General features: G+C 64.7%; 61 protein-coding genes and 1 riboswitch (2 of these 62 running past the window's edge). Of the genes, 20 read left to right on the top strand and 41 right to left on the bottom strand.

Annotated features, from left to right (window positions below; translation table 11 throughout):
• Positions 1-312 carry the 5' end (the start) of a DNA mismatch repair endonuclease MutL gene (gene mutL / locus IVB26_RS33395; RefSeq protein ID WP_247969225.1) on the bottom strand. The gene continues 1,503 nt to the left of window position 1, outside the view, so the window shows 312 of its 1,815 coding nt (coding positions 1-312); its start codon is at positions 310-312; its stop codon lies beyond the left edge, outside the window.
• A 251-nt stretch (positions 313-563) separates the two neighbouring features.
• Here mutL and IVB26_RS33390 point away from each other — a divergent pair, with 251 nt between their 5' ends.
• Positions 564-875 (top strand): ribbon-helix-helix domain-containing protein, encoded by a 312-nt coding sequence (locus IVB26_RS33390; RefSeq protein WP_247969224.1) that lies wholly within the window; start codon positions 564-566, stop codon positions 873-875.
• A 222-nt stretch (positions 876-1,097) separates the two neighbouring features.
• Here IVB26_RS33390 and IVB26_RS33385 read toward each other — a convergent pair whose 3' ends face one another.
• Genes IVB26_RS33385 through IVB26_RS33370 form a run of 4 tightly spaced genes read right to left on the bottom strand, consistent with a single transcriptional unit; the run spans position 1,098 to position 4,029 of the window.
• Positions 1,098-2,666: a GMC family oxidoreductase gene (locus IVB26_RS33385; RefSeq protein ID WP_247969223.1), complete on the bottom strand. Its 1,569-nt coding sequence runs from the start codon at positions 2,664-2,666 to the stop codon at positions 1,098-1,100.
• Positions 2,667-2,695: 29 nt separating this feature from the next.
• Complete coding sequence (locus tag IVB26_RS33380; protein ID WP_247969222.1) at positions 2,696-3,244, bottom strand: gluconate 2-dehydrogenase subunit 3 family protein; 549 nt, start codon at positions 3,242-3,244, stop codon at positions 2,696-2,698.
• Positions 3,245-3,279: 35 nt separating this feature from the next.
• Positions 3,280-3,675, bottom strand: coding sequence for a VOC family protein (locus IVB26_RS33375; RefSeq protein WP_246930159.1), 396 nt, complete (start codon positions 3,673-3,675; stop codon positions 3,280-3,282).
• Entirely contained in the window at positions 3,676-4,029 is a 354-nt protein-coding gene (locus IVB26_RS33370) for a c-type cytochrome (protein ID WP_346732844.1), read from the bottom strand.
• Between the two features lie 233 nt (positions 4,030-4,262).
• Between IVB26_RS33370 and IVB26_RS33365 the strand changes: the two genes are divergently transcribed.
• On the top strand, positions 4,263-4,679 hold the full coding sequence (locus IVB26_RS33365; RefSeq protein ID WP_247969221.1) for a hypothetical protein: 417 nt from the start codon (positions 4,263-4,265) through the stop codon (positions 4,677-4,679).
• Between the two features lie 245 nt (positions 4,680-4,924).
• On the opposite strand, the gene arfB is transcribed toward IVB26_RS33365, so the two are convergent.
• The 7 genes from arfB to IVB26_RS33330 form a co-directional block, all read right to left on the bottom strand.
• A complete protein-coding gene (gene arfB, locus IVB26_RS33360) occupies positions 4,925-5,341 on the bottom strand; it encodes an alternative ribosome rescue aminoacyl-tRNA hydrolase ArfB (protein ID WP_247969220.1) in 417 nt (138 codons plus the stop codon).
• Between the two features lie 166 nt (positions 5,342-5,507).
• Positions 5,508-6,872: a M16 family metallopeptidase gene (locus tag IVB26_RS33355; RefSeq protein WP_247969219.1), complete on the bottom strand. Its 1,365-nt coding sequence runs from the start codon at positions 6,870-6,872 to the stop codon at positions 5,508-5,510.
• Complete coding sequence (locus IVB26_RS33350) at positions 6,869-8,263, bottom strand: M16 family metallopeptidase (protein WP_458309298.1); 1,395 nt, start codon at positions 8,261-8,263, stop codon at positions 6,869-6,871. Before IVB26_RS33350 ends, IVB26_RS33355 begins: the two co-directional genes overlap by 4 nt.
• Before the next feature lie 199 nt (positions 8,264-8,462).
• The gene (locus IVB26_RS33345) at positions 8,463-9,188 is read right to left on the bottom strand and encodes a hypothetical protein (protein WP_247969218.1); all 726 of its coding nucleotides are present in this window, start codon (positions 9,186-9,188) and stop codon (positions 8,463-8,465) included.
• 96 nt (positions 9,189-9,284) lie between these two features.
• Positions 9,285-9,779: a signal peptidase II gene (gene lspA / locus IVB26_RS33340; RefSeq protein WP_247969217.1), complete on the bottom strand. Its 495-nt coding sequence runs from the start codon at positions 9,777-9,779 to the stop codon at positions 9,285-9,287.
• Positions 9,780-9,784: 5 nt separating this feature from the next.
• On the bottom strand, positions 9,785-12,793 hold the full coding sequence (ileS, locus tag IVB26_RS33335; RefSeq protein ID WP_247969216.1) for an isoleucine--tRNA ligase: 3,009 nt from the start codon (positions 12,791-12,793) through the stop codon (positions 9,785-9,787).
• A 203-nt stretch (positions 12,794-12,996) separates the two neighbouring features.
• Positions 12,997-13,968 carry a bifunctional riboflavin kinase/FAD synthetase gene (locus IVB26_RS33330; RefSeq protein WP_247969215.1) on the bottom strand — a complete coding sequence of 324 codons (972 nt, stop codon included), beginning with the start codon at positions 13,966-13,968 and terminating at the stop codon, positions 12,997-12,999.
• Between the two features lie 229 nt (positions 13,969-14,197).
• Between IVB26_RS33330 and IVB26_RS33325 the strand changes: the two genes are divergently transcribed.
• A complete protein-coding gene (locus IVB26_RS33325; protein WP_008567674.1) occupies positions 14,198-14,593 on the top strand; it encodes a response regulator in 396 nt (131 codons plus the stop codon).
• A gap of 180 nt (positions 14,594-14,773) precedes the next feature.
• On the opposite strand, the gene IVB26_RS33320 is transcribed toward IVB26_RS33325, so the two are convergent.
• From IVB26_RS33320 to IVB26_RS33310, 3 genes are all read right to left on the bottom strand, one after another.
• Complete coding sequence (locus tag IVB26_RS33320) at positions 14,774-15,628, bottom strand: TIGR01459 family HAD-type hydrolase (protein ID WP_247969214.1); 855 nt, start codon at positions 15,626-15,628, stop codon at positions 14,774-14,776.
• Between the two features lie 15 nt (positions 15,629-15,643).
• Positions 15,644-17,146 carry an EAL domain-containing protein gene (locus IVB26_RS33315; RefSeq protein ID WP_247969213.1) on the bottom strand — a complete coding sequence of 501 codons (1,503 nt, stop codon included), beginning with the start codon at positions 17,144-17,146 and terminating at the stop codon, positions 15,644-15,646.
• Positions 17,147-17,289: 143 nt separating this feature from the next.
• Positions 17,290-18,840: a winged helix-turn-helix domain-containing protein gene (locus IVB26_RS33310; protein WP_247969212.1), complete on the bottom strand. Its 1,551-nt coding sequence runs from the start codon at positions 18,838-18,840 to the stop codon at positions 17,290-17,292.
• A 122-nt stretch (positions 18,841-18,962) separates the two neighbouring features.
• On the opposite strand from IVB26_RS33310, the gene IVB26_RS33305 reads away from it, so the two are divergent.
• On the top strand, positions 18,963-19,802 hold the full coding sequence (locus IVB26_RS33305; protein WP_247969211.1) for a class I SAM-dependent methyltransferase: 840 nt from the start codon (positions 18,963-18,965) through the stop codon (positions 19,800-19,802).
• 44 nt (positions 19,803-19,846) lie between these two features.
• Here IVB26_RS33305 and IVB26_RS33300 read toward each other — a convergent pair whose 3' ends face one another.
• From IVB26_RS33300 to uvrC, 7 genes are all read right to left on the bottom strand, one after another.
• Positions 19,847-20,977 (bottom strand): YihY/virulence factor BrkB family protein, encoded by a 1,131-nt coding sequence (locus IVB26_RS33300; RefSeq protein WP_247969210.1) that lies wholly within the window; start codon positions 20,975-20,977, stop codon positions 19,847-19,849.
• A complete protein-coding gene (locus IVB26_RS33295; RefSeq protein WP_247969209.1) occupies positions 20,978-21,565 on the bottom strand; it encodes a phage holin family protein in 588 nt (195 codons plus the stop codon).
• 91 nt (positions 21,566-21,656) lie between these two features.
• Positions 21,657-22,616, bottom strand: coding sequence for a 50S ribosomal protein L3 N(5)-glutamine methyltransferase (gene prmB / locus IVB26_RS33290; RefSeq protein WP_247969208.1), 960 nt, complete (start codon positions 22,614-22,616; stop codon positions 21,657-21,659).
• On the bottom strand, positions 22,616-23,095 hold the full coding sequence (locus tag IVB26_RS33285) for a molybdenum cofactor biosynthesis protein MoaE (protein WP_247969207.1): 480 nt from the start codon (positions 23,093-23,095) through the stop codon (positions 22,616-22,618). Before IVB26_RS33285 ends, prmB begins: the two co-directional genes overlap by 1 nt.
• 3 nt (positions 23,096-23,098) lie before the next feature.
• The gene (gene moaD / locus IVB26_RS33280) at positions 23,099-23,350 is read right to left on the bottom strand and encodes a molybdopterin converting factor subunit 1 (RefSeq protein ID WP_247969206.1); all 252 of its coding nucleotides are present in this window, start codon (positions 23,348-23,350) and stop codon (positions 23,099-23,101) included.
• Positions 23,347-23,964, bottom strand: coding sequence for a CDP-diacylglycerol--glycerol-3-phosphate 3-phosphatidyltransferase (gene pgsA / locus IVB26_RS33275; protein ID WP_025033832.1), 618 nt, complete (start codon positions 23,962-23,964; stop codon positions 23,347-23,349). The genes moaD and pgsA overlap by 4 nt, the downstream gene beginning before the upstream one ends.
• Positions 23,965-24,069: 105 nt before the next feature.
• Complete coding sequence (uvrC, locus tag IVB26_RS33270) at positions 24,070-26,112, bottom strand: excinuclease ABC subunit UvrC (protein WP_247969205.1); 2,043 nt, start codon at positions 26,110-26,112, stop codon at positions 24,070-24,072.
• Between the two features lie 250 nt (positions 26,113-26,362).
• Here uvrC and IVB26_RS33265 point away from each other — a divergent pair, with 250 nt between their 5' ends.
• Complete coding sequence (locus IVB26_RS33265; RefSeq protein ID WP_247969204.1) at positions 26,363-26,986, top strand: outer membrane protein; 624 nt, start codon at positions 26,363-26,365, stop codon at positions 26,984-26,986.
• Between the two features lie 96 nt (positions 26,987-27,082).
• Here IVB26_RS33265 and IVB26_RS33260 read toward each other — a convergent pair whose 3' ends face one another.
• From IVB26_RS33260 to IVB26_RS33245, 4 genes are all read right to left on the bottom strand, one after another.
• The gene (locus IVB26_RS33260) at positions 27,083-27,298 is read right to left on the bottom strand and encodes a cold-shock protein (protein WP_008544396.1); all 216 of its coding nucleotides are present in this window, start codon (positions 27,296-27,298) and stop codon (positions 27,083-27,085) included.
• A 252-nt stretch (positions 27,299-27,550) separates the two neighbouring features.
• On the bottom strand, positions 27,551-28,411 hold the full coding sequence (locus IVB26_RS33255; protein WP_247973334.1) for a 23S rRNA (adenine(2030)-N(6))-methyltransferase RlmJ: 861 nt from the start codon (positions 28,409-28,411) through the stop codon (positions 27,551-27,553).
• Positions 28,412-28,605: 194 nt separating this feature from the next.
• Positions 28,606-29,310: a ribonuclease T2 gene (locus IVB26_RS33250; protein WP_247969203.1), complete on the bottom strand. Its 705-nt coding sequence runs from the start codon at positions 29,308-29,310 to the stop codon at positions 28,606-28,608.
• A 123-nt stretch (positions 29,311-29,433) separates the two neighbouring features.
• Positions 29,434-29,895 (bottom strand): hypothetical protein, encoded by a 462-nt coding sequence (locus tag IVB26_RS33245; RefSeq protein ID WP_247969202.1) that lies wholly within the window; start codon positions 29,893-29,895, stop codon positions 29,434-29,436.
• A gap of 184 nt (positions 29,896-30,079) precedes the next feature.
• On the opposite strand from IVB26_RS33245, the gene IVB26_RS33240 reads away from it, so the two are divergent.
• Both IVB26_RS33240 and IVB26_RS33235 read left to right on the top strand, forming a co-directional pair.
• Positions 30,080-30,373: a hypothetical protein gene (locus tag IVB26_RS33240; protein ID WP_247320070.1), complete on the top strand. Its 294-nt coding sequence runs from the start codon at positions 30,080-30,082 to the stop codon at positions 30,371-30,373.
• A gap of 44 nt (positions 30,374-30,417) precedes the next feature.
• Positions 30,418-30,948, top strand: coding sequence for a DUF3617 domain-containing protein (locus IVB26_RS33235; RefSeq protein WP_247969201.1), 531 nt, complete (start codon positions 30,418-30,420; stop codon positions 30,946-30,948).
• Between the two features lie 112 nt (positions 30,949-31,060).
• Here the strand turns inward: IVB26_RS33235 and IVB26_RS33230 are convergent, their stop codons facing one another.
• Genes IVB26_RS33230 through IVB26_RS33220 form a run of 3 tightly spaced genes read right to left on the bottom strand, consistent with a single transcriptional unit; the run spans position 31,061 to position 33,735 of the window.
• The gene (locus tag IVB26_RS33230; RefSeq protein ID WP_247969200.1) at positions 31,061-32,449 is read right to left on the bottom strand and encodes an ATP-binding protein; all 1,389 of its coding nucleotides are present in this window, start codon (positions 32,447-32,449) and stop codon (positions 31,061-31,063) included.
• Between the two features lie 18 nt (positions 32,450-32,467).
• Positions 32,468-33,199, bottom strand: a complete 732-nt coding sequence (locus IVB26_RS33225) for a response regulator (protein ID WP_246922018.1) — start codon at positions 33,197-33,199, stop codon at positions 32,468-32,470.
• Positions 33,196-33,735, bottom strand: coding sequence for a MarR family winged helix-turn-helix transcriptional regulator (locus IVB26_RS33220; protein WP_247969199.1), 540 nt, complete (start codon positions 33,733-33,735; stop codon positions 33,196-33,198). The genes IVB26_RS33225 and IVB26_RS33220 overlap by 4 nt, the downstream gene beginning before the upstream one ends.
• A gap of 339 nt (positions 33,736-34,074) precedes the next feature.
• Here IVB26_RS33220 and IVB26_RS33215 point away from each other — a divergent pair, with 339 nt between their 5' ends.
• The 5 genes from IVB26_RS33215 (at position 34,075) to IVB26_RS33195 (ending at position 38,272) form a co-directional block, all read left to right on the top strand.
• Positions 34,075-35,157: a branched-chain amino acid aminotransferase gene (locus IVB26_RS33215; protein WP_247969198.1), complete on the top strand. Its 1,083-nt coding sequence runs from the start codon at positions 34,075-34,077 to the stop codon at positions 35,155-35,157.
• Between the two features lie 138 nt (positions 35,158-35,295).
• Positions 35,296-35,820, top strand: a complete 525-nt coding sequence (locus IVB26_RS33210) for a YegJ family protein (protein ID WP_247969197.1) — start codon at positions 35,296-35,298, stop codon at positions 35,818-35,820.
• A 40-nt stretch (positions 35,821-35,860) separates the two neighbouring features.
• Entirely contained in the window at positions 35,861-37,381 is a 1,521-nt protein-coding gene (gene hisS, locus IVB26_RS33205) for a histidine--tRNA ligase (protein ID WP_247969196.1), read from the top strand.
• Between the two features lie 100 nt (positions 37,382-37,481).
• Positions 37,482-37,682 (top strand): tautomerase family protein, encoded by a 201-nt coding sequence (locus tag IVB26_RS33200; RefSeq protein ID WP_038971153.1) that lies wholly within the window; start codon positions 37,482-37,484, stop codon positions 37,680-37,682.
• A 185-nt stretch (positions 37,683-37,867) separates the two neighbouring features.
• Entirely contained in the window at positions 37,868-38,272 is a 405-nt protein-coding gene (locus IVB26_RS33195) for a thioesterase family protein (protein WP_247969195.1), read from the top strand.
• Positions 38,273-38,370: 98 nt separating this feature from the next.
• Here IVB26_RS33195 and proC read toward each other — a convergent pair whose 3' ends face one another.
• A complete protein-coding gene (gene proC / locus IVB26_RS33190; protein ID WP_247969194.1) occupies positions 38,371-39,195 on the bottom strand; it encodes a pyrroline-5-carboxylate reductase in 825 nt (274 codons plus the stop codon).
• Between the two features lie 176 nt (positions 39,196-39,371).
• The gene (locus tag IVB26_RS33185; protein ID WP_061846638.1) at positions 39,372-39,872 is read right to left on the bottom strand and encodes a type III secretion system chaperone family protein; all 501 of its coding nucleotides are present in this window, start codon (positions 39,870-39,872) and stop codon (positions 39,372-39,374) included.
• Positions 39,873-40,325: 453 nt separating this feature from the next.
• Positions 40,326-40,485: riboswitch (FMN riboswitch) on the top strand.
• A gap of 77 nt (positions 40,486-40,562) precedes the next feature.
• Here IVB26_RS33185 and IVB26_RS33180 point away from each other — a divergent pair.
• Positions 40,563-41,123: a 6,7-dimethyl-8-ribityllumazine synthase gene (locus IVB26_RS33180; protein WP_247969193.1), complete on the top strand. Its 561-nt coding sequence runs from the start codon at positions 40,563-40,565 to the stop codon at positions 41,121-41,123.
• A gap of 115 nt (positions 41,124-41,238) precedes the next feature.
• On the opposite strand, the gene IVB26_RS33175 is transcribed toward IVB26_RS33180, so the two are convergent.
• The 5 genes from IVB26_RS33175 to lgt all read right to left on the bottom strand — a co-directional run bounded on the left by IVB26_RS33175 (position 41,239) and on the right by lgt (position 45,934).
• Positions 41,239-42,192 (bottom strand): ribose-phosphate pyrophosphokinase, encoded by a 954-nt coding sequence (locus IVB26_RS33175; protein WP_198963774.1) that lies wholly within the window; start codon positions 42,190-42,192, stop codon positions 41,239-41,241.
• Positions 42,193-42,384: 192 nt separating this feature from the next.
• Positions 42,385-42,999: a hypothetical protein gene (locus IVB26_RS33170; RefSeq protein WP_247969192.1), complete on the bottom strand. Its 615-nt coding sequence runs from the start codon at positions 42,997-42,999 to the stop codon at positions 42,385-42,387.
• A 186-nt stretch (positions 43,000-43,185) separates the two neighbouring features.
• Positions 43,186-43,953, bottom strand: coding sequence for a peptidoglycan editing factor PgeF (gene pgeF, locus IVB26_RS33165; RefSeq protein WP_247969191.1), 768 nt, complete (start codon positions 43,951-43,953; stop codon positions 43,186-43,188).
• Positions 43,950-45,068 carry a class I SAM-dependent methyltransferase gene (locus IVB26_RS33160; RefSeq protein ID WP_247969190.1) on the bottom strand — a complete coding sequence of 373 codons (1,119 nt, stop codon included), beginning with the start codon at positions 45,066-45,068 and terminating at the stop codon, positions 43,950-43,952. The genes pgeF and IVB26_RS33160 overlap by 4 nt, the downstream gene beginning before the upstream one ends.
• Before the next feature lie 20 nt (positions 45,069-45,088).
• Positions 45,089-45,934 (bottom strand): prolipoprotein diacylglyceryl transferase, encoded by an 846-nt coding sequence (gene lgt / locus IVB26_RS33155; RefSeq protein WP_247969189.1) that lies wholly within the window; start codon positions 45,932-45,934, stop codon positions 45,089-45,091.
• 208 nt (positions 45,935-46,142) lie between these two features.
• On the opposite strand from lgt, the gene IVB26_RS33150 reads away from it, so the two are divergent.
• The 4 genes from IVB26_RS33150 to ychF all read left to right on the top strand — a co-directional run bounded on the left by IVB26_RS33150 (position 46,143) and on the right by ychF (position 49,281).
• Positions 46,143-46,394: an accessory factor UbiK family protein gene (locus IVB26_RS33150; RefSeq protein WP_135170330.1), complete on the top strand. Its 252-nt coding sequence runs from the start codon at positions 46,143-46,145 to the stop codon at positions 46,392-46,394.
• Between the two features lie 266 nt (positions 46,395-46,660).
• A complete protein-coding gene (locus tag IVB26_RS33145; RefSeq protein ID WP_247969188.1) occupies positions 46,661-47,371 on the top strand; it encodes a 50S ribosomal protein L25/general stress protein Ctc in 711 nt (236 codons plus the stop codon).
• Between the two features lie 58 nt (positions 47,372-47,429).
• Positions 47,430-48,041 (top strand): aminoacyl-tRNA hydrolase, encoded by a 612-nt coding sequence (gene pth, locus IVB26_RS33140; protein WP_247969187.1) that lies wholly within the window; start codon positions 47,430-47,432, stop codon positions 48,039-48,041.
• Positions 48,042-48,183: 142 nt separating this feature from the next.
• Positions 48,184-49,281 carry a redox-regulated ATPase YchF gene (ychF, locus tag IVB26_RS33135; protein WP_247973333.1) on the top strand — a complete coding sequence of 366 codons (1,098 nt, stop codon included), beginning with the start codon at positions 48,184-48,186 and terminating at the stop codon, positions 49,279-49,281.
• A 122-nt stretch (positions 49,282-49,403) separates the two neighbouring features.
• Here ychF and IVB26_RS33130 read toward each other — a convergent pair whose 3' ends face one another.
• Positions 49,404-49,700 carry a DUF4282 domain-containing protein gene (locus tag IVB26_RS33130; RefSeq protein WP_028134403.1) on the bottom strand — a complete coding sequence of 99 codons (297 nt, stop codon included), beginning with the start codon at positions 49,698-49,700 and terminating at the stop codon, positions 49,404-49,406.
• A gap of 178 nt (positions 49,701-49,878) precedes the next feature.
• On the opposite strand from IVB26_RS33130, the gene IVB26_RS33125 reads away from it, so the two are divergent.
• From IVB26_RS33125 to IVB26_RS33115, 3 genes are all read left to right on the top strand, one after another.
• Complete coding sequence (locus IVB26_RS33125; protein WP_247969186.1) at positions 49,879-50,331, top strand: MaoC family dehydratase; 453 nt, start codon at positions 49,879-49,881, stop codon at positions 50,329-50,331.
• On the top strand, positions 50,331-50,813 hold the full coding sequence (locus tag IVB26_RS33120; RefSeq protein ID WP_247969185.1) for a MaoC family dehydratase: 483 nt from the start codon (positions 50,331-50,333) through the stop codon (positions 50,811-50,813). The genes IVB26_RS33125 and IVB26_RS33120 overlap by 1 nt, the downstream gene beginning before the upstream one ends.
• A gap of 197 nt (positions 50,814-51,010) precedes the next feature.
• On the top strand, positions 51,011-51,157 hold the full coding sequence (locus IVB26_RS33115; protein WP_247969184.1) for a hypothetical protein: 147 nt from the start codon (positions 51,011-51,013) through the stop codon (positions 51,155-51,157).
• Between the two features lie 37 nt (positions 51,158-51,194).
• Here the strand turns inward: IVB26_RS33115 and IVB26_RS33110 are convergent, their stop codons facing one another.
• The 4 genes from IVB26_RS33110 to IVB26_RS33095 form a co-directional block, all read right to left on the bottom strand.
• Positions 51,195-51,332 (bottom strand): hypothetical protein, encoded by a 138-nt coding sequence (locus tag IVB26_RS33110; RefSeq protein WP_212080336.1) that lies wholly within the window; start codon positions 51,330-51,332, stop codon positions 51,195-51,197.
• A 272-nt stretch (positions 51,333-51,604) separates the two neighbouring features.
• Entirely contained in the window at positions 51,605-52,027 is a 423-nt protein-coding gene (locus tag IVB26_RS33105) for a hypothetical protein (protein WP_247969183.1), read from the bottom strand.
• A gap of 262 nt (positions 52,028-52,289) precedes the next feature.
• Complete coding sequence (locus IVB26_RS33100) at positions 52,290-53,213, bottom strand: hypothetical protein (protein WP_247969182.1); 924 nt, start codon at positions 53,211-53,213, stop codon at positions 52,290-52,292.
• A gap of 266 nt (positions 53,214-53,479) precedes the next feature.
• Positions 53,480-53,591 carry the final stretch of a nuclear transport factor 2 family protein gene (locus tag IVB26_RS33095; RefSeq protein ID WP_246930204.1) on the bottom strand. 329 nt of this gene lie beyond the right edge of the window, so the window shows 112 of its 441 coding nt (coding positions 330-441); its start codon lies beyond the right edge, outside the window; it ends in the stop codon at positions 53,480-53,482.

The following is a 53,591-nucleotide window of genomic DNA, read 5'->3' as shown; positions in this document are numbered from 1 at the left end:
CACCGAGCCGATCGAGGGCAGAGCCTCGCCGCGGAAGCCAAGGGTGCGGATCTGGAGCAAATCCTCGTCGTCGAGCTTGGATGTGGCGTGACGCTCGACCGCGAGCGCGAGATCTTTCGCCGTCATCCCGCCGCCGTCGTCGGTGATGCCGATCCGCCGCCGCCCGCCGCCATCGGTGAAGACGTCGATCCGGCTGGCGCCGGCGTCGATCGCGTTCTCGACCAGTTCCTTGACCACGCTCGCCGGGCGCTCGACCACCTCGCCGGCGGCGATGCGGTTGACGACCTGTTCGGGCAATTGACGGACGGGCATGAACTTGATCTGGGGCTCGAAGCTGGATTCGCTGACAGCGCTATTCTAGGCCGTGTTGCGTCAAAAGCATGTGTTGGGCAACAGTGGCGTGAGGGCCTGGGGAAGAAGGCTTCCTATCACATTGAAGACATTGAGCGTTCGAGAAAAATCTTGCGGCGCCGATGGATCGCCCTCCCGCTGTGGTCGTGATTGTGAGGCGCCGGCCAGCAGTGTAGCATCGTGAAAAAATGGCAACAGGACGGGAGGACGCCATGTGCCATCTCTTCGCGCATCAGCCCCAACGCGATTACGAATCCCAGACCCGCTCCTTGCGGATCGACGGCCATTGCACCTCGATCCGGCTCGAAATGGCGTTCTGGGACACGCTGGAGGAGATCGCGGCCAAGGAGGGCATGAGCCTCGGCAAGTTCCTGACCACGCTCTATAACGAGGTGCTCGACCATCACGGCGAGGTCAACAATTTCGCCTCGCTGCTGCGCTGCTCGTGTTTGATCTATCGCTCCAGGAGCATGGCGCCGGTGACGGAGTTCAATGTGGCGCCGATTCTCGACGCTGCCGAGTGACGTGCTTGTTGCCCGGATGAAGCGCAGCGCAATACGGGATTCATGCCACAAGTGACAGCCGCCCCGGATTACGCTGCGCTCCATCCGGGCTACGGGACACCATCCACCGTCATTGCGAGCGCAGCGAAGCAATCCAGGGTCTTTCCGCAGAGGCAGTCTGGATTGCTTCGTCGCAAGCGCTCCTCGCAATGACGGAGGAGAGAGCGGTTTGCCTATCTAGCCCTAGATCTCCTTCTTCTGCATCGCACCCGCAATGTAATCCGCCTGCCGGATCGCCAGCGCAACGATGGTCAGCGTTGGGTTGCAGGCGGCGCCGCTGGTGAACTGGCTGCCGTCAGAGACGAACAGATTCTTGACGTCGTGGCTCTGTCCGAACTTGTTGACCACGCCGTCTCGCGGCTTCTCGCTCATTCGGTTGGTGCCGAGATTGTGGGTGCTCGGATAGGGCGGCGTCGGATAGGTTACGGTGGCGCCGACGGCGTCGTAGACGGCTGCGCCTTGCTTGTAGGCATGGGCGCGCATCGCGAGATCGTTGGGATGATCGTCGAAATGCACGCTGGCGACCGGCTGTCCGAACTTGTCCTTGGCCACAGGATCGAGCGTGATCCGGTTGGTCTCCTGCGGCATGTCCTCGCCGACCAGCCACATGCCGGCCATCCTGGGATAGCCGTCGAGTGCTGAGGTGAACGGACGGCCCCAGGCGCCGGGGTTCAGGAACGCCGCCATGAAGGGCAAGCCGATCGAGAGCGTCTCCATCTCGTAGCCGCCGACGAAGCCCCGCTTCGGATTGTTGGCCGCTTCATCGCGGATGATGCCGGCCATCGTGGTGCCGCGATACATGTGCACGGATTTCTCGAACACGGCGTAGACGCTGCCGGTCATGTGACGCATGTAGTTGCGGCCGACCTGGCCCGATGAATTGCCAAGGCCGTCGGGGAACATGGTCGAGGCGCTGTTGAGCAGCAGCCGCGGGCTTTCGATCGAGTTGCCGGCGACCGCGACGATGCGCGCCTTCTGGCGCTGCATCGCGCCGCTCTCGTCGGCGTAGACGACGCCGGTCACCTTGCCGCCGGCATCGTGCTCGATCTTGACCGCCATGCTGCTTGGGCGGACTTCCAGATTGCCGGTCGCCTCGCCCTTGGGAATCTCGGTGTAGAGCGTCGACCATTTCGCGCCCGACTTGCAGCCCTGGAAGCAGAAGCCGATCTGCTGGCAGGCGCCGCGTCCGTCGCGCGGCTGGCTGTTGATCGCCATGTTGCCGGTGTGCACGGTCTTGTAGCCCAGCTTCTTCGCGCCGGCCTCGAGCACCTTGAAATTATTGTTGCCGGGAAGTCCGGGAATGCCGTTGGTGCGGGTCACGCCCATCTTGTTCTCTGCCTTGGCGTACCACGGCTCGATCTCCGCAAGCGTGACCGGCCAGTCCAGCAGATTGGCGCCTGGAAGGTTGCCGTAGGTGCTCTTGATCCTGAATTCGTGCTCGTCGAAACGCAGCGAAGCGCCGGCCCAATGTGTCGTCGAGCCTCCGACCGCCTTGACGATCCATGCAGGAAGCCCCGAAAAATCCTTGGCGACGCGCCATGTCCCCGACGTGGTGCGGGCATCGGTCCAGGCGAGCTGGGAAAAACTCTCCCACTCGTCGTTGACGAAGTCGTGGTTCTCGATGCGGGGACCTGCTTCGAGGATGACCACCTTGACGCCCTTCTGCGCGAGCTCGTTGCCAAGCGTGCCGCCGCCGGCACCTGAGCCGACGATCACCACAACGCTGGAGTCGTTCAGATCGAATTTTGCCATATGCGTTCTCCTGAACCGTTGGGTGAGCCTTAAGCCTTCGGCAGCCAGTCGATGTCGGCGAAGCCGCGGTTGATGTAGCCGCCGTGCTCGGCCGAGGAGCCCTCGTAGCCGAACCGCGGCCAGACCTCTTTCTGGTTGTAGAGCGAGACGATGAGGTCGCCGCGGACCTTCTGGAAGAAGTCGCTCTGCTCGATCTCCTTCAGCAGCACCACGCGGTCGGCTTCCCAAGGCACCTCGGCATAGGCGACCTTGTGGCGATCCCGCGCGTTCTGATCGAGCCGCGTGATGCCGTCGCTGATCAGCGACTTGACGGCGGGATCCTTGGCCGCCTTGCCGTCCCACGGCTTGATCGCGGTGATGTAGTAGCTGTCACCGAGAACGTCGTGCGGATAGATGTCGCGTGCGACCTTCAGCAACGTCTTCATCGTCGCGGGCGAGAGCGCGCTCGCATCATTGGCCCACGCATCTTCGATGCTGACGGCGACGCTGGTCGCGACTGCTACGACCGGCACGGCGGTCGCCGCGCCCTTGAGAAAGACACGGCGGCTGTGCTTGCTTCGGCGATCGACTTCTCTCATGGCATTCCTCCGTCAATTTTGATTTTATGATTGAGTCAGTTGAAACGTCCGCCTCGCTGGATCACCTCGATCTTGTAGCCGTCGGGATCGCTGACGAAGAAGAAGCGCGCCAGCGTCCTGCCGTCGTGCTTGAAGTCGCGTAAGGGTCCTGGTGCGAGCTTCTCGCGCTCGAAGCGGGCATGCTCGGTATCGAGATCGTCCACCACTACGGCGAGATGTCCATAGCCGTCGCCGAGCGCGTACGGCTCCTTGCGATCGAAATTCACCGTCAGCTCGACTTCGAAAGGTGAGGAGGGATGACGCAGATAGATCAGGGCAAAGTCGGAAAACTTCAGATGGTCGGCGACCTCGAGGCCGAAGGCGCGCCGGTAGAAGTCGAGCGAGCGCGCTTCATCCAGCACCCGGATCATGGAATGGACGGCCTTTGCCATTCAGTTTTGCTCCTTCAGAAAAGCGATGATGGCAGCGCGCGTTTCCGGCTTGGCCTGTCGATAGGCCATGACCACGCCGGGAATGACGGCTTGCGGATTGGTCAGCCAGGCGTCGAGCCGGGCTTCGTCCCAGGCGAAGTCTGCGTTCGCGAGCCCTTGCGAATACCGAAAGCCTTCAACCTTGCCGGCGGGCCGGCCCACGAGCTTGAACAGCGGCGGCCCCTGTCGTGCCGGCTCCGACAGGCTTGTGGTGTGGCACACCGCGCATTGCTGCTTGAAGAGCGTCGCGCCATCCGGCGGCTTTGCGGCCGGCAAAGGCATTTGCGCGTCTGCCACCCGCACCATCAGCACCATCGCGGTGCACAATCCCAGCACGACTGTGCGCATCACCGAGAGCCCGCCCATCCACGTCAATGTAGCCTGAGCAAACTCTAGGCGGCGTCTGATGGACGGTGGTAGTAGCGGGCTGTTTCGCCGCGCGCGGCCATTGCGGCGGCGTGCGGTGTTCCGCGTTGCCTTATATGCGGAGCACAATTCCGCGAAACCGCCGTCAAATCCCTAAACGATCACCACACCATGCGCATTGCATGACGATTGCGCCGCTTGATGTCTTTACGCGATGCGATGGGTCGGCGCAGGCAAGCGGCGTCGGGAACGGCCGAGCCATTCATCGCGGAAAAATCCAGGAGAAATGGATGAAGTTGGTGAAGACCTCGATGATCGCATGCGCTCTGTCGGCGCTCATTGCCACGCCCGTTCTTGCGCAAAGCGCGCCCCCCACCGCGAAGCCAGGCGGCACCGTGCAAAGCAAACCCATGCAAGGCACCACGATGGGCAGCGGCGATGACGAGATGAACGCTCAGCCGGGCGCAGCGGGCGAGAAGACCGGCATGAAGTCAACCAAGGGCACCAAAGGCACGGTCGGCACCACGGGCAGCGCTGCGCACAAGGGGACGGCCGACGATCCCACGACAGGCGGTGCAGCTCCATCCAAGCGTTACTAGTCCCGCCGGGAGAACGGCAAGACTCCGGCCGCTTGGCGGCCGGAGTTTTTCTGCGTCTGCTAAAGCGGTATGGGCTTGAGTTGAATCGATTGCTGCCGCGGGAGAGGTCGGCGCGAAGCGCCGGGTGAGGGTTATCTCCGCTTGGGGATTGTCCCATTGCAGAAACACCCTCTCCCCAACCCTCTCCCGCAAGCGGGAGAGGGAGTGCACCTCCGCTGTAGCTATCAAACTGATCGCATCGCGCTTTAGTCGTCGAAGCGGCTGCCGCGTCCGGCCTTGACGTCGCCGCGGCGCTTCTTGCCGTCGAGCCGGCGCTGCTTGGAGGCGAAGGTCGGCCGCGTCGCGCGCCGCGGCGTCGGCCTTATCATGGCCTCGCTGAGGATTTCGACCAGCCGGTCGATGGCGTCCTGTCGATTGCGCTCCTGAGTACGGAAGCGCTGGGCGTGGATCACGATCACGCCATCCTTGGTCATGCGCTGGCCGGCGATGCGGGCGAGCCGGATCGCGGCATCCTCGGGCAGGGTCAGCTTCCGCGTGTCGAATCGCAGCTGGGCCGAGGTCGAGACCTTGTTGACATTCTGCCCGCCCGGGCCGGAGGCGCGGACAAAGCCGATCTCGATGTCGTCCTCGTCGATGACGAGATCGCGGGATATCCGCAGCATGATGGCACCATTTGTGATGTCCGGACATACCGCGGACACCGGCCTTCAGCAATGGCGCTGCTCTCGAAACGCGAATGGCCGGGACGAGCCCGGCCATTCAGGAAGCGCATCGAGAAGAGGTCGAATGCGAGTTCGACCTGCTAGTTCGACCAGCTAGTTCGACCTTCTAGTTAGACTTGGGCGCCGTGGCTGCAGGCTGCGCGGCGGCCTGCGGGGCGCGGCCGACGACGACGGTCAGCAGCCCCTGGCCCCAGAGGCGCTTGGCGGCGGCTTTGGCGTCGTCCAGCGTCACCGCATCGACGATGGCATTGCGCTTCTCGATATAGTCGATCGGTAGCTTGTCCTGCTGGTACTGCAGCAGTGCCTGCGCGAGTTTGGAGGAGGTATCCAGCGCCAGCATCTGCGAGCCCTTTAGGTAGGACTTGGCCTCGTCGAGCTCCTTCTGCGTCGGGCCTTCCTCGGCGATGCGGCGCACCTCCTTGTCGATGGCATCGATGGTGTCGCCGGCGCGGTCGGCGCGGGTGCCGGTATTGCCGATGAACACTGCCGAGTGCTCCATCCAGAGCAGCGATTCGAACACCGAATAGGCGAGGCCTCGCTTCTCGCGCACCTCGCGATAGAGCCTGGAGGACAAGCCGCCGCCGCCGAGGATGTGATTGACGACGTAGGCCGCCATGAAGTTCGGGTCGCTGCGCTTCACGCCGGGGCCGCCGAAAGTGATCACGGTCTGCGGCACGTCGAGCGTGACGAAGGCGCGCTGCGGCGGCTTCGCGGCCTCGACGTCGGGGACCGGCGTGAGGTTGGCCTTGGCGGGCAAGCTACCGAAGGTGTGGTCGAGCAGCTTGCCGAGGGTCGCCGGATCGACGTCACCGACGACCGCGATCTTCAGCCCATCCTTCGCAAGCACGCGGCCGACATAATCCTTCATATCGGGAACCGTGATGGTCGGCACGCTGTCGAGGTTGCCGTTGCTCTGCCGGCTGTAGGGGTGATCGCCAAAGGCGACCTCCAGGAATTTGCGGCTCGCCAGCGATGTCGGGTTCGTGGTCTCGCGGCGCAGGCCCGAGATGACCTGCGAGCGAATGCGCTCGACATCGGCGGTGTCGAAATGCGGCGACGTCAGCGCGCTCCGCAAGAGATCGAAGGCCTCGTCCTTGTTGTCGCGCAGCATGCGCAGGCTGCCGCGGAAGGTATCGCGGGTGGCGCTGAAGGAGAGCTCGATGGCGCGGCGGTCGAGCCGCTCATGGAAGGTCTTGGAGTCGAGATCGCCGGAGCCTTCGTCGAGGAGGTCGCCGACCAGATTGGCGACGCCCGGCTTGTCCTTGGGATCCTGGGCCGAGCCGCCGGCGAAGGAATATTCCATGGCGATCAGCGGCACGGTTGCGTCCTGCACGAACCAGGCCTCGATACCGCCCGGCGAGACCAGGTGCTGGATCTTTGCGGCTGCCTGCGAGGGCGAGACCGCGGCGAGCGCAAGTGCCGCGCCGGTGGCGAAGGAGAATGCAACGCGTCGAAGGAAAGGATAGGTCACGAACGCTTCTCCTCGCGCTTGGTGGTCGCGGTGTCCTTGATCAGATAACCCGTCACCGAGCGCTTCTTCTCGAGCCATTTCTGCGCGACTGCTCGGACCTGCTCGGCGGTGACCGCGCGGATGCGGTCGGGCCAGCTTCTGATGTCCTCGATCGACAGGCCCGTGGTCAGCGCGCCGCCATACCAGCGTGCCAGCACCGCCTGGTTGTCCTGGGCGTAAATCGCTTCCGCGATGAGCTGGGTCTTCACGCGTTCCAGATCCTCGGCGCGGATCGGGTTCTGCGCGACGTTGGCGATGACGCCGTCGACCGCTTGCTCGACCTCAGCGAAGCTGACGCCGGGTTTCGGCGCGGCCGAGATCGCGAACTGCGTCGGGTCGAGCGAGATGCTGGAATAGCTGGCGTTGGCGGAGACCGCGAGCGGCTTGTCGACCACGAGGGCGCGGTAGAGATACGAATTGCTGCCGCTGCCCATCAGCTGCGCCAGCACGTCGAGGGCCGCGCTTTCGCCGGCAGCAGCCGTGGTCGCCGAGGGCACCAGATAATAGCGCCGCATGCTCGGCTGCTCGACGCGCGGATCCGCCAGCGTGACGGTGCGCGGCGCGGCCGGCTCCGGCTCCTGCGGACGGACGCGCCGCGCGGGAATGGCGGGCTGCGCCGGGATCGAGCCGAAATTGCGCTCGACCAGCGGGCGTATGTCGGCGGCCTCGACGTCGCCGGCGATCACCAGGATCGCGTTGTTCGGCGCATAGAAGCGGCGATAGAAGGCGAGCGCGTCCTCGCGATCGAGCTTCTCGATCTCCTGATGCCAGCCGATCACCGGCCGGCCGTAAGGATGATTGAGATAGAGCGCGGCCATGATCTGCTCGTTCAGCCGCGCATCCGGATTGTTGGCGACGCGCATATTGTATTCTTCGAGCACGACGTCGCGCTCGGGCAGCACGTTCTCGTCCTTGAGGATGAGGCCGGTCATGCGGTCGGCCTCGAACTCCATCATGGTCGGTAGCTGCTCTTTCGGCACACGCTGGTAATAGTTGGTGTAGTCGACCGAGGTCGAGGCGTTCTCGTTGCCGCCGACGCGGAGCACGGTCTGGGAGAATTCACCGACGGGGTGCTTCGAGGTGCCCTTGAACATCAGGTGCTCGAGGAAGTGGGCGAGGCCGGACTTGCCCGGCGTCTCGTCGGCCGAGCCGACCTTGTACCAGATCATCTCCGTGACGACGGGCGCGCGGTGATCGGGGATCACCACGACCTGCATGCCATTGCCGAGCGTGAAGCTGGCGGGCGGGGCCGACGTCACCGTGGTCTGGGCAAGGGCCGCGCCGGCTGTCAGGACACTGGTCGAAAGCAGCGCGGCAAGGAGGCAGGCAGCCGATCGGTTTACGGACATCATGATCCTTATCAAGGGCCGAGGTCCGGATGTCCGGCTCGGAGGCACGGTATGGTACACCGTGCGGCTGAGGCTTCGCGTCACGAAGCAGAGAACTCAACGCGGTGGCAAGTTACTGATAAGCAATCATGACCGGCATCGGGCGGACATGAGCCCGTCGGGACTCGATTCGCTTCTGCAGAACAGCGACAGGACAGGAACGCTATTGTTCCTTGTCCTTGCCCGACATGATGTCGAAATAAGTCCGCCGCGTTTTGTCCTGTCCGGCGCCATAGGAGTAATTCGGCGACGGCGTCTGATAGCCCGGGGGCGGCTCGACCAGCGACTGGCGCGGCGGCTCGCTGGTGAATTTCTTCTCTTCGGCGCTGTTGCCGCCCTTCATCATGTTCCACAGACCACCGGAGAAGCCGAGCTCGGCGGGGCTGAGCGACGGGTTGCCGTTGGTGCCCGGCTGGATCGGGTCGTTGCTCGTCCGGGGCGCCGCGGCGACCTGACCGGCCTTCATCTCGGCGGGCGTCAGAGGTCGGGCGGCCTGCCAGTTCTCGGTTTCCTTGGTCGCCTTCTTGCGCGCGGCGATGGCTTCCTTGCGGCGCTTTTCCTCGGGATCCTTGGGCCAGTTCGGAGCATTCTTGGCCTGGGTCGCGGGGGGCGGCAGGTCCAGCTTGGGCGGCACGACCAGCGGCGAGCGCTCGCGGTACTCGATGCCGGGCTTTTCCATGCTCTTGGCGCCGATGCCGGACATCAGATTGTCGATGATCTTCTCTTCGAAGGTCATCCCGTCATCTTCATCGTCGTCGTCACCGGCGCGGGCCGCCCCAGCCGACATGACGAGACCGATGCCGAGCGCGACAGCGGACAATTTCAATGCCCGCCAAAGCCCCAACCGGGGGTCTCGAACCATCGAAATGCTGGTCTTCGAGCTGCGCATTTACTGTACCTGTTCCATATTGTGTCAGATCGCCGCGCGCGCGCAGCAAACCCTCGCAAAGGCCGGGTTCCACCTGCCGGTCCGTATCGGCCGGGATCAGGGCGCTTTTGCGGCGGGTACCCCCAGGAAGGAATCATACAATAGGGCTGCGACCCCAGCAACGATGGCCACGTCCGCGAGGTTAAATACATACCAATTATAGGTATTTCCGCCGATCTCGATGTGGAACAGGGCGAAATCGACCACCGCGCCATACGCCAGGCGGTCGATGCTATTGCCGATGGCGCCGCCGATGATCAGGCCCAGCGCGACCGTGGCGAGAAGGGTGTGCGAGCGGGCCATCCAGATCGCCAGCGCGACCACGGCGAGGACCTTGACCGCCATCAGCGCGAGCTGCGCCGCCTGGCTGTCGTTCTGGAGCCAGCCGAAGCTGATGCCGATGTTCCAGGCCAGCACCAGGTCGAAGAACGGTGTCACCTTCACCGCGCCGCGACGGGCGAGGTCGAACACGTTCAGCAGCCACAGCTTTGAGGCCTGGTCGGCCACGAGCGTGACCAATGCCGCGAAGATGCCAGCGCCAAGCGGGGTCATGGGGATCAGACCGCTACTCCCAACGCCTTCCATTCGCGCAGCGCCTTCGCGTCGCGCGGGGTGACGTCGGGGTATTCAGGGTCGTCGCCGACCATCGGGGAGATCTTCCAGGAGCGGGCACATTTGGTGCCGACTGCCTTCTCCACCACGACCGCGACGCCGGGCACGGCATCGAGACGGAACGCAGCTGCCGGCGCCTCGCCCTCACGCACCTCGTAATTCGAGGTGATGCAGATCTCGGCGAGATCGACGTCGAATAGCGTCGCCAGCATGTCGCGGTCGGCGACATAGATCACCGGCGATGCCTCCAGCGACGAGCCGATGTTCTTGGCGGCGCGTTCGAGCTCGAGCGCTCCGGTAACGACGCGGCGGACGTTGCGGATCGTCTCCCATTTCGCGGCGAGCTTGTCGTCGCGCAAGCCTTCGAGATCGGTCGGGAACAGCGTCAGATGCACCGACGGTTCGGCCTCGGGCCGGTACATGCGCCAGCCTTCCTCCGCGGTGAAGCTGAGGATCGGCGCCAGCCATTTCAGGATCGAGGCGCACAGCAGATCGATCGTTGTCAGCGCCGCCTTGCGCGTCAGCGAGGACGGCGGATCGCAATACAGCGTGTCCTTGCGGATATCGAAATAGAATGCCGAGAGCTCGCTGTTCAGGAAGGCGGACAGGATCGCGACCACCGTCTTGAAGTCGAACTCGCGATAGGCCTTGCCGATGGCGGCGTCGCGACCTGCGAGCTCGTGCAGCATCAGCCGCTCGAGCTCGGGCATCTCGGCCGGCGCGACTGCGTCGGCCGGCTTGTAATGATGCAGCGTGCCGAGCATCCAGCGCACGGTGTTGCGCAGCTTGCGATAGGTCTCGACCGTGTTCTTCAGGATCTCGGGGCCGATGCGCTGGTCGTCGGTGTAGTCGCAGGACGCGACCCACAGTCTCAGAATGTCGGCGCCGGATTCCTTGATGACGGCCTGCGGCTCGATGGTGTTGCCGAGCGACTTCGACATCTTGCGGCCGTCCTCGGCCTGGGTGAAGCCGTGGGTCAGCACGACGTCGTAGGGCGCGCGGCCGCGGGTGCCGCAGCTTTCCAGCAGCGAGGAGTGGAACCAGCCGCGATGCTGGTCCGAGCCCTCGAGATACATGACCGTGTCGGTGCCGCCGTCGACTTTGCGCTTGATGCCGGCAAGCCCCGGAAACTGCACGGGGTCTTCGAGCACGAAAGCGTGGGTCGAGCCGGAATCGAACCAGACGTCGAGAATGTCGTCGACCTTCTGCCAGTCTTCATTGGCACGGGCGTCAAGGAAGCGCTCGCGCGCTCCCGTCGCGTACCAGGCATCGGCGCCTTCCTTCTCGAAGGCCTCGCCGATACGCGTGTTGACCGCCTCGTCCTGGAGGATCTCAGCGGAGCCGTCGCCCTTCTCGCGCACGAACACGGCGATCGGCACGCCCCAGGCGCGCTGGCGCGAGATCACCCAATCGGGCCGCGCCTCGATCATGCCGTTGATGCGGTTCTCGCCCGACGGCGGCACCCATTGCGTCACCGAGATCGCGTGCAGCGCGCGGGCGCGCAGCGTATCGCCGCTCTTGGCCTTGCCGCCCTGGGCCACGTCCTTGTCCATCGCGATGAACCATTGCGGCGTATTGCGGAAGATCACCGGCTTCTTGGACCGCCAGGAGTGCGGATATTGATGCTTGAGCCGGCCGCGCGCGAGCAGCATGCCCCTTTCGACGAGCGCCTTGATCACGGCCTCGTTGGCGTCGCCCTTCTCGCCCTTGTCGTTGATGACGCGCTTGCCGGTAAAGCCCGGCGCATGATCGGTGTAGGCGCCGTTCTCGTCGACGGTGTAGGGGATCGCCGTGTTGATGCCGCGCGCATCGAGATCGCGCGCCTGCGCCATCCAGGCATCGAAGTCCTCGCGGCCATGGCCGGGCGCGGTGTGCACGAAGCCGGTGCCGGTGTCGTCGGTGACGTGGTCGCCGGGCAATAGCGGCACGATGAAGTCATAGCCGCCGGCAAGGCCGTTCAGCGGATGCGCGCATTCGATCGCGTCCATGGTGTCGCCGGGGATTTCGCGGACCTTTTCATAGGCCGTCACGCGCGCCTGCTTGAAGACCTCTTCAGCGAGCGCGTCGGCGAGGATCAGGAGATCGCCGGTCTTGGTCCAATTGTCGGCGGGCGCGTCCGTCACCTTGTACAGGCCGTAGGCGATCTTCGGCGAGAACGAGATGGCGCGGTTGCCGGGCAGCGTCCAGGGCGTGGTGGTCCAGATCACGATGCTTGCGGCGGCAAGCGCGCCGTGCGCGGGCGAAGTGACCGGAAATTTCACCCACACCGTATCGGAGGTGTAGTCCTCGTACTCGACCTCGGCTTCGGCAAGCGCCGTCTTCTCGACCACGCTCCACATCACCGGCTTGGAGCCGCGATAGAGCGTGCCGTTGGCGGCGAACTTCATCAGCTCGCGCGCGATCTGGGCTTCGGCCGGATAGCTCATGGTGGCGTACGGATGATCCCAGTCGCCGATGACGCCGAGGCGCTTGAACTCCTCGCGTTGAACGCCGAGCCAATGCGTGGCGTAGGCGCGGCATTCCCGGCGGAAATCGATCATCGCGGTACTGTCGCGGAAGTCGGGCTTCTGCTTGCCCTTCTTGCGATAGTGCTCTTCCTCGACCTTCCATTCGATCGGCAGGCCGTGGCAGTCCCAACCCGGCACGTAGTTGGAATCGAAGCCGAGCATCTGCTGGCTCTTGGTGACGAGGTCCTTCAGGATCTTGTTCAGCGCGGTGCCGATATGGATGTTGCCATTGGCGTAGGGCGGGCCGTCATGCAGCACGAACTTGGCGCGGCCCTTCGCACTCTCGCGCAGCTTCTCGTAGAGGCCGATGTCGTACCAGCGCTTGAGGATCTCCGGCTCGCGCTGCGGCAGGCCGGCGCGCATCGGGAAATCCGTCTGCGGCAGGAACAGGGTCTTCGAATAGTCTTTGGCTTCAGACTTTTGGGATTTTTGCGGCTTTTCGGACATGAGGCTGACTGGCTCGGAAGGGCGCGGGAACGAATGGCGATGCGGAATCGCGGGGTGAAACGACAAGATCCCGGTCTTGCGCCGAGCCGAAGGCTCAGGCGGAAGCCGGGCCGCTAATCCCTATGATGCGCCGCGAAAACATGGGCTTTCCATAGCAGGGGGACGGGGGAAGCGCAAAGGCTGGGGGAGGCCGGGTTTCAAGCTCAATCGATCACGCCCAGCCTCGGAAACGCGTCCGGGGCCGCGGCCAGCATAGCGCGGGCGCGGGCGGAATCGTCGTCCATCTGGCGGATCAGGGCGTCCAGGCTGTCGAATTTCAGCTCCTCGCGGATGAAGCCGACGAAGGCGCAGTCGAGCGCCTGCCCGTAAAGGTCGCCTTTGAAGTCGAACAGGAAGATCTCGAGCAACGGAGCGCCATTATCAAAGGTCGGGCGGCGACCGAAGCTTGCCACCCCGTCCAGCCGCTCAGCGCCGCGGCCGACCCGCACCGCATAGATGCCGTGCTTCAGCCCGCAATTGGCATCCAGGCGGATGTTGGCGGTGGGATAGCCGAGATCGCGGCCGCGCTTCTCGCCGTGAATGACCTCGCCGGTGACGAACCAGGGCGCGCCCAGCATAGTAGTCGCCTCATCCAGTTGGCCCTCGGCGAGCGCGATCCGGATGGCGCTGGAGGACACCGGCCGCTCGTCGATATCGACATGCGGCTGCACGTCGACCTCGATGCCGAGCCGGGGCGCCTCGTTGACCAGCAGGCTCGGCGAGCCGACGCGTCCCTTGCCGAAATGGAAGTCGTAGCCCACCGCGATCCCGCTGACGCCAAGGCGCCCGATCAGGTCATGGTGAATGAAGTCCTGCGCGCTGGTCCCGGCGCGCGCCTTGTCGAAGGTCATCACCACGGCGCCAGCCAGCCCGGTACCGGCCAGAAGCCGCAGCTTGGCCGGCTCGTCCGTCAGACGGAATTGCGGGGTGTTGGGGCTGAAAAACCGCCGCGGATGCGGCTCGAAGGTCAGGGCCAGTGCAGGGCGGCCCTGCGCCCGGCCCATTTCCAGGGCTGCCGCGATCACGGCGCGATGGCCGAGATGAACGCCGTCGAAATTGCCCATGGCGACCACGGCGCCCCTCGGAATCGTGGAGTCCGGCGTGGTGTCGCGGATAACGGTAAAATGCGGAGCCATCAGGGGAATTCTCGAACCGGCAGGACCGGCCAGGACCGTGGCGCGACCGGCCGGATGAAGTCAAGCGGGAGGGGGCGGCCGGATCGAACACGATTTCAGCCCTTGGGGGGCGTCCCCAATTAACGCGCTGTTTAACGCCTTGGTGCTAGTCCTTGAGCGTGGAACTGCCGGGCTCCGGCCTGGGCAGGTCCGATCGTAATATTCCTTGGTATGCGTTGGGGGAGTCGAGATGGCGGTTGATTTGTCGATGCCGGTTCTGGTGGTGGATGACTACAGCACCATGATCCGTATCATCAGGAATCTGCTGAAGCAGCTTGGCTTCGAGAACATCGACGATGCCAGCGACGGTTCGGCAGCACTGAACAAGATGCGCGGCAAGAAGTACGGGCTCGTGATCTCCGACTGGAACATGGAGCCGATGACGGGTTACGACCTGCTGCGCGAAGTGCGCGCGGATCCGAATCTCGCCACCACGCCCTTCATCATGATCACGGCGGAATCCAAGACCGAGAACGTGATCGCGGCCAAGAAGGCTGGCGTGAACAACTACATCGTCAAGCCGTTCAACGCGGCGACGTTGAAGACCAAGATCGAGGCGGTCTTCCCGGACATGGCGAGCGCCTAAGGCGCACGCTCTTCGCCGGATCAACAATCTTCCATTGGGATCGTCATGCCCGGGCTTGTCCCGGGCATCCACGTTCCGGGATCGACGAAGGAAGTCGTGGATGGCCGGGTCAAGCCCGGCTATGACGGCGTCTAGTACTTAGCCATTGGTCTATATCGGCTTCGTTTCGAAGTGAGGCCGTCACCACTTCAATTCGCGCATCAGCGCCTTCGGAGGGTGGCCGAACAATTCCATCACCGATGTCGGGTCGAGCTGGTCGAGGCCCTCGAACTCCTCGGCATGGATGCCGCGGGTCACGAACAGGCAATCGATGCCGAATTCGCGCGCGCCGGTTAAGTCGGTGCGGACGGAATCGCCGATCGCCAGCACCTTTTTCCGGTCGATCGGATGACCCTGGCGTTCACCGGCCAGCGCCATCGCGCGCTCATAGATCGGGCGATGCGGCTTGCCGTAGAAGATCACTTCGCCGCCGAGCTCGCGATAGAGCTCCGCAATGGCGCCGGCGCAATAAATCAGCCGGTCGCCACGTTCCACCACGATGTCGGGGTTGGCGCAGACCAGCGTCAGCTTGCGCTCGCGCGCCTTCAGCATCATGCCGCGATAGTCTTCCGCGGTCTCGGTCTCGTCGTCATAAAGGCCGGTGCAGACGATGTAATCGGCTTCCTCCAGCGGCGCGGTCACGGCATCGAGGCCGCGATAGATCGAGTTGTCGCGCTCGGGGCCGAGCCAGAACATCTTGCGGCCGGGATGATCGGCGACATAGAGCCGCGTCAGGTCGCCCGAAGACACGATCGCGTCATAGGTCTCGTCGGCCACGCCGAGCTTGCGCAATTGCCGCTGCACCGAGTCGGCCGGCCGCGGTGCGTTGGTGATCAGGATCACCGTACCGCCGCCGCTGCGATAGGTGTGCAACGCCTCGCAGGCTTCGGGGAAGGATTCGAGGCCATTGTGGACGACGCCCCAGATGTCGCTGAGCACGACATCGACGCCGCCCACGAGCTCGCGCAGGCTTTCGGCGAAATGCAGCGTGGTCATGATGTGCGCGGCCGGTCAGATGCGGCGCGCGAGCGCCGCGTTGCCGGTGATGCGTTGTGCCGGAACTGCGGCTGAAGTCGGGCCAGATGTCGTGCCTTGGCTGGGGGGAGCGGAGCCATTGGATCCCTGAATGTCCTGCGCCTGGTTCGGCGCGGCCCCGCCGGTAGCAGATGCCCCCTCCGGCCGCAATGGCCGGGGCGGCGCGAACAGGAAGCCCTGGCCGAACCGCACGTCATAGTCGAGCAGGTCAACGACCGCGCGCTCGCCTTCGATCCTTTCGGCGATCAGATCGATGCCGAAGCGGCCGAGCAGGTCGGAGAGGTCGGAGGGGTGGATATCCGCGGCCGAGGCCTGCCTGGGGTCGAGCAGCAGCGTGGCCGGCACCTTGATGAAGCGCACCCCGCGGTCGGCCAGCTCGCGCGGTTCGATCCTGAGATCCGTGACATGGTCGATCGAGAAACGGAAGCCGCGCTGGGCGAGCGCTGCGAGATTCTCGGTCTCGGCCGGGCCGAGATTGCGGAATGTCGATTGCTTGAACTCCAGCACCAGCGAGGGCGCCAGCGCCCGGTTGGCTTCGAGGAAGTCGAGGCATTGTGCGAAGGTGGTGGAATTGCCGAGCGTGGACGCCGCGACGTTGCAGAACACGCCGACGTCCTTGTTGCGCACCATCAGGCGCCGCAGCACCTGCACACAGCGCAGCATCACCATGTTGTCGATGCGCCCGATCAGCCCGGAAGCCTCCGCGATGGTGATGAACTCCTCGGCTGCGATCAGCTGGTCGCGCTCATCGCGCAGGCGCGTCACCGCTTCGTAGAACCGCACCTTGCGCTGCGGCAGCGTCACCATCGGCTGGAGGAAGATGTCGATGCGGTTCTCGTCGATGGCGTTGCGCATCGTCGCCAGCAGTTGAGTCTGGTTGCGCGCGGAGGTCTGAATCGGGTTGGTGGTCTGGCTCTGGGCCGTTGGCGCCGGGGCCGGCCGCGGCTGCGCCAGCGGAGGTGCTGCGGGAAGCGGGGGAGGGGCAGTCGGCCGCTCTTCGAACGGCGCAATCAGATCGATCGGCGCCTCCGGCTCGGACCAGGCCGCCGGGGCGGGAGCCGGCGTCGGCGCGCCGCCGGCCAGCAAGTCCTCATGGGCCGACACGGTGGTCGCGAGCTGTCTGACCAACCCGCCGAGCTCGTTGATCTCACCGACCACCGACTGGATGCGGTCGGAGTTGGTCGAGTTGGACGAGGCGATGCGTCCCTCAATCGCAGCTAACCGGCGACCGAACTCGGCCACCTGGCGGGCGAGATCGGCAGTGCCGCGCGACAGATCGGCGATCTGGCCGCCGACGTCGCTGCGGTCGCGCAGCCGCATCGACACCGCGTTGTAGAGGATCAGGAAGGTCAGCGCGGTCAGCGCCACGATCGCGGATTCGGTTCCGCTGATGCCGGCGACGGCGTAGAGCACAAGGCCGAGCGAGGCCGCGACCAGAACCATGCAGAAGGCGATGAAAATCGTCGAAATGCGAATCATGCCGCGCGTTACGCCTCAAGAGCTGACTGCCTCACCCGGGAAAACACGGGCCGCTGTGCGATCCCGTCACGCCTCATGCTCCCCCAAGCCGAATGACCTTAACATCATTGTTGATTCGAGGGGATAGCGGGCCTGGTCGGCCGTCAAGTCAGCCCAGCGCGACGAAAGCCTTCGAGGTAGCGGTCGCGGTCGGCCGCAAGTCTAATCGGCATGAACTTGGCGATCCAGGCCAGACTGACGTTCGGCTGGGCGCGGCGAAGTTCCTGCAGTGCGGTGCGGGCAATCTCGGTTTGTCCGCCCATGCCGGCGGCAGCCGTCAGCACCCGGTGTCCGCCGACGAAGTCGCTGCGCTGGCGCAGCGACTCCTGCGCCAGCCGGATCGCTTCGGCGTAGTCGGCACCGAGGAAGCGGGCGTAGGCGGCGATGCCGTAATAGACCGGCGCATAGGGATCGCGCGGGCTGAGGCGGATCGCCCGCCGGGCGGCCTCATCGGCGTCACGCCAGCGGCCGCAATAGCCCAGTGCCAAGCCATAATAGCCTTGTGCCAGCGCGAAATTCGGATTGAGCCGCAGCGCAGTTTCAAATCCGGCCAGCGAGTCATCGAACCGGCGCGCGAACAGGTCGACGTGGCCGAGCGCATTGTGAGCCCAGGCGTCGCCGTCGTCGGCGCGGATCGCGGCATGCGCGGCGCGCTCGGCCAATGGGATAGCGGTCGCCATCTCCATCCAGCCCATATGCGCTGTGAACATGTAGCTGGTGCCGAGTAGCCCTAGCGCCTTGCCGTAGGTCGGATCGAGCGCGATGGCCTTTTCGAGCAGGGCCTGCGCCACGACATGATCCTGCCGTGTCACGCGCCAGTAATGAGACAGCGCACGCATTACGAGGTCCCAGGCGTCCATGCTATCAGGCGGCTTGCGCTGGGCGCGAAAGCTCTCGGCAGCATAGAGCTGCGGCTCGATTGCGGCAACGATCGCCTCGGTAATCTCGTCTTGGACGGCGAAGACATCGGCGAGCTCGCGGTCGTAACGTTCAGCCCAGAGATGACTGCCCGTGGCGACGTCGTTGAGCTGCGCCGTAATACGGACGCGCTCGCCATCCTTGCGGACGCTGCCCTCGACGACGTAGCGTACGCCGAGTTCTTCCGCGATCTGCCGCAAATGAACCGGACGGCCCTTATAGATGAAGGAGGAGTTGCGTGCGATCACGAAGAACCATCGCAGCTTCGACAGCGCGGTGATGATGTCTTCGCTAATGCCGTCGGAGAAATAGTCCTGCTCGGCCTCTCCGCTCATGTTGGTGAAGGGCAGCACTGCGATCGCGGGACGATCGGGCAGCGCTAATTCAGCCGATGGTTTGCTCGCCTTTGGGGGAGCCGCCGTGCCGGCCGGCTCTGTCACCACGCCGACGAACCGTACGCCCTTGCGCGCGATGGTCCGGATCAGCCGCTGTTCGTCGCCGTTGTCCTTGACAGCGCGGCGCGCTGCGTTGATCCGGCTGGTCAGCGTCGATTCCGAGACGACACGGCCGTTCCAGACCGCATCGAGCAGGTTGTCCCGCGTCACCACGCGTTCGCGGTTGCGGACGAGGTAGGTCAGGAGATCGAACACCTGGGGCTCGAGCGCGACGAGGGTGTCCGCCTGGCGCAATTCGCGGCGCTCGGGATCAAGCAAGAAATCCTCAAACTGAAAAGTCACGCTTCGCCTCGGCTCTCCCGTCGGAAATCAAGGTGCTCTCAGCGTAAAATAACGCTGGTCTCAAGGCCAGCGGGCCGCATGCGCTTTATCGTCCCGGCGTTTTCAACCGCAGGAGATTGCCCATGTCGACCGCCGCCGCGCTCAAGCCAGCCGTAGCCCAGCCCGACCTCACCGCCCTCAAACAGCGTCAGCACGGCGCCTGGTCGTCGGGCGACTACGCGGTGGTCGGAACCACCTTACAGATTGTCGGCGAGCAGCTCTGTGAGGCAGTTGACATACGCGCCGGCAGCAAGGTGCTGGACGTCGCGGCCGGCAACGGCAACGCGACGCTGGCCGCGGCACGGCGCTGGTGTGACGTCACATCTACCGACTACGTGCCGGCATTGCTCGAGCGTGGGCGCGAGCGCGCAGCGGCCGAACATCTTCCGGTCGAGTTCCGCGAGGCGGATGCCGAAGCGCTGCCGTTCGCCGACGCCAGCTACGATGTCGTGCTCTCGACTTTCGGCGTGATGTTCACGCCGGATCAGGACAAGGCGGCGTCCGAGCTCGCGCGGGTCTGCCGGTCCGGCGGCAAGATTGGCCTCGCCAACTGGACGCCGCAGGGTTTCATCGGTCAGCTGTTCAAGACCATCGGCAAGCATCTGCCGCCGCCGGCCGGGGCGAAGTCACCGGCTTTGTGGGGCACCGCGGCACGGCTCGAGGAGATGTTCGCAGACCAGGCAGCCGAGATTGTCGCCGAGCCGCGCATGTTCGTGTTTCGCTACCGTTCGCCGGGTCACTGGCTTGAAATCTTCAGGACCTTCTACGGTCCGACCCTGAAGGCGTTTGCCGCGCTCGACGAGGGCGGCCAGGCGGCGTTGAAGCGCGATCTGCTGGCGCTGCTGGGAGAGTTCAACCATGCCAACGACGGCACGATCGTCGTGCACAGCGAATATCTGCAAGCCGTGATTACCAAACGCTGAGATGCCACCCGTTCAGGCCGGATGAACTCCGGCCTGATCGTCCATCAGGCCGGCGCGGCCGCGCCCACCGTGTCGGCCGAGACGGCTTGGCGGGTGCCGAGCGGCTTCGGTTGTCCGGTGGTGGTATCACGCAGGGTCTGCCGCTCGATCTCCGAATTCAGCTCGGCGCCGAACATGATGACGATCGCCGACACCCACATCCACATCATCAGGCCGATCGCCGCGCCAAGCGAGCCGTAGGTCGCGTTGTAGTTGGCAAATTCCGAGAGATACCAGGACAGGAGCGCCGAGCCGGCGATCCAGAGGATGGCGGCGGCCACCGCGCCGAGGCTCAGCCATTGCCAGCGCGGCGCGTCGCGACTGGGGGCGAAGCGGTACAGGATCGCCAGCGCCACGAGCAGGATGAGGAACAGCAGCGGCCATCGCGCCAGCGCCACGATCAGCTTGCTTTCGGGCGCCATGCCGACATGATTGAGCGCGAGCGGGAAGGCGACGACGGCGCCCACCATCAGCAGCAACGCCACGATGCCGCCGATCGTGAAGGCCAGCGACACCATGTTGAGCTTGATGAAGCTGCGCTTCTCGCGCTCCTCATAGGCAACGTTGAGGGCATCGAAGATCGCCTTGACGCCTGCATTGGCGCTCCAGATCGCAAGCAGAAGGCCGAGCAGGAAGGTGGCCCCGAGCGTCGTGTTGCCATGCGACACCACGCGCGCGACCTGGTCCTCGACGATCTGGAACGAGCCCTCGGGCAGCATGGTCGCAAGCGTCTGCAGATTGGCGCTGATCGTCGCGGGATCCGCGAACAGTCCGTAGGAGGAGACCACCGCCGTGACGGCGGGGAAAACCGCGAGCAGCCCAAAGAACACGACGCCGCCTGCGGTCGCCAGCAGCCGATCCTCGTCGATGCGCTGATAGGTGCGCCAGAAAATATCCTTCCAGCCCGCCCAGGGGATCGTGAACGGGCTCTTCGCATGACGGCCGCGGCCGGGCTCCACGGCTGCGCCCGCCGGGTGCGTTTCCGGTGAATTCGCCTCGCCTTTGCGGTGGTCTGGGGGAGGTCCCGACGGGACCAAGCCGGAGTCCTGAAAGTAGCGCTCCGCAGTCAGAACGAAGACGGCCGTTGCCGCCACCAGCAGCCAGGAGTCGATCTGTTCTGAGCGCCGCACCAGCATTCAAGCGTCCAATCTTTGAGCGTGACGCCTGCGGCGCGCCGCCGTGAAGCCCGCCAGTCCAATCGCGGCGAGCATCAGGCCAAGCTGCACGGGCCGGTTGGTGCGAACGGGCCGGGCCCTTCTGCCATGGCCGTGCTCACCCGGCGCGAGCGGCACGAGCGGGATCGTCGTCGCGACCTCCTTCACCGCCTGCTTGACCGTTCCGCGCGGGATCCGCGGGGTGGCGATCGCAACGCGCATGCGGCTCGCAAGCGGTACGATCGCCTTGGTCGGCCGCTTCATCATGGCCATGGCGATGCCCGCGCAGACCGCGGCCAGCACCAGCAGCACGGCGGCGACGGCGCCAAAGCCCCAGAATTGTCCGTAGCTGATTGCAACCCAGCGGTAGAGGGCAACCAGGCCGACGAAGAAGGTCGCGATCACGAACAGCCCGGCCACTGCGAACAGACCAGCCGCGACCGCGTAGGACGTCGCGCGTCCGGTGGCCTGGCTGGTGCGGTCCCGCAAATACGATTGCGCGGCGCGCTTGAGATGGTTGAGCTTCAGCGCCATGCCGGCGCGCAGCAATTCGCCCGATGGCGCGAGCATGGGGACATCCTCCGAGAGCAAGAACAATCGTCGGGGGATGAACGTGGCGATATTTGAGTTGTTCCGACGGAGCTCGATCCGTCGTGAGGAATCAGCCGAGGTCGACGGCCGCGATCCAGAACACCTCGCCCTCGGAATCCTCGGTGTCGAGCCAGAGCAGCGGCAGTTCCGGAAAGGCCTCGTCGACCAGTTCGCGGCCGCGGCCGATCTCGCAGATCAGCCCGCCATCCGGCGTGAGGTGATCGGGCGCCTCGCGCAGGATCCGGCGCACCACGTCGAGACCGTCGCGTCCACCATCGAAAGCGAGCTTCGGCTCGGCCCGGCATTCCGGCGGCAGCGCCGCCATGCCCTCGGCATCGACGTAAGGCGGGTTGGTGATGATCAGGTCGTATCTGTTGTCGCCGAGCGGGGCGAACAGGTCACCGCGATACAGGCTGATCCGGTCCTCGAGCCCGTATTCCCCGACATTTCGCGTGGCGACCTCGAACGCGCCCTTGGAGATGTCGACGGCATCGACGGCGGCGTTCGGAAAATGATGCGCGGCGAGAATGGCAAGGCATCCCGACCCCGTGCAGAGATCAAGCACACGCTCGACGCCCGTGGGATCGTCGATCAGCGCGCCGGCGCCTTCTTCGCCACCGAAATGCGACTCCAGCAGCTCGCCGATGAAGGAGCGCGGAACGATGACACGCTCGTCGACATAGAAGGGCAGGCCGCGCATGTAGATCTTGTTGACGAGATAGGCGGCCGGTTTGCGCGTGGTGACGCGCCGATGGATGAGATCGAGGACGGTCTTGCCCTCCGCGGCCGTGACGCGCGCGTTGGCGAACATCTCGAACTGTTCGGGATTGAGATGCAGCGCCTCGCTGACCAGGAAGGCTGCTTCGGCAACCGGATCGGTCGTGCCATGGGCAAAGGCGAGCTCGGCTTCGACGAAGCGGCTCACCCCATAGCGGACAAAATCGGCCAGCGTGAGAAGCTCGCCCGGACCGACCTTGGCAGGTTTTGGCGCGGCGCGGCCGCGCACGGTCTTTTTGGATGCTTTTGCCATCAGGATCGGGTCCAACGTGCGGCGGCTTCGTCGTCGCGGGCCTGGGCCTCGACCCAGCCGGTGCCGGCTTCACTTTCTTCCTTCTTCCAGAACGGCGCGCTGGTCTTGAGGTAATCCATCAGGAACTCGGCCGCGAGGAAGGCGGCCTGGCGATGCTGCGATGCGGTCAGCACCAGCACGATGTTCTCGCCCGGCATGAAGCGGCCAACGCGGTGGATGACCGTGACACCGTTCAACGGCCAGCGCGAGATCGCCTCGTCGACATGACGCCTGATCTCTTCCTCGGCCATATCAGGGTAATGTTCCAGCGTCAGCGCGGCGATGTTCGCGCTGTCCTCGTCGGCTCGGCAGATGCCGGAGAAGCTCACGACGGCCCCGATGTCGGTGCGGCTCTGGGTCAGGAGCGCGATTTCGCGGGCGATATCGAAATCGTCCTCCTGGATACGGATGGTGACGGGGCAGGGGACAGGGGAGGCCATGGTCTAGCCGCCGGTCATCGGCGGGAAGAACGCGATTTCGCGAGCGCCGGCGATCGCGGCATCCGATTTGACATGGGCGCGGTCGATCGCGGCGCGGATCACCTTCGGCTTCTCGAACGCGTAGGCATAGGCCTCGCTCTGGCCGGACAGCCAGGCGATCAGCTCCTCGACCGTGCGGACGGTCGCAGGCGGCTCGATGGTCTCTTCGGCCTTGCCGACGCGCTCGCGCACCCAGGCGAAATACTTCACCTTCATCCCTCGTCCTCCTTGATGAGGTGATGGATGCCGGCGCGGAAATAGTCGTAGCCGGTATAAATGGTCACGATCGCCGAGGCCCACAGCAGCGCCAGTCCGATCATCGAGACGACGGGCACCACCTCGTCGCCGGCAGGTCCCGCGAGCAGAAAGCCGATCGCAACGAGCTGGACCGTAGTCTTCCACTTGGCAAGCTTTGTCACGGGCACGCTGACGCGGAGCGCGGCAAGGTATTCGCGCAGGCCCGAGACCAGGATCTCGCGGCACAGGATCACGATGGCGGCCCATAGCGACCAGCCATGAATGATGCCGTCGGCGGCCAGCATCAGCAGGCACGAGGCGACCAGCAGCTTGTCGGCGATCGGATCGAGCATCCGGCCGAACGCCGATTGCTGATTCCAGATCCGTGCATAATAGCCGTCGAGGTAGTCGGTGACCGCGGCGCCGATGAAGATGGCCACCGCCACCCAGCGCAGCCACAGCGGCTGATCCAGAATCGACTGCGCATAGATACACCCCACCACGACCGGGATCGCGGCGATCCGGCCATAGGTCAGGATGTTCGGGAGGGACATCGCGCGGCTGGTCGTCCCTCGTGTCGTGGCGATGTTCATCCGTCCTACCAATACCGCTGCGGCCTGAAGGTCAACCGTTCCGCTCCACAGATGGGGTGCGGGATGCGACGATCATATGACCCTAGCTCCCTTTGGGCCTTTAGTTCATCCCGGCTGGGGATGGAAATACTCGAAAATCCTGCGGGCGCTCTCGGCGCTCACCCCCGGAACCTTGCCGAGATCGGCGATCGAGGCGCGTTCGATCTCCTTCAGGGTCCCGAAATGATGTAGCAAGGCACGTTTGCGTGACGGGCCAATGCCCGGAATCTCCTGCAAACCGGCCTCGCGGATGTCCTTCTTGCGCAGCTTGCGGTGCGAGCCGATGACGAAGCGGTGGGCCTCGTCGCGCAAACGCTGGATGAAATAGAGCACGGGATCGCGCGGCTCCAGCTTGATGGCCTCGCGTTCCGGCATGAACAGGGTCTCGCGGCCGGCATCCCGGTCCGGCCCCTTGGCGACCGACATCAGCGACACCTGGGTCAGGCCGAGATTTGCGAAGATCTCGCGGACGGCGTTGAGCTGGCCGCGGCCGCCGTCGATGATGACGAGATCGGGCCATTGCGGGAAATCGTCGTCCTTCGCCTTGACCGTGCTCTCCTCGGGCGGATTGATCAGGCGTTTGAAGCGCCGCTCGAGCACCTCGCGCATCATGGCGAAGTCGTCGCCGGGCGTGATCCCTTCCGACTTGATGTTGAACTTGCGGTACTGGTTCTTCACGAAACCATCAGGTCCGGCGACGATCATGGCGCCGACCGCATTGGTGCCCTGGATGTGGCTGTTGTCGTAGACTTCGATGCGCTTGGGCGAATGCGGCAGGCTCAGCGTTGTGGCTATGGCGTCGAGCAGGCGGCTTTGCGTGGCGGTATCGGCGAGCTTGCGGCCGAGCGCCTCGCGCGCATTGGTCAGCGCGTGGGCAACCAGCTCCTTCTTCTCGCCGCGCTTGGGCGCGGTGACCTCGACCTTGTGGCCGGCCTTGATCGAGAGCGCATTGGCGAGCAGCTCGCTCTCCTCGATCTCGTGCGAGAGCAGGATGTTCCTCGGCGGCGGCTTGTCGTCGTAGAACTGGGCGAGGAAGGAACCGAGCACCTCTTCCGGGGTGAACGTCTTTTCCGCGCGCGGAAAATAGGCGCGGTTGCCCCAGTTCTGGCCGGTGCGAAAGAAGAACACCTCGACGCAGGAGAACCCGCCCTCCTGGTGGATGGCGAACACGTCGGCTTCCTCGACCGTGCGCGGGTTGATGCCCTGCTGCGACTGGATCGCCGACAGCGCGGCGAGGCGGTCGCGGTAGAGCGCAGCGCGCTCGAACTCGAGCTCACCCGCCGCCTTCTCCATCTCGCCGGCAAGCTCCTGCTTCACCGCATGGCTTTTGCCTGACAGGAAGTCGCTCGCCTCGCGCACCAGCGTCGTATAGCCGGGGAAGTCGATCTCGCGGGTGCAGGGGCCGGCGCAGCGGCGGATCTGGTAGAGCAGGCAAGGCCGGGTGCGGCTCTCGAAGAAGGAATCGGTGCAGGAGCGGATCAGGAACGCGCGCTGCAAGGCCGTGATGGTGCGGTTGACCGCACCCGCGGAGGCGAACGGACCGAAATAGCGTCCGGGCCGGCTCTGCGCGCCGCGATGTTTCAGGATCTGCGGCGCCCAATGGTCGCCGGTGATCAGGATATAGGGAAACGATTTGTCGTCGCGCAGCTGCACGTTGAAGCGCGGCCGAAGCTGCTTGATGAGGTTGGCTTCCAGCAGCAGTGCTTCGGTCTCGGTATTGGTCGAGACGATTTCGACGGTCACCGTGGCGGCGATCATGCGCAGGATGCGCGCCGGCTGCGGCGCATTCTGGCGCGCATAGTTGGACAGGCGCTTTTTGACGTTCTTGGCTTTGCCGACATAGAGCACGTCGGCATTCGCATTGAGCATGCGATAGACGCCGGGCGAGGTGGGGGCGAGGCGGACCGCGCGTTCGATCGCCTCGTGACCGCTCGCCAGCGGCCCTTCGCCGACCGCGCCGCTCTCTTCAAGGATATCAGGCAGCCGCGCGTCGTCCTCCTCATCGCCGCCGCTGGTGGCGGGATCGAGGTCGGGCGGCGTGTCGCTCGCGGCAGCCGGCGGCAATTTGCGCGCGCGGTCGTCCGGATTGTCGGGGGAATCGTGAACCATGGAGCGAATTTAGGCGCTGGAGGTGCCGATTTGAAGTTCCGGACGTGCGGCGCGCACAGGCAGCGACGAGAGTTCCCGGTAACACTCGCTTAAGCCTGTTAACAGCGCGGTAACCCGGCTTAACAGGCCTTTAACTTAAAACTCTCGATAAATCTTACGCGAAAAAGTGGTGGTTCCGTAACCATGCGGTTTGCCTCGCGCGGCGGCGTCAGGCTTCGCACCGGTTGCAACAGTTGCGTTGGAGTTTGTGATGAAGGGGCTCGTTGTGGGCGCAGCCGCGTTGGTTGCAGCCGCCTGGACAGCTTCGGCAGAGGCCGCCGATCTCAGTTACGGGCAGCGTGCGCCCTATACGGTCAACCAGCCGCTGAATGCGTATAGCTGGGCAGGTCCCTATCTCGGCGGCAATATCGGCTACGAATGGGGCTCGGTCGACAACAATCCCTCAAAGCCGTCCGGCTTCGTCGGCGGCGTGCAGGCCGGCTACAACTTCCAGAACGGCCCGTTTGTGTTCGGCGTCGAGGGCGACATCCAGGCCGCCGGCGCCGACGACACCTTCGCGCCGTGGAAATTCTCCAATCCGTGGTTCGGTACCCTGCGCGGCCGCGCCGGCTACGCCTTCAACAACGTGCTGTTCTACGGCACCGCCGGCCTCGCCTTCGGCGAGCTGCGCGCGCAGACCTTCGGCTGGACGGAATCGCACACCACCGCCGGCTGGACCATCGGTGCCGGCGCGGAAGTCGGCCTGGCGCCGAACTGGAGCGCCAAGCTCGAATATCTCTACATCGACCTGTCGACCAGTCAGTTCGCAATTACGGGCGTGTCAAACGGCTATAGCGCCAGCGTTGTGCGCGCTGGCGTGAACTATCGCTTCTGATAGCTGAAGAAGAAAGTACCGGACAACAACTCCTGGCCGCTCGCGGCCGGGATTTTTTGCGCGAAATGTTGCGCCGAATGTTGCTCGTCAGGCCCGCTAGGAGAGGATGACCAGATTGACCGCCTTCGGCCCCTTCCCCTTCTTGTCCGGTTCGACTTCGAAAGTAATACGCTGTCCTTCCGCAAGGTCCTTCAGTCCGGCCCGCTCCACAGCAGTAATGTGCACGAAGACGTCGCGGCCGCCGTCGTCAGGCTTGATAAAACCGTAGCCGCGTTCGCCGTTGAAAAACTTAACCGTTCCCGTCATGGCCATCGGGAAACTCCCCCTCATTGCTCCTCCGCCGCGACGCAGACTCACGTCACGACATGACCGGGCTTACGGAGCCCGGGAGAGCTGGCCATCCTTGGGCGGACCTCAACGGTCCGGCCGGATCTTTCTTAGGCCTTCACTCCGCCGCAACCATTCGCGGAAGCGGAACGTAAAGCCAGTCACAGAAACAGCATAATACGGTTCTCAGCAGATTGACTACCGCTCCTGCATATTTTTCCCAAGAATGCCGGAGTGTTACGGCCTCGGTACCTCCAATCGGAATCTGGCAGCGCCGCCCTGGCCGAGCGGCATTTCCAGCTCGGGCAGGATCGTCTTGAGCTCGCCCTGCAGCGTGTAGGGCGGATTGACGATCAGGAGCCCGGTCGAGGCGAGAGCCCCGCCATCGAGCTGGGGCGCGACGCTGAACTCGAGGCGCAGACACTTTCCCGGTGGTTTTGCTGCAGCTGCGAGCCGCGCCACCGTTTCGGCCAGCATGTCGGTGGCACGCCGGTTCTTGGCCGGATACCAAATGACATAGATGCCGGTCGGCCATTTCGCGAAGGCCGTCGAGAAGGCTTCACCCAGCCGCTCGAACTCGTCCTTTGCTTCGAAGGGTGGATCAATCAGCACGACGCCGCGCCGCTCCTTTGGCGGCACGAAGGCCGGCAACGCCACCCAGCCGTCGAGGTCGACCACGCGGGCCTGTTCGTCGCGGCGCAGCACGCCGATCAGCGCTTTTCGCGCCTTCGGCTCGAGCTCGCAGGCGACGAGGCGGTCCTGAGGCCTCAGCAGGCCGCGCGCGATCAACGGGGAGCCCGGATAGGCCTTGAGCTCACCCTTCGGATTGAAAGCGCGGACGATGTCGAGATAGGGCTTGGCCAGCGCCGCGCTCTCATTCGACAGGCGGGCCTGCATCAGCCGCGCGATGCCGGTCAGCCATTCGCCGCTCCGGCGCGCCTCGTCGCTCTCGAGGTCATAGAGGCCGGCCCCGGCATGGGTGTCGATGACGCGGAACGCCCCCGGCTTGTCCTGCAGATAGGTGATGATGCGCGCCAGCACGATGTGCTTGATGACATCGGTGAAGCTGCCGGCGTGAAAGGCGTGACGGTAATTCATGGCGAAGATCTGCGGCTCACGGGAGAAAATGCGCAGCATCTTCTACTCGTCATGCGCGGGCTTGTCCCGGGCATCCACGTCCTTCGTGATGCGTTGTGAAACGTGGATGGCCGGGGACATAGGCGAGCGGAAGCGACGCCGTCCTTTGGACGGCTATACCCGGCCATGATGATGCGGCGGCCAGTTTCGCGAAACTACCCGCCCCTGATCGGCGGCATGGTGACCTGATCGCGGCGGCAGGCGCGGCGTTCGATCTCGTCGCAGGCGCGGAATTGCAAGTCCTTGCTGAGGCAGATGCGGACCTCGGAGAGCCGGGTGCGGTTGCAGGTGACCGAGACGGCGGTATTGCTCAGCCCTGGATTCGCCTTGATGAAGGCCTCCTCCACCTCCGCCGGCGCCACGGTCCTGGCCTGCGACAGATCGAGATATTCAGCCGGAATCTTGATCGCTGCGCGCGCTTTGCGGATCGTCTCGAAATAGCTGCGGCCTTCGAGGCCGGAGCAGGTGCCGTGCTTATCCCATTCGTTGAAGATCAGGCCCGGCGCCGGCATCAAATCGAGCATCGAGGAGACGATGTTGCGGTTCAGTCGCGGCGCGGGACGCTGGCAATATTCCGGAAAGCCATTCTCATATTGCGGCCACAGCCCATGCACCACGAAGGCGTAGGGCCGTCCGCCGCACTGGATCTGGGAGCGGCCGCCGCGCTCCGCGGCCTCCTCGCAGAACGAGGGCGACCACGACAGCGACAACACATAGAAGTCGAACTCGCCAGGCGCGTTCTGCCGCTTGTCCTGGGCCTTTGCGTCACTGGCGAACGAGGCCAGGCCCGCGGCAAGGATCAGGGAAAGGGCCAGCGAGATCACCAGGCGGGAGAACGAATGCAATCTGGAATGAAACATGGCAACGCCCCTCAACTAGACTGTGCACGGAAGCCTAGCAGGCGATAAGAACATTTCAAGAACAAAATTCAGGCGGCGGCAGCCGGCCGCCCTCCTGATAGGCCCGAATCAGGGCTCTTCGCACTAAGGCTTGGCGGCGCGGCAGGCCGGATTATAGGCCCAGTTGCGGTCGAGCCCGACCACGCACCATTCGACGCCGTTGCCGTAGCCGGCGAAGCCACCATCCTCGATGATCGAGAAATGCACCTTGCGCACCTTGCCGTCATTGAGCATGGCCTCGCCGGTACAATAGCGGCGCGGGATGTTGTCGGACTGCCAGGGCCGGAACGCGGTCTCGCGAACGGCGGAGAAGCCGGTGATTTTCAGCGAGGAATTCCAGAACGAGCTTTCCTTTTCCCAGAACTGGGTGGCGATCGTCGGCAGCGCCCTGTCGCACTCCGCGACGGCGCCGTCATAGCGCGGTCCGCTCAGCCAGAAATTCAACTCGAGCGGATTGGCAGCCCTGGCCTCACCGAGCGAGAGCGCCCCGAACATGAGGCCGAGCAGGGCGGCAAAGCGGAGCGATTTCAGGGAGGGGGCGCGCATGGGTAATCCGGACAGCTAAAGTCTTGCGAAGGCCGAACGGTGCCGCGAAGGGCGGGGGAGGTCAAGTGCAGCGCGGCAACACTCCGCCAGGAGTTGACCATAACCTCACCGCCGACGGGGCTTCAGTTCTTTTCACGGCGATCCCGGCACCGTAAACTGGCACCAACCAATTGGAGTGACGGGAATGCGAATCATAGCGGCCGCGGGCCTTCTTGCCCTGGGTATGATGGCGAGCCAGTCGGCGCGCGCCGACATTCTTCCGGTGCCGCCTTTCAAGGGCAACGACACCGGCGGCATCATCGCCTATTCCATGGCCACCCAGGTCGATGCGCGACAGGCCGCGGTCGATCACTGCGCGCGCTACGGCAAGGTGGTCAAATTCCTGGCGGTGCAGGCCTATGAGGGCGGCTACATCTCGTTCTCCTGCCGCTGGGTGCCTTATGGCGCCGCCGACCAGCCGATCCGCACGCTGTACTGAAGCGTTGTCGTAACGCCGCAATCTCTCAGCCGGGAGCCTCCGCCATGACGCGCAAACTCGCTTTGCTCGGTTCGGCCGCTTGTCTCGTCGTGTCGGCAGCCAGCGCCAGCGCCGACGATTTGCCGGTGCGCAAGGCCGGCCTTTGGGAAATGAAGCTGGTCACATCAGGCTCGCCGGTGCCCGAGATGACCATGCAGCACTGCACCGACGAGACCGTCGACAAGGAGATGAGCAACAACGTCTCCCCGATGGCCAAGCAGATTTGCGCCAAGCAGGAGATCAAGAAGACCGCGACCGGCTATGTCAGCGATTCCGAGTGCAACGTCGCCGGCGTCAACACGACGTCGCACGCCGAGATATCTGGCGATTTCAACTCGGCCTACACGGTGAAGTCCTCCTCGCACGCGCAAGGCGGCGTCGCAGGCGCGGCCGGCCGCGATAGCACCATGACGCTGCAAGCCAAATGGCTCGGGGCCTGCAAGCCGGACCAGAAGCCCGGCGATATCGTGATGCCCGGCGGCTTCAAGATGAACGTGCGCGACATGGACAAGCTGAAGGCGCTCCTCCCGAAATAGGCGAGATCGTAGTCCGCAGCCCGGATGGAGCGTAGCGCATTCCGGGGCTTTGCATCCGTTGCGAAGAAAGAAGCCCGGATTGCGCTGCGCTTCATCCGGGCAACGTCGTCAGCTACACCGGAATCCTCACGCTCGCCCTTAGTCCCCCCATCGGACTGTCGCCGAGGGTGATGTCGCCGCCGTGCGACCGGGCGATGTCGCGGGCGATGGCGAGGCCAAGGCCCGTGCCGCCTTCATCCTGGTTGCGGGCGTTGTCCAGCCGCAGGAACGGCTTGAACACTTCTTCGCGCAAATGCGCGGGAATGCCCGGCCCGTCATCGTCGACCGTGACGGTCAAATAACGGTGATCGCGCTGGCCGGTGATGGCGATGCTCTTGCCGTAGCGTGCCGCGTTGGTGACGAGGTTTGCGAGGCAGCGCTTGAACGAGGCCGGCTTCACTGTCACGACGGGCAGGCCGTGGAAGGCAACGGTCGCGGTATGACCGTGGCGTTCGGCGTCGCCGCGAAGCTCCTCGAGCGCCTGCGCCATGTCGGTCGGCTGCGACTGCTCACCGGAATCGCCGCGCGCAAACGCGAGGTAGTCCTCGAGCATCATCGACATCTCGTCGACGTCCTTGCGCATCCCCTCGAGTTCGGGGCTGTCGCCGATCAGCGCCAGCTCGAGCTTGAAGCGGGTCAGGATGGTGCGCAGATCGTGGCTGACGCCGGCGAGCATCGCGGTGCGCTGCTCCATCGTGCGCTCGATGCGCGACTTCATCTCGAGGAAGGCGACCGAGGCGCGTCGGACCTCGCGCGCGCCGCGCGGCCTGAAGTTCGGCGCCTCGCGGCCCTTGCCGAAACTTTCGGCGGCATCCGCAAGCCGCAGGATCGGCTTGATCTGGTTGCGCAGGAACAGCACCGCGACGATCAGCAGGATCGACGAGGTGCCGACCATCCAGAACAGGAAAATCTCCGAGTTGGAGGCATAGGCGGCGCTGCGCTGCGCGAACACGCGCATCACGGCATCGTCGAGCTGGATGCGGATCTCGACCAGATTGGAGCGGCCGACCGTGTCGATCCAGAACGACCGCCCGATCTGGCGGCCGAGTTGCACCGACAGCGTCTGGTCGAGCAGCGAGAAGAACGGCTTCGGTCCCGGCGGCGGCATGTCGCCGGCGGGAAGGAAATCGACGACGAGGCCGAGGCGCTGCTGGGCGATGCGGCGGAGCTGGTCGCGGTCCCGGTCCTGCGGATAACCCTTGTAGACGTCGATCAGCGTGGCGATGTCCTGCACCACCGCGGCGGACAATCTGCGCGTCACCGTGTTCCAGTGCCGCTCCATGAACACGAAGGCGACGACCGATTGCAGCACCACCATCGGCACGATCATGATGAGGAGCGCGCGAGCGTAGAGGCCGGTCGGCATCCAGCCCTTGAACGCATTGCCCATCCAGCCATTGACGGCGGAGACGCGGCCGGCGGCGCTTCGGAGCAGCGTCAGGCCGGTATCGATCGTGCTCATCGGTCGCGCTTCACTGTGTTATGGCGAGGCCACCAGCCGGTAGCCGATGCCGCGCACCGCCTGAAGGAATAGCGGATTGGCGGGGTCGGTCTCGATCTTGCGCCGGAGGCGGTTGATCTGCACGTCGACGGCGCGTTCATTGACGCTGCCATTGCCGGTCAGCGCGCTGCGCGGCACGGTCTCGCCCGGCGTCTCCGAAAGAATGCGCAGCATCTCGCGCTCGCGGTCGGTGAGGTGGATGACCTCCTCGCCCTGACGCAGCTCCCCGCGATCGAGATGGTAGATGTAGGGACCGAAAGCGATCTTCTCCACGGTCGCGGCCTGCGGCGGCGGGGCGGCGCGCTTGAGGATGTTGTTGATGCGCAGCGCCAGCTCGCGCGGCTCGAACGGTTTCGCCACGTAGTCATCGGCGCCGATTTGCAGGCCCTCGATGCGGGCCTCGGCTTCATGGCGCGCCGTCAGCATCACGATCGGCACCGAGGAGGATGTCCGGATGAAGCGGGCGAGATCGAAGCCTGTCTCGCCGGGCATCATCACGTCGAGGATCAGCAGGTCGAAATGCAGGCCCAGCAATTTCGATCGTGCATCGCCGGCGCTTGCGGCGGTGGTGACGCGGTAACCCTCGGCGGCGAGGAAGCGGGAGAGCAGATCACGGATGCGGCGGTCGTCGTCGACGAGCAGCAGATGCGGCGCGTCATCGGCCGGGCGCGCCGGCGGGCGGGCGAGAGTGGCAGCGAGCGGCACGGTCACTCCTTGGCGTTGTTGACGGAAGCGAAGATCGTCTCGAGCACCTTGTCCGGATCGTCCCGATCAATCATCGCGCGGAGGAAGCGCTTGACCGTCTCGGCATCCTGCGGGGTCATCTCGGCGAGCGCCTTGGTGATCCGCGTGGTCTGCAGCCCGGCGAGCTTCTGCACCAGCGCCTCGCCCTTCGGCGTCGCGTAGAGTAGGCGCTGGCGGCGGTCATTGTCGCCGGTCTTCTGCACGATGTAGTCTTCGTCCAGCAGCTGTTTGAGCACGCGGCCGAGCGACTGCTTGGTGATGCGCAGGACGTCGAGCAGATCGGCGACCTTGAGGCCGGGATAGCGGTAGACGAAGTGCATGACCCGGTGATGAGCCCGGCCGAAGCCGAAAGCCTCCAGCTCCTGGTCGGGATCGCCGACGAAGTCGCGATAGGCGAAGAACAATAGCTCGATGATATCCCAGCGCAAATTGCCTCCATCGTCTGCGGCCGGCTTGGACTCGGCGGCGTCGTGAGAGGATGTTGCGAAATTTATGTCAGGCATATTGACGTATCTTGGGTTCAATGTTACAAAACGATCAACCCGCACGAAATTTTAGATCGTTTCGCGGCGGGTGGTGTCGAAGCCGGGACGGCGGAAAGAGCCGGACAGGCGACGACGGCCGGAGCAGGTCTACCGTGCGATTGTCGAGCGGCATTTCGGCAAAACATACTGGACTTCCGCGTTCCGCAAAAGCATGTCCTCAGCGACATGCTGGCCACGGGAAACCGGCCGTAACAAGGCTGGCGGTGGTTCAGCCAGACATCCAATGAAGCCAGCCGGCCCGAAACAGGGCGGGCCGGCGCCAGAACAGCGCCGATACCGGCAGCGGGAGCCAAGGACATGAGCATGACATTCGACATCCAGCCCGCATCCAATCCGACTCCTGAGAAGGACCGCGTCGCCAAGCTGATGGACCCCGGCTTCGGACGGGTCTTCACCGATCACATGGCGATCGTCCGCTACAACCAGGCCAAGGGCGGCTGGTATGAAGCGCGGATCGAGGCCCGCGCCAATTTCCAGCTCGATCCGGCCGGTGCGGTGCTGCACTACGCCCAGGAAATTTTTGAGGGCCTCAAGGCCTACAAGCGCGACGACGGTGGCGTGAACCTGTTCCGCCCCGATGCGAACGCGCGGCGCTTCAAGGATTCGGCGGATCGCATGGCGATGGCGCAACTGCCCGAGGACGTCTTCATCGAGGCGGTCGAGCAGGTCGTGCGCATCGACCGCGCCTGGATGCCGGGCGGCGAAGGCAGCCTTTACCTGCGCCCGTTCATGATCGCCAGCGAGACCTTTCTCGGCGTCAAGCCGTCGTCCGAATACATTTTCGCGGTGATCGCATCGCCGGTCGGTTCGTACTTCAAGGGCGGCCCTGCGCCGGTCTCGATCTGGGTGTCCGAGAATTACACGCGCGCAGCAATCGGCGGCACCGGCGCGGTGAAGTGCGGCGGCAATTATGCTGCGAGCCTGCGCGCCCAGGCTGAAGCGATCCAGCACGGCTGCGATCAGGTCGTGTTCCTCGATGCGGTCGAGCGCCGCTACGTCGAGGAGCTAGGCGGCATGAACGTCTTCTTCGTGTTCGACGACGGCTCGCTCTCGACGCCGCCGCTCGGCACCATCCTGCCCGGCATCACCCGCGATTCCATCATCGCGCTGGCCAAGGATGCCGGCAAGACGGTGCGCGAGGAGCCGTACTCGCTCGACCAGTGGCGCAAGGATGCGGCCTCCGGCAAGCTCAAGGAAGCGTTTGCCTGCGGCACGGCTGCCGTCATCTCGCCGATCGGCAAGGTGCGCTCGGTGAGCGGAGATTTCGAGATCAGCGGCGGCGCCGCCGGTCCCGTCGCCATGGGCCTGCGCAAGCAGCTCGTCGACATCCAGTACGGCCGCACCAACGATCCGCACAACTGGATCCGCAAGGTGTTTTGATCGGCGGACATAACGTTTCCCCTCTTTCGGAAAGAGAGGGGAAACGTGCATCGTTTGTGGTTTTTTGCGCACTGAACGTGCCCTTGCCGACATGCGACAAAATCTGGACACACATCTGGACAGCAGGACATCGCGATCATGGCAGTAAAGCTCTCCCAGCCCATAAAATGGGTCGTTTTCGTCGCAATCGCCGGCGTCTCCGTCTTCGGCATCCTGGCCATCGGGCCCACGCACGAAGTGGTCGCGCAAGACCGCTCGCCGATCGTCGACGTGCGCACCGGCGATCCCGAGATGAATGCGGCGATCGTGCGGGCCCGCGGCACGCTTCCGACCTTCTGGGCCTCCTATGACGCGCCGAAGCCGTCGGAGACCGGGCATTCCCTCAAAGCGCACTTTTCCACCCGCAAGGGCGGGGAGCACATCTGGATCGCCGAAATCAAGAAGCTGCCCAACGGCAGCTATTCCGGGCGGTTCGCGAACGAGCCGCGTGACCTGCCGGGCAAGCGGGCAGGCGAGGAGGTCAAGTTCGCCGAGGCCGACATCTCGGACTGGATGTTCATGCGCAACGGCAAGATCGTCGGCGGCGAAACCATCAAGCCGCTGCTCAAATCCATGCCGAAAGCCGACGCTGACGCGCTCCGGGCGCGGATGGAGCAGCCGTAGGGCAGTTGCCGCCTCGCGCCCCGGCTGGTAAACGCCGCGCATGGCCGAGAAACCCAAAAAACCGCAGAAACTGAAGGCGCGCCTGCCGCGTGGGCTCGAGGATCGCGACCCCTCAGCGATCCGGGCGACGCGCGAGATGGTCGAGAAGATCCGCGCCGTCTACGAGCTCTACGGCTTCGAGCCGGTGGAGACGCCGGCGATGGAATACACCGATGCGCTCGGCAAGTTCCTGCCCGACCAGGACCGTCCGAACGAGGGCGTGTTCTCGTTCCAGGACGATGACGAGCAGTGGATTTCGCTGCGCTACGATTTGACCGCGCCACTCGCCCGCTATGTCGGCGAGCGCTACGGCACGGACGCCCTGGTCCTGCCTTATCGCAGCTACCGCGTCGGCTATGTCTTCCGCAACGAAAAGCCGGGGCCCGGCCGCTTCCGCCAGTTCATGCAGTTCGATGCTGACACGGTCGGCTCGGCGACGCCGGCGGCAGACGCCGAGATCTGCATGATGGCCGCGGACACGATGGAGGCGCTCGGCATCGCTCGCGGCTCCTATGTCGTGAAGGTCAACAACCGCAAGGTGCTCGACGGTGTTCTGGAAGCCATCGGGCTCGGCGGTGACGAAAACGCCGCGCGTCGCCTGACGGTGCTGCGCGCGATCGACAAGCTCGACAAGTTTTCCGCTGATGAAGTGCGCAAATTGCTCGGCCCGGGACGATGGGACGGCGGCGAAGAAGGCAAGGGCGACTTCACGAAGGGCGCCAATCTGAGCGCAGAGGAGGCTGATGTCGTTCTCGCCATCACCAAACCGCGCGAGGATTGGAAAGAGGCGATTGCCGCGGCAGAGACTTACCTCTCCAAGAGCGAAATCGGTCAGGCTGGCGTGAGCGAGCTGGAAGAGATTGCAAAACTTGTGACGGCGTCGGGCTACGGTGCGGACCGCATCAAGATCGATCCGTCCGTCGTGCGCGGCCTCGAATATTACACCGGCCCCGTCTACGAGGTCGAACTCCTGCTCGAGACCAAGGATGAGAAGGGCCGCCCGGTGCGCTTCGGCTCGGTCGGCGGCGGTGGTCGCTACGATGGTCTCGTCTCGCGCTTCCGCAGCGAGCCGGTGCCGGCAACCGGATTCTCGATCGGCGTGTCGCGCTTGCAGGCCGCGCTGACGCTGCTCGGCAAGCTCGACACGCGGCCCGAATTCGGCCCCGTCGTCGTCACCGTGTTCGACCGCGACCGCGTCGCCGACTATCAGAAGATGGTGGCAAGCTTGCGCACCTCCGGCGTCCGCGCCGAGCTTTATCTCGGCAATCCCAAGAACATGGGTAACCAGCTCAAATACGCCGACCGCCGCAACAGCCCCTGCGTGATCATCCAGGGCTCGGATGAAAAGGCGCGTGGCGAGCTACAGATCAAGGATCTGATCGAAGGCGCCAAGGCGGCCGCTGCGATCGCCTCCAACCAGGAATGGCGCGAGAGCCGGCCGGCGCAGTTCTCGTGCAGCGAAGCCGATCTCGTCGCCAAGGTGCGCGAGGTGCTGGCGCGCCATGACGTAAAGTGGGGCTAGCTATTCGCTGGCGCCGTCACGCCCGGGCTTGTCCCGGGCAGCCACGTCTTGTTTGATGGCGGCCGTCAATGGCCGGTATTCGGCCCCAAGGGAGAGAAAAATGCCTGAGATCACTGTCAGCATGGCCGAAGGCCGCACCGACGAGCAGAAGGCCGGCATGATGCGCGACATCACCCAGGCACTGGTGAAGAATCTCGGCGTCGATGCCGATGCCGTCGTCATCCAGATCAACGAAGCCCCGCTCCGCCACAAGATGAAGGGCGGCAAGACATTCGTGGAACGCGCGGCTGCGAAGAAGTAGTTTCCGCTGGTTCGGCAATCACGGTCGTCGTCCTGGCGAAAGCCAGGACCCATAACCACAGGAAGTGGTGATCTGGCGAAGCGATAATTCCGAGTCCCCGTAACCACGACGTCCTGTGGTTATGGGTCCCGGATCAGCGCTCGCTACGCTCGCTTGTCCGGGACGACAGCGGAGTTTGACGTATCATGGACGCACGCGACTTCATCACGATCGGCATGAGCGCCGAGCGCACGCTGGTGGTCCCAGTGGAGCGCACGGTCGGGCATTTCGTGTCCGGCATGCCTTTTGTCTACGCGACGCCGATGATGATCCTGGAAATGGAGATGACCTCGGGCGATGCGATTCGCGCCGCGCTTCAGCTGGGCTGGGTCACCGTCGGCACCGAGGTCGATATCCGCCATCTCGCAGCCGCCCTCGTCGGCGCGACGGTGCGGACCACGGCGAAGGTCGTGGCGGTCGAGCGCCGTGTCATCCGCTTCGAGGTCGAGGCGTTCGAGGGCGCACGCAAGCTCGGCGAAGGCCGCCACGCGCGCGGGCTCGTCAATGTCGAGATGTTCAACAAGCGGCTGGGGGCTGGCTCGACTTCGTAGGGTGGGCAAAGGCGCGAAGCGCCGTGCCCACCATCTGCAATTATTGAGAGACGGTGGGCACGTCGCTTACGCTCCTTTGCCCACCCTACTGCACCGTCTTACTTCGCCAATTCTTTTGACCGCTGCGTCGCCGCCGCGATCGCGCGGATCATCAACTCGCGCAGGCCCGGCTCGCCCATCAGCACGCCGAGCGCTGCAGCCGTGGTGCCGCCGGGCGAGGTGACGTTCTGGCGCAGCGTGCTCGCCGGCAGCTCCGACTGGTGCAGCAGCTCGCCGGAGCCGGCGACGGTTTCGCGCGCGAGCTTCGTCGCCAGCGCTTCGGGCAGTCCAGCCTCTATGCCGGCGCGCGCGAGCTCTTCGGCGAGCAGGAACACATAGGCCGGGCCCGAGCCGGACACGGCAGTCACCGCGTCCATCAGGCCTTCGTCCTCGACCCATTCGACCGAGCCGGTGGCGCGCAGCAGCGCATCGGCCACAGCGCGCTGCGCAGCGCTGACGGTCTTTGCCGCGACCGCAACGGTGATGCCGCGGCCGATCGCGGCCGGCGTGTTCGGCATCGCGCGCACCACGGCGCCGCCGCAGACCTCTTCAAGCGATGCGATCGTGGTTCCCGCCATGATCGAAACCACCGAGGTCTTGTCGGAGACGAGCGCCTTCAATTTGGCGCCGGCCTCGCGGAACATCTGCGGCTTCACCGCGACGATCAGGGTCTCGACCGGGCCGACGGTCTTCATGTCCGGATTGAGCGCAACGCCCTTGGCGGCAAGCGCGGTGATCTCCGGCGAGAGATGCGGATCGATCACGGCGACGCGGCGCGGGTCGAGCCCGCCCGAAAGCCACCCGGACAGCATCGCGCCGCCCATCTTGCCGGCGCCGGCGAGGAGGATGGTGCCGGTGATGTTCTGGAGGAGGTTGTTTGCCATCGCTGGTGCCACACACTGAGTGTCGTCCCCGCGAAAGCGGGGATCCATAACCACAGGCGGTTCTAGTGGATGGCGGTGTTGGCAACAAGCCGCGTGCCCAAAGATGAATCACGCGGTATGGGTCCCGGATCGGCGCTTCGCTTGTCCGGGACGACAGTGGGATGGGGGACGGGCCTCTACGCCTCTCCCACCGTGTCGAACATCGCCGCGTCCATCGCCTCGGTCGTGGTCTTGCCCGCCCACACCACGAACTGGAAAGCCGGGAAGTAGCGCTCGCAGGCGTGGATGGCGCCGGCGAGCATGGCTTCGCATTGCGCGGTCGACGCGGTCAGTCCGCCCGGCAGCACCAGCGCCTGACGGTGCATGACCATGCCGGTGTTGGTCCACAGGTCGAAATGGCCGACCCACAATTGCTCGTTCACGGCGGCGACGAGCCGCTGCACCTCGCCGCGTCGCGCGGGCGGAATCTTCATGTCGAAGGCGCAGGCCAGATGCAGCGCCTCGATCTCGCCCATCCAGGTGAAGGAGAGCTGGTAGTCGGTCCATTGTCCCTTCGAGACAATCGTGAGTTCGTCTTCGCCGGAGCGTTCGAACGGCCAGTTGTTGCTGGCAGCGATATCCTCGACCACCGCGAGCGGATGGCTTTTGGAATCGATAGTGCCTTCGAGCAGGGACATGCCGTCTCGACCTCTTGCCTTCTTGTTGTCTTTGATACGCACGCGGCTGGCCCGGCGAACTCCCTCAACGTCGCTAGCGATCTCCTCGGAAGCGCTGCTGCGATCCCTTGGTGTCGCTCTTGCGATCCCCTTGGATCAGCGCGGGCCTGTCGCGGATCAAGTGATGTGATTTGCGGAATCTGCGCAACGGGGTCCCGAGTCCGTCCACAAGCCAGGACTCGTTCGTCCACAGCTCATCTCCGCCACAATTATTAACGCCGGGAGTGCCCAATCCGGATGGAGGAGAACAAACCGGAATCGGATCAAGGGGAGGGCGGCAAACGCTAATTCCGCGCGGCGGGGGCCGCTCCCACGGCGGTGGCATGGGACCATGCGATTTGCCCATGCGGAACACGCTTGCCGCGACCGCGCGAGGGCTGCATATTTCCCGGCAGGTCGTTCATCCCGAACGGCCGATGTTCTCAGGGCGGGGTGAAAGTCCCCACCGGCGGTAAGGGCCGAAAGGCCTAAGCCCGCGAGCGCCTTCCGCGAGGGGTTATCCCGAAGGGAAGGGTCAGCAGATTCGGTGCAACTCCGAAGCCGACGGTCATAGTCCGGATGAAAGAGAACGGTCGGTGGCAGACGCATCGCAAGATGCGGCTGTTTGTCGTTCCGTGTGCCCTGATTCTGGTCCTTAAACCGAGGAAAGCCATGAATCAGATGTTGCAAGATACCCAAGCCGAAACGTCCGAAGTCGTCCAACCGCCGGTTCCGCAAGGACCCGCAACCGAGTACCCGCGCTTCGCAAAGCCGCAGCGGGTCGCGTTCGTGCAGGCCTGCTGGCGCCGAGAGGTGGTCGAGGCGGCCCGCATTGCCTTCGTGAGAGAGGCCGAGGCGCGGCACCTCACCCATGTCGACGTGTTCGAGGTGCCGGGCTCGTTCGAGATCCCGCTGCACGCGCAGGTCCTCGCCAAGACGCGGCGCTACACCGCCATCGTCGCCGCGGGCCTCGTCGTGGACGGCGGCATCTACCGCCACGAGTTCGTCGCCGACACCGTGATCAAGGCGCTGATGGACGTGCAGCTCCGCACCGAGGTGCCGGTGTTCTCAGCCGTGTTGACGCCGCAGCAATTCCACGAGACCGAGGTGCATTACGACTTCTTCCGCAAGCATTTTGCGATCAAGGGTGTCGAGGTCGCGGCCGCCTGCGCGGAGACGTTGCTTGGCCTCGAACGTCTGCGCGGCCAGGTCGCTGCGGGGATCGTGGGGTAGGCAGACTGCCGTAGGGTGGGCAAAGCGCGAGCGTGCCCACCTCTTCTCGTGCAACAAAAAAGGTGGGCACGGCGCTTTGCGCCTTTGCCCACCCTACGAGACCGGAAGCGAATAATCAGTCGAACAGGCTCGACACCGACTCTTCGGCCGCCGTGCGCGCAATCGCGTCGGAGATGAGGCTGGCGATCGGCAGCGTGCGGATGTTCGGCGCCTTGGTCACCGCCTCGGTCGGTAGGATCGAGTCGGTGATCACCAGCTCCTTCAGCCTGGAGTTCGTGATGCGGGCGGCCGCGCCGCCGGAGAGCACGCCGTGGGTGATGTAGGCGTAGACGTCCTTGGCGCCCTTGGCGATCAGCGCGTCGGCCGCGTTCACCAGCGTGCCGCCGGAATCCACGATGTCGTCGATCAGGATGCAGGTGTAGCCGGCGACGTCGCCGATCACGTTCATGACCTCGGACTCGCCCGCGCGTTCGCGGCGTTTGTCGACGATCGCCAGCGGGGTGTTGATGCGCTTGGCAAGGCCGCGCGCGCGGGCCACGCCGCCGACGTCGGGCGAGATCACCATCGTCTTGGAGAGATCGAACTTGTCCTTGATGTCGCGCACCATCAGCGGCGCGGCGTAGAGGTTGTCGGTCGGGATGTCGAAGAAGCCCTGGATCTGGCCGGCATGCAGGTCGAGCGTCATGACGCGGTCGACGCCGGCCTGCGTGATCAGATTGGCGACGAGCTTGGCCGAGATCGGCGTGCGCGAGCCCGACTTGCGATCCTGCCGCGCGTAGCCGAAATAGGGCAGCACCGCGGTGATGCGGCGCGCCGAGGAGCGGCGCAGCGCGTCGGTGATGATCAGCAGCTCCATCAAATGGTCATTGGCGGGAAACGAGGTCGACTGGATGATGAAGGCATCCGAGCCGCGGACGTTCTCCTGGATCTCGACGAAGATCTCCATGTCGGCGAAGCGCCGCACCACCGCTTTGGTCAGCGGCAGGTCGAGCCCTTGCGCGATGGCTTGAGCGAGCGCCGGATTGGAGTTGCCGGCGACGAGCTTGATAGAGCCGTTTTTGGCCGACATGGACGCTTCCTCCCGCGCTTTGCTGGATACGACGTTCAACATCTCAGATCCCACTGGAAGCACGGTTACGACGGGCGAGGAAATATCAGGCGCGAGGCTGCAATGGCAACCCGGGATGATACGTTTTCCCTCCGAAAATCCTGAGTCGGGCCAACGGCTTGGCCGCGACTTGAGGCCGTGGTTTAGCGGGGGTTATCGTTCGGCATAGCCGAGGGCTGAGGCCGGCATGTCCGGCGCGGGCGCGGCCGGAATGACGCTCGCCACCGCCGGTCCCCGCAGGCCTGGAGCTGCGCCAGGTGCGTCCGGCGCTCCGTTGATCATGTTGGAAAGGCCGCTGAATCCGGCCTGGGCGATCTTCCGCAGCACCAGATCGTCGGCTGCCGCCCATGCATCCCGTCCAGCCTTCGTCGAGGTCGGTTCCTCACCGGAGAGGCGCAGCGCCCGCTGCTGGTTGGCGTCGTAGACGTCCCAGACCCAGGCGATCACGGTCTTGCCGCGCACCACCTGGGCGGAAAGGTAGCTGCGCACGCGGTAGGCGGCCGTGCCCTCGCGGGAGACGACGGACAGGCTGCGCAGCTTGGATTCGCTGTCGAGCACGCCGACCATGCGGTCGAATACCTGCGGTGGGGGGCCGTCGATGGATTCGAAGGCCACGGTTGCGCCGCTGCCACCGCTCGGCGCCATCGCATAGGAGTTCGCGGCGCCACCGCCGCCGGCGCAGCCGCCGAGCGCGGTCGCAGCCGACAGCAGCATGACCGCCAGCACGCGCGAACCCGCGCGGCCCAGGATGAATGACGCGTCCCTCATTATGGAGGGCAGCGATATCGTTAAAATCGATTAAGGTCTAGGGCAGGGGCGACACAACACTCTGTCATTCCGGGGCGCGCCCCTTGGCGCGAGCCCGGAATCCATTTTATCGCGTCAGCCCTGCATGATGGATTCCGGGTTCTCGCTTCGCGAGCCCCGGAATGACACAGTGTGTTGCCTCTGTGTTCACCCCTCCAGCGCGATCGCGTGAATGTGGCGGCCGTAATCCGGCTCCTTGCGATGCACCGAACGGCGATAGCTGAAGAAGCGTTCGTCCGCGTACGTGTCGAGGCCAAGATCATCGATCATCAGGATGCCGGCGGCGTCCAGCCGCTTGCGGATGAAGCCGGCGAGATCGAACATCGCATGGCCCTCGCGCATCGACGGAATGAAGAACACAGCGTTGTCCGCATCCGTGTCGATGAAGCGCGCGACGAACTCGTTTCCGACCTCGTAGCTCTCCTGGCGGATCAAGGGTCCGATCGCGGCAATGATGCCGCCGCGCGTGGCGCCGAGCGTCTCCATCGCCGAGATCGTTGCCTCCAGCACGCCAGTCAGCGCGCCTTTCCAGCCGGCATGTGCGCCGCCGATCACGCGCGCGTTGGGATCGACGAACAGCACCGGCCCGCAATCGGCGGTGGAGACGCCGAGCGCGATGCCGGGCGTGTTGGTGACCAGCGCATCGCCCTTCGGCCGCGGACCGCTCGGCCAGGGCATCTCGGCGACGCGCACGTCGGGCGAATGGATCTGGTGCAGGCTGAGAAAACGTTCCGGCGCGACGCCGACATGCTCGGCCATGCGGCGGCGGTTTTCCGCGACGAGGGCCTGATCGTCGTTGGAGCCGAGCCCGCCGTTCAGCGCGGAATAGATGCCGCTGGAGACGCCGCCTTCGCGGGTGAAGAACGAGTGGCGAAGTCCGGGCACGGCCGACAGCAGCGACGAAGAAAGTGTCATGAGGCGTCTCCGGCCTGTTCGAGATCACTGAGGCCGGCAATGCCCGTCAGCCGCGGCTCGGAGATGCCGAGCACCTTGAACATCGAGCCCATGCCGCTGCGCCCGGTGTCCGTCAACCGCTTGAGGGCGATCGAAATGTCGGTGGCAACTTCCGGCGTTGCCTTCTGCATCAAGGCGGCGGCCCTTGTGTCGATGCCGATACGCTTGAGGAAGTCGCCTTGCGTCACCGGCCCGTGCACGCGCGTGCCGACATCCTCGGCGGCACGCGCCAGCGCCTGGAAGTCGACATGGGCGGTGACGTCGGCCTGCCCCGGCGCCTTCAAGGGATCGGCGAAGGTGTGACGCGCAATCGCCTGGAACGTATCGCCGGCATCGCTGCGCAGATGGCCGTAGTCGATGATCAGCCCCGCTCCGTCCTGGTCGCGCACGCGCGTCGCAAGCTTCATGATCTCGCCGTCGGGCCGCCATTCGAACACGGCGCCGACCGGCGCGGCGCGCACCAAGGGCGGCAGCAGCACGTCGAAGCGTGGCGTCGGCTCGGGCGCCGCGCCGAACTCGAGCTTTCCGTTCGGATCGATCTCGATCACGCGCTCGTGCCAGCCGTTCTCGCGGCGGACCATCTGGTGGATCGGCAGCACGTCGAAATATTCGTTGGCGAGGATGATGCTCGGTCCTTCCGGCACGTCGTCGATGCTGTCGTGCCAGTCGATGTTGCGCACGTTCGCCAGCGTCGCGCCTTGGCGGTCGCGCAAGACGGGATTGACCTCGACCATGTGGATATGAAGCGCCTGGTACAGCGGTGGCAGCACGCGGAGTGCGCGCAGCGCGTCCGCCATCATGGTGCCGCGGCCGGGGCCGAGCTCGATCAGCCGCAAAAATTGCGGCGAGCCCATCTGTTTCCACACCGAGGCGGTCCACAGTCCCAGGAGCTCGCCGAACATCTGGCTGACCTCGGGCGCAGTGGTGAAGTCGCCCTCACGCCCGAGCGGATCGCGCGAGACGTAATAGCCATGGCGCGGATGCATCAGGCACAGTTCCATGTACCGCCAGACCGGCATCGGGCCTGAGGATTTGATCAGCGCCTTGATCTCGTTGAGCAGCGGCTGTTCGGTCACGGCTATCTTCTCGAAAGGAATTAACGAATGGCCTCGATGGGCTTCGGCGCACCGCGCCTGACCGCCAATACAATAAGTACAGTGCCGACGATAAGCATCGGGATCGACAACAACATGCCCATGGTTAATCCGCCCCAGAGGAAGCCGAGCTGCGCGTCCGGCTCGCGGAAATGCTCGCCGGCGATCCGGGTCAGACCATAGATCAGGATGAAGGCGCCGAGGATCATGCCGGGCCGCCTCAAGGCACCGAAGCGGATCATGATCGCAAGCACCGTGAACAGCAGGATGCCCTCCATGCCGGCCTCGTAGAGCTGGCTCGGATGACGCGGCAGCTGCGTTGGATCGTTGGGGAAGATCATCGCCCAGGGCAGGCTGGCGTCGGTGGCGCGGCCCCATAATTCGCCGTTGATGAAATTGGCGATGCGCCCGAGCAGCAGCCCGACTGGGGCGACCGCGGTGGTGATGTCGCCGAGCGAGAGGATCGAGATGCCGTTGCGATAGGCAAATGCCATCACTGCGACGACGCAGCCGAGGAAGCCGCCGTGGAAAGACATGCCGCCCTCCCACAATTTGAAGATCGCGGCGGGATGATCGATGAAGAAGGGCAGATTGTAGAACAGCACGTAGCCGGTGCGGCCGCCGAGGATGATGCCGAGCGTGACCCAGAGGATGAAATCGTCGATCTGCACCAGCGACATCGGCGCGGGGCCGCCCCACAGGCGCTCTTTCTTCAGCAGCGAGCGCGCATAGAGCCAGCCGAACACGATGCCGCAGATGTAGGCCAGCGCATACCAGCGGATCGCGAACGGGCCGATCTCGAGCGCGATTGGCTTGAAGGCGGGGAAGTCGATGAGCAGAAAGGGCATCGCGCCTTCTATGTCTGAGCGAGATCGCGGCGAAGAGGACCAGCGGACGCCGTCTGATTCTTGTTATGCCGGGACGTTGAATACGATTGCAAGGAAACCGGTTCATGACAAGGATACCGCCGATCGGCACTTGAACCGGTTCGATCGGATTGCCATTGTCTTTTCGAGAGTTCGCGCAAAGCTAATCTGAGGCCGCCAGGAGACCGAAATGACCCAGACCAACAACCGGTTTTTCGACGAGATCGGCCGCCTGATGAACGATGCCGCCGGTGCCGCCCAGGGCGTCAAGCGCGAGTTCGACACGGTGATGCGCACCCAGGCTGAAAAATTCCTGCGCGACATGGATCTGGTCAAGCGCGAGGAGTTCGAGGCAGTCAAGGACATGGCGCGCCTGGCGCGCGAGGAGAACGAGGCGCTGAAAACGCGCATCGCGGCGCTGGAGGCCAAACTCGGCGGGTAATCACCGGTCCGTAGCCCGGATGGAGCGCAGCGAATCCGGGGGCCGCTCTCGCCGGTTGTACGAGCTCCCCGGATTTCGCTCCGCTCCATCGGGCTACAAGATGCCATCCGGAACAACCCGCCACCCCATTCTCCTTGTCATTTCCGCATCTTCCGGGTAAAAGCCCGCCACGTCCGCGGCCCCCGCACCCCTGGAGGCTTGCTGCGGCGTATGCCATGGGCCGCCTTGCGGCCCATTAACTTTTGCAAAAACAAGGACTTAACGACATGGCGACGACCGTCAAGGAATTGAAGGCGACCGCACGTCCGAAGAGCGGCAAGGGGGCCGCCCGGGCTGAGCGTCGCGCCGGGCGAGTGCCCGGAGTGATCTATGGCAACAACCAGCCCCCGGTGACGATCTCGATTGAAGATCGCGAACTGCGCCAGCGCATCCTCGCCGGCCGGTTCCTGACCACGCTGGTCGACATCGATCTCGAGGGCAAGAAGCACCGCGTGATTCCGCGCGATTACCACCTCGATCCGGTCAAGGACTTCCCGATCCATGTCGACTTCATGCGGCTCGGCGAAGGCGCCACCATCCGCATCAGCGTGCCCTTGCATGTGGTGAAGTCGGAATCGTCCCCCGGCGTGAAGCGCGGCGGCACCGTCAACATCGTCGCCCACGCGATCGAGCTCGAATGTGGTGTCGAGAGCATTCCGCAGTACATCGAGGCCGATGTCGGCTCGCTCGAAATCGGTCACTCGCTGCATCTGTCCGACGTCAAGCTGCCGGCCGGCGTGAAGGCGCTGGCCCGCGAGGACGCGACCCTCGTCACCATCGTGCCGCCGTCCGGCTACGCCGAAGAGCAGAAGGCCGCGGCTGCGGCTGCAGCTCCTGGCGCTGCTGCGGCTGCTCCGGCGGCTGGTGCGGCCGCTCCGGCTGCTGCTGCGCCTGCCGCGGCTGCCAAGGCTCCCGCCGGCGGCGACAAGAAGAAGTAATCTCTCAAAGCTGGCGCGCGGTCCCTGACCGCGCGCCAAGCGAGGGGCGCGCCGCGTCATGCGACTCTTTGTTGGGCTCGGCAATCCCGGCGCGAAATACGCACGCAACCGGCACAATGTCGGCTTCATGGCCGTCGAAGAGATCGCGCGGCGTCATGGTTTCGCACCATGGCGCCGTCGTTTTCAGGGCGAGACCTCGGAAGGCACGCTCGGACCCGAGCGCGTGATCCTGCTCAAGCCGACGACCTACATGAACGATTCCGGCCGTGCCGTGCAGGAAGCTGCAAGCTTCTTCAAGATCGCTCCTGGCGATGTCACCGTGTTCCACGACGAGCTCGAGCTGCCGCCGGGGAAGGTGCGGGTGAAGATCGGCGGCGGCATCGCCGGACACAACGGCCTGCGTTCGATTTCGGCGCATATCGGCAACGATTATCGCCGGGTGCGTCTCGGCATCGGTCATCCCGGCGTCAAGGAACTGGTGCACGGCCACGTGCTGTCGGACTTCGCCAAGGCCGACAACGACTGGGTGGCGACGCTGTGCGAGGCGGTGGCCGAGCACGCGGCATTGGTTGCCAAGGGCACGGACGCGACCTTCGCCAACAGGGTGCATCTCGCCATGCAGGCGAAGGGATTTTTGACCAAGGACGAGAACGGAGAGAAGTCGAACTGATCTCTCTCCGTCATGGCCGGGCTTGACCCGGCCATCCACGTCTTTCTTTCTCCGCGGAGCGAAGGACGTGGATGCCCGGCACAAGGCCGGGCATGACGATTTCAACGAACGCACGCGCCCGGCGCGAAGACTGGATGAGACCATGGGATTCAAATGCGGGATCGTCGGATTGCCCAATGTCGGCAAGTCGACCTTGTTCAATGCGCTGACCGAGACAGCTGCGGCGCAAGCCGCGAACTATCCGTTCTGCACCATCGAGCCGAATGTCGGCGAGGTCGCCGTGCCCGATCCGCGGCTCGACAAGCTCGCGGCGATCGCCAAGTCGGCACAGATCATCCCGACCCGGCTGACCTTCGTCGACATCGCGGGCCTCGTCCGCGGCGCTTCCAAGGGTGAAGGCCTCGGCAATCAATTTCTGGCCAACATCCGCGAGGTCGACGCGATCGCGCATGTGGTGCGCTGCTTCGAGGATTCCGACATCACCCATGTCGAGGGCAAGATCGCCCCGCTCGCCGACATCGAGACCATCGAGACCGAGCTGATGCTCGCCGATCTCGACAGCCTCGAGAAGCGCGTCGACAACCTCACCAAGAAGGCCAAGGGCAACGACAAGGACGCCAAGGAGCAGCTCGACCTCGTCAACCGCACCCTGGTGCTGCTGCGCGAGGGCAAGCCCGCGCGCCTCGTCGAGCGCAAGGCCGAGGAGGAGCGCGCCTTCGGGATGCTCGGCTTGCTGTCGTCCAAGCCCGTGCTCTACGTCTGCAACGTCGAGGAAGCCTCGGCCGCAACGGGCAATTCGTTCTCCACGGCGGTGCAGGAGCAGGCCGCCAAGGAAGGCGCGGTCGCCGTCGTCATCTCGGCCAAGATCGAATCCGAGATCGCCACCATCTCACGTGAGGAACGCGCCGACTTCCTGGAGACGCTGGGCCTGGAGGAGGCCGGCCTCGACCGCCTGATCCGTGCCGGCTACACGCTGCTCGACCTCATCACCTATTTCACCGTGGGTCCGAAGGAAGCGCGCGCCTGGACCATCTATCGCGGCACCAAGGCGCCGGGCGCGGCCGGCGTGATCCACACCGATTTCGAGAAGGGTTTTATTCGCGCCGAGACCATTGCGTATGACGACTATGTCGCGCTCGGCGGCGAAGCCGGCGCGCGCGATGCCGGCAAGCTCAGGCTCGAAGGCAAGGAATACGTCGTCGCCGACGGCGACGTGATGCATTTCAGGTTCAATACGTAAGCACCAACACGGCGCCGTAGGGTGGGCAAAGCGAAGCGTGCCCACGGCCTCTCTCCAATCGCGGAATGATCGTGGGCACGGCGCTTTGCGCCTTTGCCCACCCTACGGCAGCTGCGCCTGCCTCACCGCATCCCGCTGCCCTGGTCCCGGATCGCGCCGAGATGCTCGTTGATGCGGAAGACGATCAGGATCAGCTCCGCGACGATGCGCGAGAACACGATGCCGACGACGACGCTGGCGATCGACGACAGCAGCACCAGGAAGCCGCCGAACGGGCTGATCGCCATGGCAGCCAGGCCCGAAAAGATGCCGGAGAGGCCGAACAGGCAGATCAGCGCGATCACCAGCCAATAGAAGGTCTTGATGATCGTCGGCGTGATGAACCGGTCCCATTGGAAAAGGTCGCTGAATGAAAACATTGCTCTCCCCAGGGCAAATCGGACCCGCACACCGGCCTTGGCGCTCGGGTCTTGGCCCTCGATTGGTCCGACTCAAGGCCGCCGCCACCCTGTATGTAGCACGAGCCATGCGGGCCGGCGGGTTGAGATTGCCGCAAAGTGCGGCCACAATCTGTCATTCCCGCAAAGCTTTCCCAAGATGACCCTGACCTTCGAAGATTTCCCGCCCGGCCGGTTCGGCACATTCGGCCCGCGCCATGTCACCCGCGACGAGATTTTGGCCTTTGCCGCCGAGTTCGATCCGCAGCCCATGCACCTGGACGAGGAGGCCGCCAGCAAAAGCATGCTGCGCGGCCTGTCCGGCTCGGGCTGGCACCTCTGCTCGCTGATGATGCGCATGATGGCCGACGGCTTCATCACCCGAGCCGCCTCGATGGGGTCTCCCGGTGTCGATGAGGTCCGTTGGCTGTCGCCGCTCAGGCCGGGTGACGACCTGACACTCGATGTCGATGTGCTGGAGGCACGCACCTCGAAGAGCCGGCCCGAGCTCGGCGTCGTCACGTTCAAATGCACCGCGCGCAACGCCAAGGGGCAGGCGCTCGCCGAGATGACCTCGCCGATCCTGATCAAGCGGCGCGAGGGGACGGTCTGATGCGGTTCTTCGAGGACATCGAGATCGGCCAGCGCCGCGAGATCGGCGCCTATACGTTCACTGCGGAGTTGATCAAGAAGTTCGCCGCAAAGTTCGATCCGCAGCGTTTCCATCTCGACGAGGAGGAGGGCAAGAACTCGCTGTTCGGCGGGCTTGCGGCGTCGGGCTGGCATGTCGGCTCGGCCTGCATGAGCCTGATTGTCGCCGACGGCCAGCGTCTGGCGCGCGAAACTGCGGCGCGCGGCGAGGAGGTTGCAGTGGGCGGCCCGTCGCCGGGCTTTCGTGACCTGCGCTGGATCAGGCCGGTGCTCGCCGGCGACACGATCAACTACGTCAGCGGCATCGTCGACAAGCGCATCTCCGCCTCGCGCCCCGGCTGGGGCATCCTGACCGTCCGTACCACCGGCACCAATCAGCGCGGCGAAGACGTCTATTCCATCACCGCCAGCGCCTTCGTGCCGACGCGTGCGAAGACCGGTTAGATCTGTTCCAAGATGGATGGTCCAAATGAGTGCGCAAGTGTTGCCCGCGCGCTATGGACGCGTTTTGGGGCGGCTGCCATAAGCCTGCGCAACGTGGTTACCGCGAAGCAGTTGGTCGGAACCATCGAGTTGCTAACTAATTATGAACCTGTCGCTGTCTATTTGAAACGAATTGGCAGAGACAGGGGACGAGGACCATGGCAGATCGCGGCGCACTCAAATTTGTCGGATTTATCTTCGCGACCGCGACGCTGGCCGTGATGCTGGTCGCCGGCATGGTGGTGAAGGGCTATGCCGATGGCGCCTACACCCTGGAAGCCTCGTCCGTCGACGCGAGCCGGTAAGAGTTCGTTAATTTCCGCAGCCGCATCCGGCCGCGCCTCAGCGGCTATAGACGAACGCCAGGATGGCGATCGCAACCGCCAACAGCCCGACAAAGCGCAGCATGATCGTGCCGATTTGATTCGGCGCGGGCCGCAGCGGTATCGGGTCCGTGGTGTCGGGCCGAATGCTTTCCATGTGAAATGTCCCCAGGCCCGGCCGAACAGGCCACGGGCGCTTGGCATTCGTCGCTGGGGAAGAGCGGAGGGTTCAAAGACGAACCGCACCCCCGCCGTCATGCCCCGCGAAGGCGGGGCATCGAGTCCGCCGCAGCTCCTCGGTTCTAGCCTCGACGCCTCTGGCAATGCCGGATCACCCGCCTTCGCGGGTGATGACACCTTCATCCCACGAATCAAAACCGCCGCGCCCCTCTCGGAACGCGGCGGCCGGTGATGCTTGGTGGGCAGCGATCAGCTGTTGCGCAGGCCGTCGGCGGCGCGCTTCCACTGCGCGACGTTGTCGGAGATCATGCGGGTCGACTTCATCGCAGCCTGGCTGAGCTGGGCATAGCCGGAGATCTCGCGCTGGACGCGCTGGCCTTCGGCGTGGAGCAGGTCGCGCAGGCTCTCGAGCTCCGAGATCAGGTTCTCGATCTCGGCGAGCGAGGTGCCGGCGACGCGCTGGATCAGCGAGTTGACGTTGGTGACGGTGGCCTCCGCGCTCGGATCGAGAGGGGGCGCGTCGGTGGTCGTCGTCGCCGGACGGCGCAGATAGGCGATGTCGTTACGGACGAAGTCGCGGATGCCAGCTTCGACTTCCGTGACGGCAGCAAGGTTGGTGTCGACCGTCTCGGTCTCGGCGGCTTCGGTCTTTTCCGGACGCATGGCGTTCATCGTTATTCCCCTGTTCGCGTTGAGCGCAGCGCGAGTGTCCCCCGCACGACGACGTCTGTGAGGCTTCCTCATCTGTGCGTCCGATTTTGACCGCAAATGGGCCGAGATGCGGCAAGGGCGGACCATTCGGGGGTTTTGCCGTGGCGTATGGTTAGGGGAGTATGAACGCGGCGGCCGTTCTGGCAGCGGGGGCTTCGATCCTTCGAGACGCGCTCCTTCGGAGCGCCCTCAGGATGAGGGGAAAGAGGAGAGCGCTGGACTGCTACCAGCTCTTCTTGAACCCCGCCGTGAGGCTCTTGTTGATCGCCCCTTGCGAGGTTTCGCCGACGGAACCGGAGACGGTGACGTTGTCGAACAGCATTTGCTCGGCGCCGACCTTGCGCAGCCATTTGTCGTCGGTGGTCGACAGCGTCTGGCCGGCGGTGATGCTGGTGCCGGTGTCGTTGAGGGTGACCTTGGCGGACTGGTCGGTCTCGTAATTGCGCGTGATGTGGCCGCCGATGCCGGGCACAGCGGTGGTGCCCTGCTGGTTGACGCTGTAGCCGTTCTGGAGCGTCAGCGAGGTGTCGCCCGACAGCGGTACCGATTTGATCAGCGACGCCCCGATCTTGCTCTGCTCGGCGCCGGGATTGACGCGGGCTTCCACCGCGGTCTTGTCCCAGATCGAGCCCGCGCCGGGCGCGGTCGCCGTCGCCCAGGCGCTGCCGGAGGATTGCGGCAGGTTGCCGCCATTGGTGGCCTTCTGCGCCAGCAGCTCGGACATCGTGCGCGGCTCGCTCGTCACCGTCATGTCGGCGCCGACCCTTGTATCCCAGAACGAGAACACGGACTGCTTCACGGTCACTGCGGAGGAGCCGTTTGCATTGGCGTTCGACGACCAGTCCAGTCCGTCCTTGGCGGCGGCCAGGGCGCGCTTCTTGCCGGCCATGGGGTCGATGCCGGTGCCGGCGTCGACCGCGAGCTGACTCCAGTCGAGCTTGTCGACGTCGATGCCCTTGAGCACGTCGGGGTCGTTGACGTCGGGGGCCTCCGCCACGGCCTCTGTCTCGGCCTCGTCGTCAGGCGCGGCCGCTGTGGGGGAGAAGGGCGGAATGATCTGCGCCGAGACCGTCAGCACCGAGCCCAATATGAATGCGGCCGCCAGCATCGGCAGCCTGGTCCAGCCAAACCCTGTCGAGAATTCCATCGTCCTGCCCGCAAGCCCCAGCGCATGCTTTCCGATAATATATATCGGCCGTCAGCAAAGACCATGCGCCATTCCGCGCTGAAAATGCTGATGCATCGTTGCGAAATTGTGGCGGGGCTTTCAAGGCCCCGAACCAACGGGCCGCGCGAAAGGCGCGCGCCCGATGACGAGCTTGTGACGCGACGGCATCCGGCGGGGCTGGAGGCCAGGACGTCGCGTTCGGCATTGTCATCGGTCCCGAACAGCGGGGCCCGTTGGCGTCCCCCTCAGCCGACGCTGGTCATCTTCGGCAGATGAATGGCGCGGCCGAGTGCCTGCTCAACCAGATCGAACGTGTCGATCAGGACGCGCATGCTGACGAGCTTGCCCGCCCTGAAC

Origin of the sequence: Bradyrhizobium sp. 195 (assembly GCF_023101665.1) — a bacterium.
In the GTDB taxonomy this organism is placed as follows: domain Bacteria; phylum Pseudomonadota; class Alphaproteobacteria; order Rhizobiales; family Xanthobacteraceae; genus Bradyrhizobium.
Note: the sequence above shows the minus strand (reverse complement) of the source record. Positions and strands in the feature narration are given on the sequence as shown.

Coding starts and splice junctions, on each gene's coding strand:
- IVB26_RS33390 (WP_247969224.1), top strand. CDS start 564: ATGTGCCATCTCTTCGCGCATCAGCCCCAACGCGATTACGAATCCCAG.
- IVB26_RS33385 (WP_247969223.1), bottom strand. CDS start 2,666: ATGGCAAAATTCGATCTGAACGACTCCAGCGTTGTGGTGATCGTCGGC.
- IVB26_RS33380 (WP_247969222.1), bottom strand. CDS start 3,244: ATGAGAGAAGTCGATCGCCGAAGCAAGCACAGCCGCCGTGTCTTTCTC.
- IVB26_RS33375 (WP_246930159.1), bottom strand. CDS start 3,675: ATGGCAAAGGCCGTCCATTCCATGATCCGGGTGCTGGATGAAGCGCGC.
- IVB26_RS33370 (WP_346732844.1), bottom strand. CDS start 4,029: ATGGTGCTGATGGTGCGGGTGGCAGACGCGCAAATGCCTTTGCCGGCC.
- IVB26_RS33365 (WP_247969221.1), top strand. CDS start 4,263: ATGACGATTGCGCCGCTTGATGTCTTTACGCGATGCGATGGGTCGGCG.
- arfB (WP_247969220.1), bottom strand. CDS start 5,341: ATGCTGCGGATATCCCGCGATCTCGTCATCGACGAGGACGACATCGAG.
- IVB26_RS33350 (WP_458309298.1), bottom strand. CDS start 8,263: ATGATGTCCGTAAACCGATCGGCTGCCTGCCTCCTTGCCGCGCTGCTT.
- IVB26_RS33345 (WP_247969218.1), bottom strand. CDS start 9,188: ATGCGCAGCTCGAAGACCAGCATTTCGATGGTTCGAGACCCCCGGTTG.
- lspA (WP_247969217.1), bottom strand. CDS start 9,779: ATGACCCCGCTTGGCGCTGGCATCTTCGCGGCATTGGTCACGCTCGTG.
- ileS (WP_247969216.1), bottom strand. CDS start 12,793: ATGTCCGAAAAGCCGCAAAAATCCCAAAAGTCTGAAGCCAAAGACTAT.
- IVB26_RS33330 (WP_247969215.1), bottom strand. CDS start 13,968: ATGGCTCCGCATTTTACCGTTATCCGCGACACCACGCCGGACTCCACG.
- IVB26_RS33325 (WP_008567674.1), top strand. CDS start 14,198: ATGGCGGTTGATTTGTCGATGCCGGTTCTGGTGGTGGATGACTACAGC.
- IVB26_RS33320 (WP_247969214.1), bottom strand. CDS start 15,628: ATGACCACGCTGCATTTCGCCGAAAGCCTGCGCGAGCTCGTGGGCGGC.
- IVB26_RS33315 (WP_247969213.1), bottom strand. CDS start 17,146: ATGATTCGCATTTCGACGATTTTCATCGCCTTCTGCATGGTTCTGGTC.
- IVB26_RS33305 (WP_247969211.1), top strand. CDS start 18,963: ATGTCGACCGCCGCCGCGCTCAAGCCAGCCGTAGCCCAGCCCGACCTC.
- IVB26_RS33300 (WP_247969210.1), bottom strand. CDS start 20,977: ATGCTGGTGCGGCGCTCAGAACAGATCGACTCCTGGCTGCTGGTGGCG.
- IVB26_RS33295 (WP_247969209.1), bottom strand. CDS start 21,565: ATGCTCGCGCCATCGGGCGAATTGCTGCGCGCCGGCATGGCGCTGAAG.
- prmB (WP_247969208.1), bottom strand. CDS start 22,616: ATGGCAAAAGCATCCAAAAAGACCGTGCGCGGCCGCGCCGCGCCAAAA.
- IVB26_RS33285 (WP_247969207.1), bottom strand. CDS start 23,095: ATGGCCTCCCCTGTCCCCTGCCCCGTCACCATCCGTATCCAGGAGGAC.
- moaD (WP_247969206.1), bottom strand. CDS start 23,350: ATGAAGGTGAAGTATTTCGCCTGGGTGCGCGAGCGCGTCGGCAAGGCC.
- pgsA (WP_025033832.1), bottom strand. CDS start 23,964: ATGAACATCGCCACGACACGAGGGACGACCAGCCGCGCGATGTCCCTC.
- uvrC (WP_247969205.1), bottom strand. CDS start 26,112: ATGGTTCACGATTCCCCCGACAATCCGGACGACCGCGCGCGCAAATTG.
- IVB26_RS33265 (WP_247969204.1), top strand. CDS start 26,363: ATGAAGGGGCTCGTTGTGGGCGCAGCCGCGTTGGTTGCAGCCGCCTGG.
- IVB26_RS33260 (WP_008544396.1), bottom strand. CDS start 27,298: ATGGCCATGACGGGAACGGTTAAGTTTTTCAACGGCGAACGCGGCTAC.
- IVB26_RS33255 (WP_247973334.1), bottom strand. CDS start 28,411: ATGAATTACCGTCACGCCTTTCACGCCGGCAGCTTCACCGATGTCATC.
- IVB26_RS33250 (WP_247969203.1), bottom strand. CDS start 29,310: ATGTTTCATTCCAGATTGCATTCGTTCTCCCGCCTGGTGATCTCGCTG.
- IVB26_RS33245 (WP_247969202.1), bottom strand. CDS start 29,895: ATGCGCGCCCCCTCCCTGAAATCGCTCCGCTTTGCCGCCCTGCTCGGC.
- IVB26_RS33240 (WP_247320070.1), top strand. CDS start 30,080: ATGCGAATCATAGCGGCCGCGGGCCTTCTTGCCCTGGGTATGATGGCG.
- IVB26_RS33235 (WP_247969201.1), top strand. CDS start 30,418: ATGACGCGCAAACTCGCTTTGCTCGGTTCGGCCGCTTGTCTCGTCGTG.
- IVB26_RS33230 (WP_247969200.1), bottom strand. CDS start 32,449: ATGAGCACGATCGATACCGGCCTGACGCTGCTCCGAAGCGCCGCCGGC.
- IVB26_RS33220 (WP_247969199.1), bottom strand. CDS start 33,735: ATGCCTGACATAAATTTCGCAACATCCTCTCACGACGCCGCCGAGTCC.
- IVB26_RS33215 (WP_247969198.1), top strand. CDS start 34,075: ATGAGCATGACATTCGACATCCAGCCCGCATCCAATCCGACTCCTGAG.
- IVB26_RS33210 (WP_247969197.1), top strand. CDS start 35,296: ATGGCAGTAAAGCTCTCCCAGCCCATAAAATGGGTCGTTTTCGTCGCA.
- hisS (WP_247969196.1), top strand. CDS start 35,861: ATGGCCGAGAAACCCAAAAAACCGCAGAAACTGAAGGCGCGCCTGCCG.
- IVB26_RS33200 (WP_038971153.1), top strand. CDS start 37,482: ATGCCTGAGATCACTGTCAGCATGGCCGAAGGCCGCACCGACGAGCAG.
- IVB26_RS33195 (WP_247969195.1), top strand. CDS start 37,868: ATGGACGCACGCGACTTCATCACGATCGGCATGAGCGCCGAGCGCACG.
- proC (WP_247969194.1), bottom strand. CDS start 39,195: ATGGCAAACAACCTCCTCCAGAACATCACCGGCACCATCCTCCTCGCC.
- IVB26_RS33185 (WP_061846638.1), bottom strand. CDS start 39,872: ATGTCCCTGCTCGAAGGCACTATCGATTCCAAAAGCCATCCGCTCGCG.
- IVB26_RS33180 (WP_247969193.1), top strand. CDS start 40,563: ATGAATCAGATGTTGCAAGATACCCAAGCCGAAACGTCCGAAGTCGTC.
- IVB26_RS33175 (WP_198963774.1), bottom strand. CDS start 42,192: ATGTCGGCCAAAAACGGCTCTATCAAGCTCGTCGCCGGCAACTCCAAT.
- IVB26_RS33170 (WP_247969192.1), bottom strand. CDS start 42,999: ATGAGGGACGCGTCATTCATCCTGGGCCGCGCGGGTTCGCGCGTGCTG.
- pgeF (WP_247969191.1), bottom strand. CDS start 43,953: ATGACACTTTCTTCGTCGCTGCTGTCGGCCGTGCCCGGACTTCGCCAC.
- lgt (WP_247969189.1), bottom strand. CDS start 45,934: ATGCCCTTTCTGCTCATCGACTTCCCCGCCTTCAAGCCAATCGCGCTC.
- IVB26_RS33150 (WP_135170330.1), top strand. CDS start 46,143: ATGACCCAGACCAACAACCGGTTTTTCGACGAGATCGGCCGCCTGATG.
- IVB26_RS33145 (WP_247969188.1), top strand. CDS start 46,661: ATGGCGACGACCGTCAAGGAATTGAAGGCGACCGCACGTCCGAAGAGC.
- pth (WP_247969187.1), top strand. CDS start 47,430: ATGCGACTCTTTGTTGGGCTCGGCAATCCCGGCGCGAAATACGCACGC.
- ychF (WP_247973333.1), top strand. CDS start 48,184: ATGGGATTCAAATGCGGGATCGTCGGATTGCCCAATGTCGGCAAGTCG.
- IVB26_RS33130 (WP_028134403.1), bottom strand. CDS start 49,700: ATGTTTTCATTCAGCGACCTTTTCCAATGGGACCGGTTCATCACGCCG.
- IVB26_RS33125 (WP_247969186.1), top strand. CDS start 49,879: ATGACCCTGACCTTCGAAGATTTCCCGCCCGGCCGGTTCGGCACATTC.
- IVB26_RS33120 (WP_247969185.1), top strand. CDS start 50,331: ATGCGGTTCTTCGAGGACATCGAGATCGGCCAGCGCCGCGAGATCGGC.
- IVB26_RS33115 (WP_247969184.1), top strand. CDS start 51,011: ATGGCAGATCGCGGCGCACTCAAATTTGTCGGATTTATCTTCGCGACC.
- IVB26_RS33110 (WP_212080336.1), bottom strand. CDS start 51,332: ATGGAAAGCATTCGGCCCGACACCACGGACCCGATACCGCTGCGGCCC.
- IVB26_RS33105 (WP_247969183.1), bottom strand. CDS start 52,027: ATGAACGCCATGCGTCCGGAAAAGACCGAAGCCGCCGAGACCGAGACG.
- IVB26_RS33100 (WP_247969182.1), bottom strand. CDS start 53,213: ATGGAATTCTCGACAGGGTTTGGCTGGACCAGGCTGCCGATGCTGGCG.